Origin of the sequence: Anabaena sp. UHCC 0451 (assembly GCF_034931405.1) — a bacterium.
GTDB lineage: Bacteria > Cyanobacteriota > Cyanobacteriia > Cyanobacteriales > Nostocaceae > RDYJ01.
Window position 1 is genome coordinate 2,129 of record NZ_JAYGHA010000009.1, and the last position, 52,497, is coordinate 54,625.

At 36.3% G+C, this 52,497-nt stretch carries 46 protein-coding genes; 17 read left to right on the forward strand and 29 right to left on the reverse strand.

Annotated features, from left to right (window positions below; translation table 11 throughout):
- Both VB694_RS07985 and dnaA read right to left on the reverse strand, forming a co-directional pair.
- Positions 1–845, reverse strand: an 845-nt coding sequence (locus VB694_RS07985; protein ID WP_323359777.1) for a hypothetical protein, incomplete at its 3' end; no start/stop codon positions are given.
- 96 nt (positions 846–941) lie between these two features.
- Positions 942–2,318, reverse strand: coding sequence for a chromosomal replication initiator protein DnaA (gene dnaA / locus VB694_RS07990; protein WP_323359906.1), 1,377 nt, complete (start codon positions 2,316–2,318; stop codon positions 942–944).
- A 143-nt stretch (positions 2,319–2,461) separates the two neighbouring features.
- Here dnaA and VB694_RS07995 point away from each other — a divergent pair, with 143 nt between their 5' ends.
- Both VB694_RS07995 and def read left to right on the forward strand, forming a co-directional pair.
- A complete protein-coding gene (locus VB694_RS07995; protein WP_416233472.1) occupies positions 2,462–3,721 on the forward strand; it encodes an HhoA/HhoB/HtrA family serine endopeptidase in 1,260 nt (419 codons plus the stop codon).
- A gap of 95 nt (positions 3,722–3,816) precedes the next feature.
- Entirely contained in the window at positions 3,817–4,350 is a 534-nt protein-coding gene (def, locus tag VB694_RS08000) for a peptide deformylase (protein ID WP_323359779.1), read from the forward strand.
- 207 nt (positions 4,351–4,557) lie between these two features.
- On the opposite strand, the gene VB694_RS08005 is transcribed toward def, so the two are convergent.
- On the reverse strand, positions 4,558–5,655 hold the full coding sequence (locus VB694_RS08005) for a glycosyltransferase family 1 protein (protein WP_323359780.1): 1,098 nt from the start codon (positions 5,653–5,655) through the stop codon (positions 4,558–4,560).
- 233 nt (positions 5,656–5,888) lie between these two features.
- A complete protein-coding gene (gene mutL, locus VB694_RS08010) occupies positions 5,889–7,553 on the reverse strand; it encodes a DNA mismatch repair endonuclease MutL (protein ID WP_323359907.1) in 1,665 nt (554 codons plus the stop codon).
- A 206-nt stretch (positions 7,554–7,759) separates the two neighbouring features.
- Here mutL and VB694_RS08015 point away from each other — a divergent pair, with 206 nt between their 5' ends.
- Positions 7,760–8,086, forward strand: coding sequence for a rhodanese-like domain-containing protein (locus VB694_RS08015; RefSeq protein ID WP_323359781.1), 327 nt, complete (start codon positions 7,760–7,762; stop codon positions 8,084–8,086).
- A gap of 82 nt (positions 8,087–8,168) precedes the next feature.
- Here VB694_RS08015 and VB694_RS08020 read toward each other — a convergent pair whose 3' ends face one another.
- The 5 genes from VB694_RS08020 to VB694_RS08040 all read right to left on the reverse strand — a co-directional run bounded on the left by VB694_RS08020 (position 8,169) and on the right by VB694_RS08040 (position 12,393).
- The gene (locus VB694_RS08020; protein ID WP_323359782.1) at positions 8,169–8,930 is read right to left on the reverse strand and encodes a hypothetical protein; all 762 of its coding nucleotides are present in this window, start codon (positions 8,928–8,930) and stop codon (positions 8,169–8,171) included.
- 110 nt (positions 8,931–9,040) lie between these two features.
- Positions 9,041–10,084: an adenosine deaminase gene (locus tag VB694_RS08025; protein WP_323359783.1), complete on the reverse strand. Its 1,044-nt coding sequence runs from the start codon at positions 10,082–10,084 to the stop codon at positions 9,041–9,043.
- A gap of 132 nt (positions 10,085–10,216) precedes the next feature.
- A complete protein-coding gene (locus VB694_RS08030) occupies positions 10,217–11,602 on the reverse strand; it encodes a diguanylate cyclase domain-containing protein (protein WP_323359784.1) in 1,386 nt (461 codons plus the stop codon).
- Positions 11,592–11,783, reverse strand: coding sequence for a hypothetical protein (locus tag VB694_RS08035; RefSeq protein ID WP_323359785.1), 192 nt, complete (start codon positions 11,781–11,783; stop codon positions 11,592–11,594). The genes VB694_RS08030 and VB694_RS08035 overlap by 11 nt, the downstream gene beginning before the upstream one ends.
- Entirely contained in the window at positions 11,773–12,393 is a 621-nt protein-coding gene (locus tag VB694_RS08040) for a hypothetical protein (RefSeq protein ID WP_323359786.1), read from the reverse strand. Before VB694_RS08040 ends, VB694_RS08035 begins: the two co-directional genes overlap by 11 nt.
- A 39-nt stretch (positions 12,394–12,432) precedes the next feature.
- Between VB694_RS08040 and VB694_RS08045 the strand changes: the two genes are divergently transcribed.
- Positions 12,433–13,275: an Rpn family recombination-promoting nuclease/putative transposase gene (locus VB694_RS08045; RefSeq protein WP_323359787.1), complete on the forward strand. Its 843-nt coding sequence runs from the start codon at positions 12,433–12,435 to the stop codon at positions 13,273–13,275.
- 47 nt (positions 13,276–13,322) lie between these two features.
- On the opposite strand, the gene VB694_RS08050 is transcribed toward VB694_RS08045, so the two are convergent.
- Complete coding sequence (locus VB694_RS08050) at positions 13,323–15,986, reverse strand: hybrid sensor histidine kinase/response regulator (RefSeq protein ID WP_323359788.1); 2,664 nt, start codon at positions 15,984–15,986, stop codon at positions 13,323–13,325.
- A gap of 11 nt (positions 15,987–15,997) precedes the next feature.
- Complete coding sequence (locus VB694_RS08055; RefSeq protein WP_323359789.1) at positions 15,998–16,948, reverse strand: ABC transporter substrate-binding protein; 951 nt, start codon at positions 16,946–16,948, stop codon at positions 15,998–16,000.
- Between the two features lie 354 nt (positions 16,949–17,302).
- Between VB694_RS08055 and VB694_RS08060 the strand changes: the two genes are divergently transcribed.
- The 6 genes from VB694_RS08060 to VB694_RS08085 all read left to right on the forward strand — a co-directional run bounded on the left by VB694_RS08060 (position 17,303) and on the right by VB694_RS08085 (position 22,592).
- Complete coding sequence (locus tag VB694_RS08060; RefSeq protein WP_323359790.1) at positions 17,303–18,637, forward strand: adenylosuccinate synthase; 1,335 nt, start codon at positions 17,303–17,305, stop codon at positions 18,635–18,637.
- Between the two features lie 136 nt (positions 18,638–18,773).
- Positions 18,774–19,070, forward strand: a complete 297-nt coding sequence (rplY, locus tag VB694_RS08065; RefSeq protein ID WP_323359791.1) for a 50S ribosomal protein L25 — start codon at positions 18,774–18,776, stop codon at positions 19,068–19,070.
- 203 nt (positions 19,071–19,273) lie between these two features.
- Positions 19,274–20,812: an AAA family ATPase gene (locus VB694_RS08070; protein ID WP_323359792.1), complete on the forward strand. Its 1,539-nt coding sequence runs from the start codon at positions 19,274–19,276 to the stop codon at positions 20,810–20,812.
- A 59-nt stretch (positions 20,813–20,871) separates the two neighbouring features.
- On the forward strand, positions 20,872–21,390 hold the full coding sequence (locus VB694_RS08075; protein ID WP_323359793.1) for a hypothetical protein: 519 nt from the start codon (positions 20,872–20,874) through the stop codon (positions 21,388–21,390).
- Between the two features lie 130 nt (positions 21,391–21,520).
- A complete protein-coding gene (locus VB694_RS08080; protein WP_323359794.1) occupies positions 21,521–22,312 on the forward strand; it encodes a YdcF family protein in 792 nt (263 codons plus the stop codon).
- Positions 22,313–22,373: 61 nt separating this feature from the next.
- A complete protein-coding gene (locus VB694_RS08085) occupies positions 22,374–22,592 on the forward strand; it encodes a hypothetical protein (protein WP_323359795.1) in 219 nt (72 codons plus the stop codon).
- A gap of 32 nt (positions 22,593–22,624) precedes the next feature.
- On the opposite strand, the gene VB694_RS08090 is transcribed toward VB694_RS08085, so the two are convergent.
- Both VB694_RS08090 and VB694_RS08095 read right to left on the reverse strand, forming a co-directional pair.
- Positions 22,625–22,846 (reverse strand): ferredoxin-thioredoxin reductase variable chain, encoded by a 222-nt coding sequence (locus VB694_RS08090; protein WP_323359908.1) that lies wholly within the window; start codon positions 22,844–22,846, stop codon positions 22,625–22,627.
- A 685-nt stretch (positions 22,847–23,531) separates the two neighbouring features.
- The gene (locus VB694_RS08095; RefSeq protein WP_323359796.1) at positions 23,532–25,472 is read right to left on the reverse strand and encodes a PP2C family protein-serine/threonine phosphatase; all 1,941 of its coding nucleotides are present in this window, start codon (positions 25,470–25,472) and stop codon (positions 23,532–23,534) included.
- A 253-nt stretch (positions 25,473–25,725) separates the two neighbouring features.
- Here VB694_RS08095 and VB694_RS08100 point away from each other — a divergent pair, with 253 nt between their 5' ends.
- On the forward strand, positions 25,726–26,160 hold the full coding sequence (locus tag VB694_RS08100; protein WP_323359797.1) for an NfeD family protein: 435 nt from the start codon (positions 25,726–25,728) through the stop codon (positions 26,158–26,160).
- 36 nt (positions 26,161–26,196) lie between these two features.
- Positions 26,197–27,171, forward strand: a complete 975-nt coding sequence (locus tag VB694_RS08105; protein ID WP_323359798.1) for a stomatin-like protein — start codon at positions 26,197–26,199, stop codon at positions 27,169–27,171.
- Between the two features lie 64 nt (positions 27,172–27,235).
- On the opposite strand, the gene VB694_RS08110 is transcribed toward VB694_RS08105, so the two are convergent.
- Positions 27,236–27,625 (reverse strand): Fur family transcriptional regulator, encoded by a 390-nt coding sequence (locus VB694_RS08110; protein WP_323359799.1) that lies wholly within the window; start codon positions 27,623–27,625, stop codon positions 27,236–27,238.
- A gap of 216 nt (positions 27,626–27,841) precedes the next feature.
- On the opposite strand from VB694_RS08110, the gene purS reads away from it, so the two are divergent.
- The 4 genes from purS to VB694_RS08130 all read left to right on the forward strand — a co-directional run bounded on the left by purS (position 27,842) and on the right by VB694_RS08130 (position 35,799).
- Positions 27,842–28,120, forward strand: a complete 279-nt coding sequence (gene purS / locus VB694_RS08115; RefSeq protein ID WP_323359800.1) for a phosphoribosylformylglycinamidine synthase subunit PurS — start codon at positions 27,842–27,844, stop codon at positions 28,118–28,120.
- Between the two features lie 114 nt (positions 28,121–28,234).
- A complete protein-coding gene (purQ, locus tag VB694_RS08120; protein WP_323359801.1) occupies positions 28,235–28,906 on the forward strand; it encodes a phosphoribosylformylglycinamidine synthase subunit PurQ in 672 nt (223 codons plus the stop codon).
- 144 nt (positions 28,907–29,050) lie between these two features.
- Positions 29,051–32,068 carry a hypothetical protein gene (locus tag VB694_RS08125; RefSeq protein WP_323359802.1) on the forward strand — a complete coding sequence of 1,006 codons (3,018 nt, stop codon included), beginning with the start codon at positions 29,051–29,053 and terminating at the stop codon, positions 32,066–32,068.
- Between the two features lie 119 nt (positions 32,069–32,187).
- A complete protein-coding gene (locus VB694_RS08130; protein WP_323359803.1) occupies positions 32,188–35,799 on the forward strand; it encodes a helicase-related protein in 3,612 nt (1,203 codons plus the stop codon).
- A gap of 46 nt (positions 35,800–35,845) precedes the next feature.
- On the opposite strand, the gene VB694_RS08135 is transcribed toward VB694_RS08130, so the two are convergent.
- The 4 genes from VB694_RS08135 to nagA all read right to left on the reverse strand — a co-directional run bounded on the left by VB694_RS08135 (position 35,846) and on the right by nagA (position 40,308).
- The gene (locus VB694_RS08135; protein ID WP_323359804.1) at positions 35,846–36,799 is read right to left on the reverse strand and encodes a hypothetical protein; all 954 of its coding nucleotides are present in this window, start codon (positions 36,797–36,799) and stop codon (positions 35,846–35,848) included.
- Positions 36,800–36,868: 69 nt separating this feature from the next.
- Positions 36,869–37,528 (reverse strand): endonuclease III, encoded by a 660-nt coding sequence (nth, locus tag VB694_RS08140; RefSeq protein WP_323359805.1) that lies wholly within the window; start codon positions 37,526–37,528, stop codon positions 36,869–36,871.
- Between the two features lie 155 nt (positions 37,529–37,683).
- A complete protein-coding gene (gene rseP / locus VB694_RS08145) occupies positions 37,684–38,778 on the reverse strand; it encodes an RIP metalloprotease RseP (protein WP_323359806.1) in 1,095 nt (364 codons plus the stop codon).
- A gap of 363 nt (positions 38,779–39,141) precedes the next feature.
- Positions 39,142–40,308: an N-acetylglucosamine-6-phosphate deacetylase gene (gene nagA, locus VB694_RS08150; RefSeq protein WP_323359807.1), complete on the reverse strand. Its 1,167-nt coding sequence runs from the start codon at positions 40,306–40,308 to the stop codon at positions 39,142–39,144.
- 91 nt (positions 40,309–40,399) lie between these two features.
- Between nagA and purE the strand changes: the two genes are divergently transcribed.
- On the forward strand, positions 40,400–40,918 hold the full coding sequence (gene purE, locus VB694_RS08155) for a 5-(carboxyamino)imidazole ribonucleotide mutase (RefSeq protein WP_323359808.1): 519 nt from the start codon (positions 40,400–40,402) through the stop codon (positions 40,916–40,918).
- 199 nt (positions 40,919–41,117) lie between these two features.
- Here the strand turns inward: purE and VB694_RS08160 are convergent, their stop codons facing one another.
- From VB694_RS08160 to VB694_RS08210, 11 genes are all read right to left on the reverse strand, one after another.
- A complete protein-coding gene (locus VB694_RS08160; RefSeq protein WP_323359809.1) occupies positions 41,118–41,810 on the reverse strand; it encodes a zinc-dependent metalloprotease family protein in 693 nt (230 codons plus the stop codon).
- A 12-nt stretch (positions 41,811–41,822) separates the two neighbouring features.
- Complete coding sequence (locus VB694_RS08165) at positions 41,823–42,428, reverse strand: TerD family protein (protein ID WP_323359810.1); 606 nt, start codon at positions 42,426–42,428, stop codon at positions 41,823–41,825.
- Between the two features lie 24 nt (positions 42,429–42,452).
- Positions 42,453–43,028 (reverse strand): TerD family protein, encoded by a 576-nt coding sequence (locus VB694_RS08170; protein ID WP_323359811.1) that lies wholly within the window; start codon positions 43,026–43,028, stop codon positions 42,453–42,455.
- Positions 43,029–43,812: 784 nt separating this feature from the next.
- The gene (locus VB694_RS08175) at positions 43,813–44,751 is read right to left on the reverse strand and encodes a ribonuclease Z (protein WP_323359812.1); all 939 of its coding nucleotides are present in this window, start codon (positions 44,749–44,751) and stop codon (positions 43,813–43,815) included.
- Positions 44,752–44,885: 134 nt separating this feature from the next.
- Positions 44,886–45,797: a sensor histidine kinase gene (locus VB694_RS08180; RefSeq protein ID WP_323359813.1), complete on the reverse strand. Its 912-nt coding sequence runs from the start codon at positions 45,795–45,797 to the stop codon at positions 44,886–44,888.
- Positions 45,798–46,047: 250 nt separating this feature from the next.
- Positions 46,048–46,725 carry a response regulator transcription factor gene (locus VB694_RS08185; RefSeq protein WP_323359814.1) on the reverse strand — a complete coding sequence of 226 codons (678 nt, stop codon included), beginning with the start codon at positions 46,723–46,725 and terminating at the stop codon, positions 46,048–46,050.
- 188 nt (positions 46,726–46,913) lie between these two features.
- The gene (locus tag VB694_RS08190) at positions 46,914–47,555 is read right to left on the reverse strand and encodes a hypothetical protein (RefSeq protein WP_323359815.1); all 642 of its coding nucleotides are present in this window, start codon (positions 47,553–47,555) and stop codon (positions 46,914–46,916) included.
- A 181-nt stretch (positions 47,556–47,736) separates the two neighbouring features.
- Positions 47,737–49,131, reverse strand: coding sequence for an HlyD family secretion protein (locus tag VB694_RS08195; RefSeq protein WP_323359816.1), 1,395 nt, complete (start codon positions 49,129–49,131; stop codon positions 47,737–47,739).
- A 24-nt stretch (positions 49,132–49,155) separates the two neighbouring features.
- On the reverse strand, positions 49,156–51,306 hold the full coding sequence (locus VB694_RS08200; RefSeq protein WP_323359817.1) for a peptidase domain-containing ABC transporter: 2,151 nt from the start codon (positions 51,304–51,306) through the stop codon (positions 49,156–49,158).
- 147 nt (positions 51,307–51,453) lie between these two features.
- The gene (locus tag VB694_RS08205) at positions 51,454–51,771 is read right to left on the reverse strand and encodes a hypothetical protein (protein ID WP_323359818.1); all 318 of its coding nucleotides are present in this window, start codon (positions 51,769–51,771) and stop codon (positions 51,454–51,456) included.
- Between the two features lie 195 nt (positions 51,772–51,966).
- Positions 51,967–52,209, reverse strand: a complete 243-nt coding sequence (locus VB694_RS08210; RefSeq protein WP_323359819.1) for a hypothetical protein — start codon at positions 52,207–52,209, stop codon at positions 51,967–51,969.
- Positions 52,210–52,497 lie beyond the last annotated feature (288 nt).

A 52,497-nucleotide genomic window follows, 5' to 3' on the forward strand; every position in this document is an offset into this window, starting at 1 on the left:
CCTTCTTGTCGTCCTTCTTGTCGTCCTTCTTGTCGTCCTTCTTGTCGTCCTTCTTGTCGTCCTTCTTGTCGTCCTTCTTGTCGTCCTTCTTGTCGTCCTTCTTGTCGCCCTTCTTGTCGTTGTTCTTCTTTGAGTTCTTCTAATAATTGTTGATACATTTCTGATAATTTCATAATCAACTCCCGATCATCTTGATCAATATCTTTTTCTTTTTGTTGACGTGCGGATAACATGGCAATTAGGTCATGTACTAATTTTATAACATTCTCCAACAGTGGATTATTCCCAGCGAGTGCTTCTAATTCTTCCACTGCTTGTCTTTGGACTTTTCCTCTACCTAATACCCTCAAAAACAGTGTTTCTGGTGTACTCGGTAATTGATGTATGGCCACAATGCCAGTTTTTAAGACTTTACCGAGTAAATAAACCCCTTGACCCCATGTTTCTATATCTACAGTAGCATTACAACCTGTTAATATGTCTGCTGATGCTGTGGGGGTGAATATCCATAAATGGGGTAGTTCGGTTTCATTAATTCGCGTATCGCTGCGTTTGCGTTGTCTTTCTACTTCTGCATGGATATCAAATAGTTTACCCATGCAACTGCGAATTTCACTTTTGCTGACTGCATTACGGAATGGTTCAAATATGACTGATGCTGCATAAGTCCCCATTTTTCCTAACAGTCCTAATTCTCCTATATTTTCTGGAGATGTGGGAGTAAAGAATAGGTCAATTTGTCTCACTTCGGAAGTGATATCTTTACTCATTTCTACTTGACCGTAAGGTGTGAATAGTTCTGTCAGATATTGTTTGGAAAATTGGTCATGGATAAAGCGTGTCATTTTTCTGATTTTTACCAATATTGTTGTTAGAACCTCACCCCAACCCCTTTCCGTGTCAGAGAGGGGCATATTAATTTTTTATGTAATGCTAAACTCCTATTTTTGATAACGACTATTCATGTTAATGCGATCGCTCAATTGGCGTAAAGTTTGAATTAAAGTCCGGTCTGTTTCTTGCAATTGGGTAATTTTCTCGCAACTATACATCACCGTTGTATGGTCTTTACCACCAAACTCTTCACCAATTCTCGGTAAACTTAACCCTGTATGTTGGCGCATTAAATACATTCCAATTTGCCTAGCCCAACTAATTTCTCTCCGGCGAGAATTACTTTTTAAATCTTCAATTGATATCTTAAAAAAGTCGGCAATTACATTTAAAATTACCTCTGCTGTTGCTTCCACCTTTTGGTTAGGATTTCCTAAAACTGGGGTAATATTTTCCACTGTCATGGGTAAACCCCAAATCGAAATATAAGCCAAAGCCCGAATTAATGCCCCTTCCAATTCACGAATATTAGAAGTATAGTTAGCAGCAATATATTCAATCACATCTTTTTGTAAACGAATATTTTCATATTCAGCTTTTTTCTGCAAAATTGCCATGCGCGTTTCTAAATCCGGTGGTTGAATATCCGCAATTAACCCCATAGAAAACCGTGAACAAAGCCGTTCTTGTAGACTAGGAATTTGTTTAGGAGGACGGTCAGAAGCAATCACAACTTGCTTTCCTGACTCATGTAAAGTATTAAAAGTATGAAAAAATTCTTCTTGAGTATATTCTTTACCTTCTAGAAATTGAATATCATCAACTAACAAAACATCAGCAGCCCGGTAATGATCCCGAAAACTTTGCATACTATCATTACGAATTGCTGTAATTAAATCATTAGTAAACTGCTCAGTCGAGACGTAAAATATTTTAGAATCAGGATATATTTCCAAGCGATAATTACCAATGGCTTGCATTAAATGAGTTTTACCTAAACCCACACCACCACATAAAAATAAAGGATTAAATTCCCTACCAGGATATTCTGCTACAGCTAAAGAAGCAGCATGAGCCATCCGATTATTAGCACCAACCACAAATCTAGAAAAAATATACTTAGAATTTAATTCTGTGCTTTTTTGGGGATTTTTAGGTACATCTGTAGTGATGGGATTGACTGCTGGTAATTCCCAACCAACTTCTTGTTTATCTAATGGAGAAACTTCATCACCTTGAGCAACAGTAATGTAAATTTCTACTGGATAACCTAAAATATCCTGTACCACACGAGCAATAGTATTGATGTAATATTTCTGAAGCCAATTTCTAGCAAATAAGTTAGGAGTAGATATGACTAAGCAATTATTTTCTAGTTGTTCTGCATTAGCAGTTTTAATCCAAGTTTCAAAGGTGGGACGAGATAGTTCTAGCTGTAAACGCTCTAATACCTGACACCACAGATTATTTATGGGAATTTCCATCATCTAGCACCTTTGCTGCTAATCGTCACAATATAGAAGATATGAGCAAGCAATAATTTAACTTTAAACTGTAATCATTCTGGTTGAAACCAGGTAGCCAATATCCTACCACCTAGTGACTAACACGGAGACAAAAATACATGATGAAAATAAACAATCGTAACCTAGTGTCCAAAAATACAGATACCAGCTTTTTCCTTTACCAAAAGGCAACCAAAGCCAGAGCATGGATGTTGATTACTGGTTTAGCAGCAGTAATTCTTAGTGGCTGCTCCAGCTTAAATAGCAGAACCTTAGAAGCGGAACAGGGTATTGCTCAAGTCCAAGAAACCACTGCACCAACTTCGATCATGATGCCTCCTGCTATCATCGCATCTTCTGGCGATCCTAACTTTGTAGTCAAAGTAGTTCAAAAAGTAGGTAGTGCTGTGGTTCGTATTGATTCAGCTAGAACTGTCACATCTCAAGTACCAGATGAATTTTCTGATCCATTTTTCCGCAGGTTTTTTGGTGACAGAATTCCCCAGCAGAGACAAAGAGTAGAAAGGGGTAGTGGGTCTGGATTTATTATTAATTCCTCTGGGCAAATTTTAACTAATTCTCATGTTGTAGATGGTGCAGATCAAGTTACAGTTACACTCAAAGACGGACGGACTTTTAACGGTAAAGTGTTAGGAGAAGATCCAGTCACAGATGTAGCAGTTATCCAAATTGATGCTAATAATTTACCGACTTTAGCTTTAGGTAATTCCAATACATTGCAACCAGGAGAAGCGGTAATTGCTATTGGTAATCCTTTGGGTTTAAATAATACTGTGACTTCAGGAATTATTAGTGCTACAGACCGTTCTAGTAGTGATATTGGTGCTAGTGATAAACGGGTAGATTATTTACAAACAGATGCAGCAATTAATCCTGGGAACTCTGGTGGACCATTACTAAATGCTCGCGGTGAAGTCATAGGAATGAACACGGCTATTATCCAAGGCGCTCAAGGTTTAGGCTTTGCAATTCCTATTAATACGGTGCAGAAAATTTCTCAGGAATTAATTAGCAAAGGTAGGGTAGAGCATCCATATTTAGGTGTACAAATGGCGACGCTAACACCAGAACTCAAAGACAGAATTATTCTTAGATTTGGTGATAGAGTAAATTTAGTTGCAGAGCGAGGAGTTTTATTAGTGAGAATTGTTCCTGAATCACCAGCCGCAGTTGGTGGACTCAAACCGGGGGATGTAATTAAAAGCATTAATAACCAACCTGTTAATAAAGTAGAGGAAGTACAAAAAATTGTGGAAAAGAGTCAAATTGGTAGTCCTCTCCAAATCCAAATAGACCGGAATGGTAGAACTATTCAATTAACAGTTGAACCTGCACCTTTACCTATTAGACGCGATAGTTAATTCTTTAGCATTTAGTCGTTACTTGACGGCTGAATGCTTACCACTTTTACAGAAGTTTTAAATTACAGGAGTTTTAAATTATAGGAGTTTTAAGAATGAGTCAAAAATTGCCAATTATTCAATTAGGTAATCCAATTTTGCGCCAAAAAGCTGTTTGGGTTGAAAATATCAAAGATAAAGAAATCCAAAAACTCATTGATGATTTAATAGTTACTGTTTCTCAAGCTAATGGTGTGGGAATTGCTGCACCTCAAGTAGCAGAATCATGGAGGTTATTTATTGTTGCTTCTCGTCCAAATTCCAGATATCCTCATGCACCAGAAATAGAACCAACAGCAATGATTAATCCCCAAATTATTGCTTATTCAACTGAAGTTGTCAAAGATTGGGAAGGTTGTTTAAGTGTTCCGGGAATTAGGGGTTTAGTTCCTAGATATCAAACAATTGAAATTGAATATACTGACCGTAATGGTCAGCTACAAAAACAACAGTTAACTGATTTTGTTGCTAGAATTTTTCAACATGAATATGATCATTTGGAAGGAAAAGTATTTTTAGATAGAGTAGAATCTACTGAAGAATTGATGACTGAAGCTGAATATCAACAACGGCAAAAGGTAAGAATTTAGGTAAGGCGATAATATCCCCGACTTCTTTTATTTATTATGTTCATAAATGAATGATAAATTGATCTGGTGAAGTCGGGGATCTGGATATGAACGATTGCTATAGCTGAATACTTACGGCAAAGTCTTGAAGATTAATAATGATTGTAAATTCATGAGTTGGGGGATATAAACCTTTTATTTCAGTAGTTTATTCCCCCCTTTTTCAAGCTAGGGTGGATCTAAATTAATCTCCAAATTTACCGGAAATTCTCTGAGTAGTTTGGCAATAATGTACTCTCCTACAATAGATTCTGAACATTTATCCTGCCACCAATTTAAGGATTTTTGGTGCATTTCTGCCATGAGTTCCTTGTTTTCTAGCAGGGTTTTTAATATCCCTGGTAACTCTTGCCAATCCTTGATTTTAATCACAGGTATACCATCTAAATACCATCGTGAAGGTAAAGATTCTGTCACCAAAATGCAACCATATTTCATACCTTCAAATAAACGAGTTGTTTCAAAAGATGTGCCTCTAGGAACAACACATATTTTTGTATCCATCATGATTTCACAATAGCTGCGTTCATCTTCACTAGTTCTATTGTGATAACCACCAGTAATAGATAATTCAACTTTAAATTGGGGATGTTTTTTTTGGAACTTATTTAAAGTCGATATCATGATTTTTCTAGACAAAGCTTTTGGAGTTCCTAACCATGATTTTAAAGACCATATAGGATATTCTCTATGAACTACACTCCCTGAAAAATAAGTATCATAGAGACGAGATTCGATATTTTTAATCGGCAAATTCTTGGAGTTATGATAACCCAAAGGAATATCATAAATAGGAGTAATCTTTCCTAGACCCAATATCAAATTTTTGAATTTATGCCAATGATAATTTACCCAACCAGGGACACCAACAACTAAGATTCTGAGAAATTGAATTAGTGTCAGCAAGTTTAACAATGAAGGTTGCAGAAAAGGGTTACATCCGAGAATTGAATTTGTCCCTACACATTTAAATACAGCCCTAACTTTGTGAGTGTATTTAGGTATTCGATACCATTCATCACCCAGGACAAAAACTACAACATTTTGCCCATAAGATGGTAGTTCATCAATTTCATTCCAGGTGACATAAAAGACTAAGCCACTGATAAGCGAACTTTTCTCTATAGCCTGGAAAACTTGACCGAAATAAGTGGTTAAACTGAATTCAATTGGTGGTTTAGTATCGTATATATCCCAAGCAACTGGTTTTTGACCCTTTTTGATGTAGAGATAATACTGATTGCCAAGAGCGTTAATTACAGTCATCTAAGTTTGGAAAAATTTGTCAAAAGTTACATGAGTATTTGAACTTACAAATACCATGTTTGATTTGGCCTCTGAGTAGATGAAAATATCACTCAAAAGCATCAACACTGGTATCGTGTTCAGTTACAGTAGTTTTGATAAATTTTTCTATCCTGTGCTGCATAAACAGGAAAGTTATACCAATTAATTATAGGGAATAGATAAACTTCAAAATCCAAAATTCTCCTGACTCTTTAGATACCATGACTCTTACCAATCACCCAATGACGACGGAAAAAACGAGATAATGCAGACTCTTCTAAAGACAAATAAATTGGTCTACCATGTGGACAGGTAAGAGGGTTGCGCGTGCGTTGCCAATCATCCAATAATTTTTGCATTTCTGGTAAACTCATTGGTGTACCATTGCGAATAGCACTGCGACAAGCAACAGCAACTTGGGCGGTTTGTAAGTCTCCTCCCCAACTCAATTCTAAAAGTGCTTCGGCTGCGTCTTCGCGTTGTTGTAACATGGCGGGAATATTACGCACAGCCCAAAGTTTTTCTCCAAAGGTTTCAATATCTAAATTAATCCGTTGCAATTGGGAAACCTGCGCGGGAGATAATTGATAAAGAATGATTGGCGTTTCAACGGGGACAATTTGCCAATTATCACATATTTGTTCATACAAAACTCTTTCATGGGCAATGTGTTGTTCTACTAACCACATTCCTCCAGAATGTTCAGCAATAATATAAGTATTGCTGACTTGAGCAACTGCTTTTAAATAATTCTGGGTTTTGCTATCTGTATTTTGAGAATTATCTTGAGATTTAAAATTATAGCTGCCTTTTGCTTCTGCTACTTTGAGTAATTTACTAATTCGCGTCGTGTGAACTGATTCTTTGATATTAGCTTCAGATATACGGAGTGCTTGGTTAATAGCTGCGGTAATTTGTTCTTGCCAATAACTGATTTCATTCAGATAAATTTCTGTTTTGGAAGGGTTACGATTCCAGTTAATTTGGTCAGGAGAAATTGTCAGATGTAAAAAACAAACAGGATAGCGATCGCGTGGTAATGTTTTATGAAATGCTGATAAAATTGTTTGTTCTAACTCTGGTGATTTAATTATTCTGCCATTAATTGCTACCTTCACCCAATCAGGACGATGACGATGACATCTATCTGGTAAACCAATTACCAAAGTGATTGTAGATTGGGAATTTGGTATTTCTAAGTTTAATTCTTTTAAATCACCTTGTTTGACTTGCGGGAGAATTTGCGGGATTAATTGACTGACACTTGACGTAGGATAAAGAGTAAACCATTGCCGATCATTTTGCCAAACTTGATAAGTAACATGAGGATGACACAAAGCAATTTGTTGGATTATCCCTTGTACAGATTTCATTTGCTGTGTTGAGTTAGGTAAACCCTGACGACGTGCAGGACAATTAGCAAATAAATTATCAACTGTAACTATTGTACCGGGTGCGATCGCAGTTACTTCTGTTTCTAAAACTTCCCCACTATCACCATAAATAACCCGCCATCCTTCATTTATCCCCTCAGCACGGCTGAAAATTTCTAAATCTGCCAAAGTTGTTAAACTGTGTAATGCTTCACCGCGAAATCCTAAACTTTTAATTTTCCACAAATCAGCAGCCGAGTGAATTTTACTGGTACTATGTGCGGTTGCTGCTTGTTGCAAATCATCTAAATTCATTCCCCAACCATTATCAGCTACACGCACTCGCCAACTTTGCGGCCAAACAGAAATAACAATGCGTGTTGCACCAGCATCTAGGGAATTTTCTACTAATTCTCTGACTACAGAAGCAAAACAGTCAATTACTTCTCCTGCCGTAATTAGATACACGACTTCTGTAGGTAAAGCTTGAATAATAGATGCCATCATGAATAATTGAAAATTACAAATTAAAAATTAAAAATTGCCTGTATGTGCAGAGAATTAGCTTACAATATTATGGCTCATGACTTCTAATTTCTGAATTATTTTAATTAACATAATCCAAAGAATTTTAGATTAATTGTAAAGAAAACCGAATTATAGAAATATTTTTGATAAATTGCTGGTTAGGTTGTCAGCGGAGCCAGCTTATGAGTAGTTTAGTTGCTGATGTTAATGAGTTGAAATCGCGCCTGGAGTGGGGTCAACCCGCTTTTACGATTATTGATGTACGCGATCGCTACACATACAATCATGGTCATATCACTGGGGCAATATCAATACCCTTAGATGATTTGGATGACCGTGCTAAATCTAGCTTACATAAACAAAGACACATCTATCTTTATGGCGAACATGATACCCAGGCAGCCTATGCAGCCCAAAGATTACGATCTGCTGGGTTTAATGATGTATTTGCCATTCAAGGTGGTTTGACTGCTTGGAAAACGGTGGGTGGCGCTACAGAAGGCGTTTAACAGTTAATAGTTAACAGTTATCAGTTAAGATGAGATCCCTAACTTTATTAAAGAAGTTGGGAATCTCAATCTTTTTTATGAGTTATAAATCCAGAAATCTACTAATATTCTCAACTGTTTTTTGCTTACTATGTAATCCTGAAGTGTAATCAGAGGTAAATGGAATCTGCTCACCAGATTGCATCACCATAGCTACTCTATAAGTAGAACCACTTTTACTGCTGGCTTTTTGCACAGTCATAAATTGAATATCACGAATTTTGTATTCTTTTTGTGATTTATCAAATAGTCCCTGATATTCCAGAGTTAATGTTCCTAATGTTTTATCTATATGGCAAATCAGAACTTTACCCAGGAAAATAACTATTAATAAATCAGCAATTACAAATACACTAGCATACAAGTAAGCAAGTAAACGATAATCATATTCAATTAACAATTCTTGTTTTTGAGAATCTTGCAAAAAAGCTTCAATTTCTTTAGCCCAGGTTTTGACAGTCACATCATTAGGAGATGTGTTAGCTATGGGGGGAACTTCTCCATCTGTAGTTAATAGAATTACCTGCGATCGCCAATTATCTTTACTATCTTTAAAAGTTTTAATTTCAGTTCCTTGGATATCACTCAAAGCTATTTCTTTCTCAGTTTTTGATAAAAGTCCAACGATGGAAATTTGACAAGTTCCTAATGTAGATGTTTGACGGCGACAACTAAAAGTATGTGCATGGGCAATAAAAAGAGGCATTATTAACCCACTTGAACCTAAGATAGAACAAAATATCCAGAGAAACCAAGGACGTAAACGCAACGTCATTTGGTTTTGGGTTTCTTGAATAACTTTCATATTCCCTATATGCTGGCTTTTATGTCTTTTTTATATCATATTTTTGCCCATATTCAATAAAAATCCCCCACAACAATGCGGGGGAAAATCAAAATATACAAAATTCAAATTTATTCTTTCATAGCCAAAACCTTATCCAATTCAGGTTTCAATAAACCACTTAATAAAGATGCCGGACGTTGTTCATGTGGCCAAGCGAAAGCATGACGGAAAGCGGCATCCTGACAAGCTTGTAATTGTTGAAAATTAATAATGTCGTAAGTCAAGAGATTTTCATATTCAAACGGTAAACGGACATTATGTAAACCTGCGTTATCCGTACAGATAGCAATATCAACTCCCGCTGCAAAACATCGGTCAAACACTATTTTTAGTTGCCGAATATCCTGTAAAGTTCCTGTTTTTAAATAAGTCGTAGGACAAACTTCTAAACATTGTCCCCGTTTCGCTAAATCTGGTAATAATTCTGGGTAAAGTAAAGGAATTTGGATACCGTGACCAATTCGCATTAAATAAGGTAAAAGTTCTGGATAACAACCATCTTTAGTTTCGTAAAGATGTCCGGTAGTATTCAAACCTTGAGAACGAGCATAGTTATATAAACTTATCCATTCTGGCATTCTTTCAGCATAATAGCGATCGCCCCCTGCCACATCCACTGCACAAACATATTCTCTATTTTGCGCTGCTAAATCAACAATTGCTTTATTTACCTCAAAGGGTAAACGAGAGTGCATACAGAGAATTTGACTATTAACAATGGGATATTCCAGTGAATGACTAGCTTTACCCACTATTTCCACAATTTCCGCCATCTTATCAATTCTTGCGTTTTGATTTAGATGTTCAGGAGTGCGTAAATAGGGTGTATAACGCAGTTCTAAATAAGCCAGGTTTTCAAAGATATACGCACCACGCAACAAGCGATAGATAAAATAAGGTAATGTTTCCACAGTTTGCACACTTTCAACTAAAGTATGCAGTTCTAGATACTCATCTAAAGTATTGCGGGGACGGGTGTAAAAGTCTTCAAATTCCGAATATTCAGCAAAACGAGAAATTAAATCAGTAGCATGGCGCTCAAAATACCGCCACAACACACGGGGGACAACAGAACCCCCCAGGTGTCTATGTAATTCAGCGTATAAGGCCATAATGGTAATTTTTTGATAAAAATTTCATTAATTGTAACAAAATTTATAAATAAAAAAATATAAATTTTCCAAAATATTTTTTGTTTAATTATAAACTCTTTTTTCGCATATAAGCAGATTGCTGATTACTCATTACTGATAGTAGGCGTAGCGATCGCGTCCCTGTTGTTTAGCATCGTATAAAGCTTTATCTGCATCAGCTATCAGTTTATCTGGTTTCACTTCCAGCGTTGGTATAACTGAAGCAATACCCAAACTCACAGTCACAATATCCCTGACATGAGACGCTGTATGAGGAATTTGCAGATCATGAATTACTGCTTGAATTCTAGATGCTACCTTAATTGCTCCTGCTAAATTTGTATTTGGGAGCAGAACCACAAATTCTTCTCCACCATAACGTGCCACCAGATCAATAGGACGATTTAAATCTTTGTGACGAATAAATTGATAAACTGCTTGGGCAATTTTTAATAAGCAATCATCACCAGCTAAATGACCATAGTAATCGTTGTAGCGTTTAAAGGCATCAATATCAAATAAAATTAAGGAAAGTGTTTCTTGTTCTTGCGCTAGACCTTGCCATTCTTTTTGTAGACGATTATTGAAACAACGACGGTTAGCTACTTGAGTTAAACCATCTAAATTTGCTAGTTCTTCTAATTTTTTATTAGCATCTTGCAAAGCTATTTCAATTTGTTTCCTAGCTGTAATATCACGGATAGTAATAGCAAAACCATCACCTAACTTTACAGCTACAAAGTGATACCAAGAAGAATCCCCAGATGGATAGTAAAAATCTCGTTCTAAAGGTTCACCTGTTTCGACAACTTCCACAAACTTATCAAATAATTCTGGCTCAATATGAGTGAGAAATTTTTTCAGCACTAATTTACCAATCATATCTTCGCGGTTACGTTGAAAGACTCTAGAAATTACAGGATTCACCACTAAACAACGGAAATCCTCGATATCCCCAGTTTCTGGTTTGCGGACAGCTTGCATGGCAGCAATACCATCAAGGGAACTGTTTAAAACGCTCGCTAATAAAGCTCTAGATTGATAAAGTACCTCTTCTGTTTGTCTTCGGTTAGTAACTTCTTGTTCGAGAAGGCGCTGCTGACGTTGAATAGTTAACTGATTTTCCAGACGCGCTACTACTTCTTCAATCTGAAAGGGTTTAGTAATGTAATCTACACCCCCTGAATTAAAGGCAGTAACTTTATCAAAAACATCATCTAAAGCACTAATAAAAATAACAGGAATGTTACGTAAATCCTCATCTGCTTTCAAAGCTTGACAGACTTGATAGCCATCCATTTCTGGCATCTTGATATCTAAAAGAATTACATCTGGTCGCTTTACCTTCACTGTTTTTAGTGCCATGCGCCCACTAGTGACGCTGCGAACAATGTAGCCAAGTTTGATAAGTAAATCGCTTAGTAATTGTAGGTTTTCAGGAATGTCATCTACTAAAAGAATGTTACCTTTATTTTCTGTTTCTATATCAAGATTCATTGCTTATCATGGGTTCGGCTAGGTCAACAAGCTGTTCAAATTCAAATTGACGAGCAAGTTTTGTCAGTGATTGTATCAGATGAGTTTCTGTTTCTGGAATTTCTCCTACCAGTTGCAAGATGAGGTTCGCATTGGCCTCTAGTGCAGCTTCGTATAGCTGAGTAATCCATTCACAAGACATACAAGTAAGTTAGTTGCTGTGATGTCAAGGCGCTTTCTGCTACATCATCTAACACAGGTGAATTCGTTTGTGCAAAGATGTATTGTACACCCAAATGTTTAGCTAGAGCATCAAAAATTGTCTGTTCTGCAAAAGGTTTTCGCAAAAAATCATCACAACCAGCAGATAGCACTATGGCTTTACCCTGGCTATCAGCTAGATAATTGTCCCAATTATAAATTACACGAGAGCCATGATCCTGTTTTTGGATGATTAAAATTTCTTTTTGTTCATTGGCGATCGCTATTGAGTTAACATCATTAAAGATTTGTGATTGTTGCCAAAAATATCGTTCTATGCTAGTTAAATCACGCCAGTTGATCATCCCCAATTTGATAACTGCGGCATTATTTTTAACAACTTCTGTTGGTTTATGCAGATAATTGATTAAATTTTTATCAATGCGATCGCCTATTTCTGTCATCAAAGGTTTGGCCATATCTTCTACCGCTTTCTGTCCACTTCGGTAAGAAAGATAACCAACTAAACCCACCGCCCCCACAATTTGCAATACAAAAGGAACAATTAATACTAATCTTAAAGGAATTTGTTTGAGTTTTTGCTGCTTCATATAGTAATATGTAGATCATCATTATACAAGCATTACATCATGGCTTATGATAATACCTGTAAATTTTTAGCAGAAACCTATCCCACTAATATAGTGCGTTGGTTGCTATCAATAGAAAATCCCACAGTTAAAATCTTAAAAACGGAGATTATTCCCGAACCACTTAGGTCTGATGCTCTGATTTTACTACAACTTAACCAAAAAATTCTCCATTTAGAGTTTCAAACCTTACCTTATTCCCAACCTCCTATTCCCTATCGAATGTTAAATTATTGGACATTACTTTATGGACAATATTGGTGTGAAATTGAACAAATTGTAATTTATCTCAAACAAGTTGATTCAGAGTTAGTTTTAGAAGATAAATTTGAGGTACAAAATACAAGACATCATTATCGAGTAATACGTCTTTGGGAAGAAGATACAGAACAATTTTTAAATGATCCTGCTTTACTACCTTTTGCTACTCTAGCTGGTACTAATAAACCAGAAAATCTTTTAGGACAAGTAGCCGAAAAAATTTCTACAATAGATATACCACAAGTAAAGATTAATATTTCGGCTGCTTCAGAAATTCTCGCTGGTTTAAGGTTTCCAGAAAAGTTAATTCGTCAATTATTTCGGGAGGAACTTATGAAAGAATCTGTCATTTATCAGGAAATTCTCCAAACTGGAATAGTTCAAGGTGAACAACGAGGTGAACAACGAGGTGAAGCCAATATTCTCATCAAAGTATTAGCTAGAAAACTGGGAACAATTCCTCCAGTTTTAGAATTAAAGATCAGAGAACTATCAACGGATAAATTAGAGGCTTTAACGGATGATCACTTTGATTTTTCTAATATTAGTGATTTAGAAAATTGGTTAAAAGTTAAAGACTAAAATTCCTTCATTTTTTGTTTGTAGGGATACTTCATGAATTATCCCTACTATTCATAATTTATCAAAGGTTCTACTAAATCAACTAATTTTTCAAATTCAAATTGTCGGGACATTTTTGTTAGAGATTGAATTAAAAAAGGTTCTGTTTTGGGAATTGCTCCAACTAATTCCATTACCGCATTTGTATTTGCTTCTAAAGCTGCTTCATAGAATTTATTAATCCATTCTTGATCCATACAACTTAGATTATCAGATATTAAAGAATTTTCTTCTATAACTTCCACATTGTCCGAACTATTTTCAGCAAATATATATTTTACACCTAGATGTTTAGTTAGTGCATCAAAAATTGTATGTTCGGCAAAAGGTTTCCGCAAAAAATCATCACAACCAGCAGAAAGAACTATAGCCTTTTCTTCTTCTAAAACACTCGCAGTTAAAGCTATTACAGCCGTAGCATTACCTTTTGTAGTAGATTTAATATGTTTCGTAGCATCATAACCATCCATAATTGGCATCCGCATATCCATCCAAATTAAATGCGGTTCCCATTCATCCCAAATAGTAATAGCTTCTTGTCCATTACTGGCTTCTCTCATTTCAAAACCTAACGGTTCTAAAAGTTTAATTAGTAATTGACGATTAATAGGTTTATCATCTACCGCTAATATTTTGTATCTAGGTTGTCCTGGTGCAAGTCCTATAACTTGTTGATGTTCTTGAACTAAATTACTATTATTTTCTTGACCTAATTTAGCTTCAATAGAAAATCTAAAAGTTGTACCTTTTCCTAATTCACTTTCTACAGAAATATCACCCCCCATTAACTGGACAAACTTCCTACTAATTGCTAAACCTAAACCTGTTCCTTCTTGGGAATCTTTTCCCACTTGTGTTTGCGAAAAAGCTATAAATAATTTTGATATTTCCGCAGGTGCAATACCCACTCCTGTATCACGAACTTGAAACTCAATAGTCACAATATCTGTAGTTTCTTCACTGTTATTATTTACCTTTAAACTAATTTCTCCTTGTTGAGTAAATTTTATCCCATTACTAATTAAATTAATTAAAACTTGCCGTAGTTTTACAGCATCAGTGCAAATATAGCGGGGAACATTTTTACTACATTCAAATATTAGATTTAAACCTTGATTATTTGCCTTTAGATGTAACATATCTTCCAAATCATCTAACAAGCGATATAGATCAAAATCGCTGAGGTTGAGAGTGGTTTTCCCTGCTTCTATTTTCGATAAATCAAGAATATTATTAATTAATGTCAATAAATATTCCCCGCTACGATAAATAATACCTGCATTTTCATATTGATCAGCAGGTAAATTTTTAGCCCGTAGCATCAATTGAGAAAAGCCGATAACTGCATTTAAAGGTGAGCGTAATTCATGACTCATGTTAGCAATAAAAGCACTTTTAGCTTGATTTGCTACTTCGGCTTTTTCCTTAGCAATAACTAACTCTGCTGTGCGTTCTTTAACACGATTTTCTAAGGCTTCAAAAGATAATTTTAATTGATTTGCCATGCTATTAAATGCTTGAGCAAGTTGGGACGTTTCATCATTTGCTCGCATATCTACCTGGTGATCAAAGTTACCTATTTTAAATTGAGAAACACCATCAGTTAAATCCAGTAGAGGCTTGGTTAGCAACTGTCCAATCATCACAGCAATAACAGTTACAATTGTGGCAATGAAGGAAAATAGCAGAATTGCATCTAAAAGCTGTTTATTAACGGGGGCTAAGGCAATGGCAAGGGGTTGAGAAAACAATATTGACCAAGGCTGATATTGCAAGTGAGCGATCGTAATTAAGCTCAATTCAGATTCGTTTATATTTAAGTCAGCAATTAAGGAAGATTGTTGAATATCTAGGGCTTGTTTTAGTTTAGAAGCATCAGGTATGGTAGCTTTCCCATTACCTGGAAATAAACGTTTTTCTTTTTGTAGCTGATTGGTGAGGTGATCCGGTAGGGGAACCAAGGAAGTTAGGAGAAGACTGGGACTTGTGCTATGAGCCAAATAGATATAATGTTCATCTAGGAGAATTGCAATAGAACTTTTACCTGTACGTTCAGCTTGCTGCGTGACAAGTTGCTTAACTGCCGTTGCATTGTATCTAACTCGTAATACACCTAATATTTTCCCTCTAGCATCACGAACTGGACTACTAAAAAAGAGAGTCATCAAATCAGGAATAGTCGGCGATTGTCTGATACTAGAAACAAAAGGCAAGCCCGTTTGTAACGTCTGCCTGAAATAATCTTGATCAGACTCAGATTTTCCAATATCAGGAGTGTTAGTATCTAAAACATTCTTTCCGTTTAAATCTAATAAGGCATAGGAAAGAACATTGAGCATATCTTTCCGGCTTAGACGAATTAGGGTTTCCGTTGCTAACTTTTCTTCAAAACTATTAAGTCGTTTAGTCCCAGAGAGGCTAAGATAGGTCGATAAACCGGGCAAAAGAGCTTCGACACGTACTGCATTAAGATTGGCATCTATAAAAGCATCTATTCGATTCGCCGTTGTCTTTGCTGCCGCAGACAAGGATTGCCTTGCATTCTCTGTAAGTGCCTTTTCAGTAGTCTGTTTGTTAACATAGGCTAACAATAATAAGGGAATCAAGGAAACCAGCAAAAATGAGACAATTAATTTTGTACGAATGCTGTTAAATAATGTTGAAAATCTCATAATTTAACTTATTAAGAGATAGCGTTAATCAGAGAAGAATTGAACAAGGATTTTATGTCGGGAAATCGAGTTATATTACCTGTTTTAATAAAAAAGTCTAAATAGATTTGGGCTGTGTTGTAGATAGAGTGAGGATTAGAAGATTGAAAGAAATTTTTATTTTCTCGTAAATCAGTTAGATTTACCCCTTTAAGAGAAATGGTTTCAATGGGAATATTCAAAGTCTTACTGACAATTTCATTTCCTTCCTGAAGATGAGATTTCCAATAATTTAATGCTTGTAACCATCCTTGTATAAAAGCTTGAATATCTTGGGGACGATTGCGAATTGCTTCACCACGAAATGCCACTACATCTAAGATTAGGCCAGGTGTTTGCTCACTGGTAAACAGAATATGTCCTCCCAATTTAATGGCTTCGGATAGATAAGGTTCCCAAGTATGCCCTGCTTGAATAGCATTTGTCTTTAATCGTTGGGGAATCTCTAATGCATCAAATTTAACCAAATTAACATCGTCACTCGTTAAGTTGGCTTGTTTTAACATCTCTGTGACAAAGACCTCGCTGAAACTACCCAGGTTAGCACCAATCTTTTTACTCTTTAAATCAGCAACCGTTTTAACGTCAGGTTGAGCTACGACTACATCTGCACCATTGGTTTCATCAACAACCATAACAGTTTGCATATCTGGATTGGTAGCACTTAGAAGCATAAAATCTCCCAAGGTTAAGCCAATACCGTCATACCTACCAGCACTAAAATCCGCTTGTTGCAATTGGGCAAAATCGACGTAACTGAGATCGACATTTATTCCTTGAGCTTTGAAAAATTGTTTTTCTTGGGCAATGACGGCTGGACGATAACCAACAAAAGTAATACAGGCTACTTTTAAGGGAGGAAACTTGACTTCAGTGGGAACCAAGGAATGACAAGAAAACAACAGTAAAAAGATGGTCGCCAAAAGACTACTATAGCGGACTAATTTGGAGATTTTTCTTTGATTCGGAATTATGCTGTATATTTTACACATAAATGTTTAGCTAGTGTATCAAAAATTGTATTTCAGAAACTGACATTTTTTTCAATACCAGCCAAGAGACGATATAGTAACTCATGGCAATAATTAAGACATCAAACCACCAACGAGGATTTTGATAGTCAATACCGAGAGGTTGAAAAATCTTCATAGGTATAGGTAATAAGTAATAGTCAAATATTACCAGTCCCCAGTCCCCAGTACCCAATTTATTGACAAAAACTAAAAAATCTGTTAATAATTGATATTTGTGGAAACTTTACCCTTTAATATAATCTCTTGGCTAACGTCATTGTCATAGGCGCTCAATGGGGCGATGAAGGAAAAGGTAAAATAACTGACTTACTCAGCCGCTCCGCAGATGTGGTGGTACGTTACCAGGGGGGAGTAAATGCTGGACACACAATAGTAGTCCAAGGTCAGACATTTAAGCTGCACTTAATTCCCTCTGGTATATTGTATCCAGATACCGAGTGTATTATCGGCTGTGGAACAGTTATTGATCCACAGGTCTTGATACAAGAACTCGAACAACTAGAAAAATTAAACATTTCTACTGCTAATCTGCTGATATCGGAAACGGCTCACGTCACCATGCCCTATCATCGGTTAATTGATAAGGCATCAGAAGAACGTCGAGGAAGTCATAAAATTGGTACAACTGGCAGAGGTATTGGTCCAACCTACGCTGATAAATCCGAACGGATAGGCATCAGGATGTTAGACTTGATGGACTCAGAGGGATTACGTGAGCAGTTGGAATGGACAATAAATTATAAAAACACGATTTTAGAAAAGCTGTATGATATTACTCCCCTTGACCCCCAAGAGGTGATTGAGGAGTATTTAGGTTATGCAGACAGATTACGTCCTTTTGTGGTGGACACATCATTAAAAATATATGATGCGGTGCAGAAACGACGTAACATTTTGTTTGAAGGCGCACAGGGTACTCTACTGGATTTAGATCATGGGACTTATCCCTATGTCACCTCTTCTAATCCTGTAGCTGGAGGGGCTTGCGTGGGTACAGGGCTAGGACCGACAATGATAGATCGGGTGATTGGGGTATCCAAAGCATACACTACCAGAGTAGGCGAGGGTCCCTTCCCCACAGAACTGGATGGGGAAATAGGTGATTTATTAGGCGATCGCGGCGCAGAATTCGGAACAACTACAGGTAGAAAACGCCGTTGTGGTTGGTTTGATGCGGTAATTGGTCGTTATGCAGTCCGTATTAATGGTATGGATTGTATGGCTCTTACCAAATTAGATGTCCTCGATGAGTTAGAGGAAATTAAAGTTTGTGTGGCTTATGAAATTGATGGCCAACGCTGCGAACACTTCCCCAGAAACGCCCGTCATTTTGCCCGTTGTCGTCCCATCTATAAAACCTTACCAGGATGGCAGGTATCAACAACGGAATGCCGCAACTTAGAAGACTTGCCAAAGCAAGCACTAGACTACCTAAAATTCCTAGCAGAATTGATGGAAGTACCGATCGCGATCGTCTCCTTGGGAGCAAGTCGTGATCAAACTATCATTGTTGAAGACCCAATCCACGGACCAAAACGCGCTCTTTTGCAACCAGACGGTAAACAAGTTGGTGTTTAGTCAAGGAACAGGGTTTGGGGTGTAGGAAGATGGGGATAATAAATCAATAATGATCTATTCCCTGTTCCCTGTTCCCTGTTCCCTGTTCCCTATTCCCTATTCCCTGACTACTAACAATTAACACATCAAAAGTAATATGGCTCTGACACTAGAATCTCAAAAACGCCCAGAAGGTATCAAACCCAAGGCTTTACGCCGTTCTGGTTTAATACCTGCTAATTTGTATGGTCACAACGGTACTGAATCAATATCTCTAGCAATTGAAGCAAAAACCGTTGAACGCTTGCTCAAACAAGCTGCTCCCAATAAGACTGAAATTGAACTCAATATCCCTGAACTTCAGTGGACTGGTAAAACCGTCATCCGCGAAGTTCAGATTCACCCAGCGAAGGGGACACCTTACCATCTAAGTTTTTTTGTGATTAAAGGCTAAAACAAGGTCTAAAGTTTGTCTTTACTAGCACTTACATTTTGTCATAATTGCTGAGGAAGCCAGGGTTCAACCCTGGTTTTTTTTGTTAAGCTATCAGGGTTAATATTTTCTCAAATTATCTCCGTCGATACTTGTCTGGGTTTACCTGTGTTTATCTGCGGCTAAAAATCCAACATTCAATATCTCATATCCCAATAATCTCTATGACAGAAGCAAATCTTCCAGCTTTAATTGAACAAATGTTACAGCCAGGATTTTACCCCCATGCGGTGATAGAACCAATACAACTAATTCAAACTCATGTTTCTTATGTACTGCTAACTGGGGATTATGTCTATAAGCTCAAAAAACCTGTGAATTTTGGCTTTTTAGACTACTCGACTTTAGAAAAGCGATTGCATTTTTGTCATGAAGAGTTGCGTTTAAATCAACGGGGTGCAGGTGAATTGTATTTACAAGTTTTACCTATAACTTTGAGAAGTGAACAATACCAGCTAGGGGGAACAGAAGAGGTTGTAGAATATGCGTTGCAAATGCACCAATTTCCCCAAGATGCCCTATTTAGTGAACTGTTTACTCAGGGGAAGTTAAATGAAATGCACTTGCAAGAATTGGGACGCGTGGTGGCTGAATATCATAGCAAAGCCCAGACGAATGATTACATTCGCAGTTTTGGGGAAGTCTCACAAGTGCGGTTGGCTATTAATGAAAATTATGAGCAAACTTTAAAGTATATTGGTGGACCACAAACACAGCAACAGTTTACGGAAACAAAAGCATATACAGAGAAATTTTTTACCCAACGTCCAGAATTATTTGCTAACCGAGTTACCAATAACTACATCCGTGAATGTCACGGGGATTTACACCTACGCAATATTGCTATTTGGCATGATAAAATCATGCTGTTTGACTGCATTGAATTTAATGAGCCGTTTCGCTGCGTTGATGTCATGTATGATGTGGCATTTACGGTGATGGATATTGAAGCGAAAGGGCGTAAAGACTTAGGAAATGCTTTTTTAAATGCTTATGTTGAGCAAACTGGAGATTGGGAAGGTTTGCAGGTATTACCTTTATATTTAAGCCGTCAAGCTTATGTACGGGCAAAGGTGACTTCATTTTTATTGGATGATCCTAATGTACCCGCAGAGGTGAAAGCAGCAGCAGCAAAAACAGCATCTGCATATTATCACCAAGCTTGGCAGTATACTAAGCCCAAACAAGGACAAGTAATTTTGATGTCAGGTTTATCAGGTTCTGGTAAAAGTACCACAGCTAGGTATTTAGCCCGTCAACTAGGAGCAGTTCATTTGCGCTCAGATGCGGTGCGGAAACATTTGGCTGGCATTCCTCTGTTAGAACGTGGTGGAGAAGAAATATATACACCTGAAATGACTCAAAGAACTTATGATCGGTTGTTGACATTGGGAATTACACTGGCTAATCAAGGTTGGCGTGTGATTTTAGATGCTAAATATGACCGTCAGCATTTACGCCAAAATGTGATTGCTCAAGCTACTCAACATCAATTACCTTTACAGATTATCCACTGTACTGCACCACTAGAAGTATTACAAGAGCGTCTTGTTAACCGTACTGGTGATATTGCTGATGCTACCGCTGATTTATTGGTATCTCAACTTAATCAGGCTGAACCTTTCACAGGCAAAGAACAACCATACATTAAAATATTGGATACTACTCAACCCCAAGAGCCACAATTACAAGATTTGATTTGAGGCAGGGAGGAGGCAGCAGTTTTTGATTTTTGATTCTTGATTTTTCTATTTCTAACATTATGGCATCTAACAAAAATATCCTCAGCGAAATATTATCTTCTTCGCCAAACTTTTTTTCTCAACTGGTGTTTGGGTTTCTGTTAGCTATTATCTCCAATTTTGCAGGGGCTTCATTAATACTAAGTTTGTTCTTAGGTATTATGGGTGGAGTTCTCTTAGGTTGGTTCACAACTGTTAACGAAAATAGCCCACAAATACCAGATGTAGCTTCTAATGATGGCATTGATGCAGCACTAAAATACTGGTTGTTTTTCATGTTTGGTTTTGTCTTTCTCGGTTATTCAGCACCAATGAGTATTTTATTTGGAGGTATAGCAGCTTTAAGTGGAGGTTGGATTATTGCCTGGTGGAGAAGTAAGGAAGAAACTAAAACTCAGCTATCAGATGAAATTTTAAAACCATTAGAAGCAGATATTGTAGAACCTCATGAAAGGAGTAGCAGAAGGCAAAAAAGAATTTCTTCCCGTCGCTATCGTCGTGCTTCAGGAAGTTTCAACTTTCGTTTTTGGCAAAGATAATATTGGGGACTGGGGACTGGGGACTGGGGACTGGGGACTGGGGACTGGGGACTGGGGACTGGGGACTGGGGACTGGGGACTGGGAAGAGTTTTTTCTAATTACCAATTTACCAATTACCAATTATGAATTATGTTTCTATATCTTTCTAAATTACTGCCTTTGTTTTTTTATCCTTTGGGATTAGCAAGTGTTAGTTTAATAGTGGCTTTGGTAACTTTGTGGAAACGTCCAAAGATTGCGGCAATTTGTATTTCTCTATCTTTAACTTTATTGCTGGTGTGTAGTAATGCTTGGGTGGCTAAAAATTTGGTGCGATCGCTAGAATGGCAAAATATCCCTGCTACTGAAATACCCCAAGCTGAGGCTATTGTGGTTTTAGGTGGTGCAACTAAATCAGCTATTTGGCCTCGTCCCACTGTTGATTTAAGTGAATCTGGCGATCGCGTGATTTATGCGGCTCAACTCTATCGGCAAAAAAAAGCGCCTATAATTATTTTGAGTGGTGGCCGCATTGATTGGCGTGGTAGTGGTTCTCCCGAATCAGCAGATATGGCAACTATTCTCACATCTATTGGTATTCCTTCAGAGGTAATGATTCAAGAACCAGATTCTTTAAACACTTATCAAAATGCTGTCAATGTGAAAAAAATCCTCGAAAATAGGGGAATTAAAAAAGTATTATTGGTGACATCTGCTATGCACACGCCGCGATCGCTTAAAATTTTCCAACGTCAAGGTATTGATGTAATTCCTGCACCCACTGACTTTCTAGTTAGTCGGGGTGAACTGCAAGAACTAGTCAGCACTCCCAAAGCCGCTATACTAAATTTATTACCTGATACTGATAACTTGAACCAGTTTACCAGTGCTTTAAAAGAATATATTGGATATTTTGTTTATGGCTTACGAGGTTGGCTTTAAAAATCAAAAATCAAAAGTCAAAAATTTTAAATTAACCCCTTTTAATTATTACTAATTACCAATGAAAGAACTACCCTACATTGTCCCATCACCTCAGACCGAAACTCAAGAAATTTTTGCAGTTCATCAAACATCTATAGAGTTTTATCACGAGGTTCAAACCCGTTCGGAAATTAAACGTTATTGTGAGTGGTACTACACAACCGCAGCAGAAAATAAAAGAGAGTTGGAAAAAATGCGCGGCGAACTTAATATTATGGGGTGGTTTCGTCGCCGCTAATGGATAATTAATTGAGATTAATTGAGATTGATTTAAATAACTTCTAATTCATTCTCGCGCAAATGAGCTTTAAATTTTTTACTAAACTGGACTAAAATCGGCAGATTAGCACTCACCGGTCTACCTTGCCATTGGGTGACAACAGCAGAAATTTCGCCTTCTGTACCTTTGAGGTCAAAAGGCTGATTGCGATGTTCAGGATGATGATAAACTACTACCGACTCTTTTACACGGACGCGATCGCTAATTTTCATAATATCATTTACATCTAGCTTTTGCTTTTCCACAACTATCTGCTATATAAAACCTAGACAAAGCTAGACTTTACTTTCTACTTCAACAGGAGCATGGGAGCGGTTATCCCTGAGTAGACTTACACGCTGTAGCCCAACGCGATATTTCTAAAGTTAATATCTTGAAAAAGACTACCACTATCATTGCTTGGTTTTCGCGTAGGCAATAGTCTTAATTCCATAGTTACTAAAAATATAGTCAAATATTTCTAGCTTGGTAAGGTACTACACCTTACAGGGCTAACTACAAGCCGCACTATTCGGTTTCTATCCTGAGATAGATTTCCGAACTACTTTTACTTTTTTCAGTTCTGATTTGATTAGCTACTCTTGAAAATGTTTTATTTCGTCTAATTTATAGGATTTCCTGGCACACAGGAGCTATGGTTAGGTTAATTCTAACTCTCCGCACTCTCAGATCAGGACTTTCACCACTTTCCAAGGATCTACGCTTCTTGAACTCCAGACTAATATATCACACACCTTCACATCTTACATCACAGTTCCAGACCAAAATTGATGATATTTTTGTACCACGGATGTTAATATTTGACTGTATCTGACTATATTTTTGTTATTTAAACCTAATACTGAATTTGCCTCGCCTGGTTGATTTTACCATATCTCGACATTCAAGAAAGATAGCTTATTCACGCTTGGGGCAGAATTGGTTTAGTTGTTGGGGAAGTTGCCGACAAACCTGGACAAAAGATTGAGGCTGAAATTGCCACCAAGCAAATAAACCTATACTTGTACCTCCCAGTAACAGGGCGAAACATCCTCCCAGGATGACAATTAGTTTACCGCGATTTAGTTCTTTAAGTAGAGTAGGGGCTGATTCTTCTGTCAATTCCAAATCCAATAAAGCCAGGGAACTGTCTGCTAAATAATCCACTGTTTCTGCTTCTGGTGCTGTTATTGCCGATTCCTCTGGTTCGATAGGTTGTGTAATCATTGCAGCAGGTTTAACAGGTACTAAAGAGGCTTGGGAAGTACGGCAAACAGTGAGAACAACAGATGTGTTATCTTGACCGTTTTTTTCATTTGTCAGTTTCACCCAGTTACGTGCAGCATCTTCCACAGTGAGTTTACCTGTTAAGAGTGGAACTGCATAATCCCGCCAGGATTGTTCTACCCAATCATCATCGCTTAAACCATCAGAACAAAGTAATAAAATGCCGTCTTCTTCCAAAATAAAGCGTTTAACGGAAAAGTTGAGGAATTCCGCTTCTTTTGTCCCTAATGCTTGGATTAGGGCATGGGCATTAGGTATTGTCATGGCTTGACGGTACAAAGCATGACCAAAGCAGACTTCCCTGTTGGCCATATCATCATCTATTGTCAGTAGTTGGCAATAGCTGGGAGTGATCCAATAAGCACGACTATCACCAACACTCGCTATATAAAGTTCATGGGCGTTTTCTGACTCCCATCCTGTGTTTGTAACTATGCGTTGCGGTAATTGTATAGCCATAACTAAAGTTGTGGCCATGCGTTCCCTACCTTGGCGGTGTTGTTCGTCATTCCGTGACCAAATCATATTATTCACCACCCGCAAACTAGCTTCTAATTGTTGCTGTAACAAGTCTGGAGGGACAATTTCTGTTTGTTCGGCTACATCTTGTAACCAAGCACGGATTTGTAGTTTCAAAGACTGAACTGCTAATTGACTGGCAACTTCGCCACCTTCATGGCCGCCAATACCATCACAAACTATTGATAGATGTTCTTTTAAATAGTTATCTAAATCACTATGGTTACTGGGGTAACAGCTGTCCTCATTGTGTTTCATCACAGGACCTATATCTGTAAAACCGGCAACTTTCAGCATTAGGGGTAATTCGGCTGCTGATGCTAGTAATAATTGATTAAGTTGATTGGTAATGGTAACTAAATCTACTTGACCTTGGCACATCTGCTGGATGATGTTGCCTAACCCTGCGGCTATTTCAGCTTTTGCTACTAGTACCCATGACTGCCAAGATTGCCCCAAGTCTTGTAAAGTTGGTTTTTCTGTGCTTGGCTGTAATTCTAACAACCGTATACACCAACCTTGAACCAGTAAGTTATCTGTTGATAGCAAGCTGGCAGCCACTCCCAATTCTGATAATGGTTTCCAGAGTTGGAGAATTTGCCATAGCCAGTATAATTGCCTAACTGCTTTTGCTTCTTCCCAAACTTCAGTAATGATGGGGTAGAGATTTCCTGCGGCATTTATAGGGGCATTTTCTAATAGGAGAATATCATTTGTGTCTGCGGTTGAGGAACTTGTAAATCCATAAGGCTGAGGGATATGTAACCGTTCTGGATATAATTTTAGGTAAGGAATTACTTCTGGTGGTAATTCTGCTGGGATTTCTGGTGGTAGTCCTGGTTGCGTATCCAGCCACATTTGTTGTGTAATTACTTCATACCTATTTGCAACTTTTGTTTGCGGTTGTATTGTTGCTGCTACTGAGCCAGTTGCCCAAAGATAGCGGTAAATTAGGGGTGTTTGACAATTGTAGCAAAGGCGATCGCCTTTATTGTTAATGGGTTGATCACAGTCTGGATTTGGGCAATGAATGATCTGCTGAGTAGAAATCATAAATGTATAAATTATAAAATTGACTTGCGATTAAATTTAGGTATCAAGGGCTGGCATTTTAGAATAAACTGTGTTTGTAGACTCCCGGTTATAGGTTGTTACTTAATTTAATCAAAAATTGCCGGCTAAAAATCCCAAGTTTTGTTTTTTGTTTTCCGTAAATTGTCAGGATTTGAGTGGAGCAGTTAATCAATAGTTCTCTATTCCCTGTTCCTGATTCAGATCAATTTAATTTATTGTCTGGGATGGCACTATGCCAATTTTTACCTTAATCTGGCTGTTAGCAGGTATAGTTCTGTGTTTAATGGAACTTTTGTTACCAACAGCTTTTGTAGAGTTCATGATGGGAATTAGTGCCTTGGTGGTGGCGTTAATTTCTTACTTGGGGTTGGGAAATTTATGGCTGCAAGTGCTGATATGGCTATTGCTTTCTAGTCTGCTAGTTGTGTTTTCCCGCAGGTTTTTGCAACCACCAACACGGAAGTCGAAAATTACTGATGCGGTGATAGGGGAAACTATCACAGAAATTTTACCAGGACAGGTGGGAAGGGTGCTATATGAGGGTAATTCTTGGCGTGCTAGATGTGATGATGACAAAATCAGCATAGAAACAGGGCAAAGAGTTTATGTGGTTAGCAGAGAAGGGACAACATTAATTGTCATGCCGGAAAATGTTTTGCATTCGTAGTTGTGAATTTAGTTACTACAGAGGAGAGTTATCAAAATGGGTGAGCTTTTTGTGTTATTTAGTTTAATATTTGGTAGTGGTAGTTTTGCCCTGCTGAAATCAGTGAGAGTGATTAATCAGGGTGATGAAGCTTTGGTGGAAAGTTTTGGTAAGTATAAGGATAAACTTGGACCTGGCTTAAATCTGATTAATCCTTTTTTCGATAACATTGTTTACAAACAAACTATCAGAGAAAAGGTTTTAGATATTCCCCCACAGCAATGTATTACTCGTGATAATGTTTCTATCAGTGTTGATGCGGTGGTTTATTGGCGGATTGTGGATTTGGAGAAGGCTTACTATAAGGTGGAAAATCTGCAAGCGGCGATGGTAAATTTGGTTCTAACACAAATTCGCTCAGAAATGGGACAATTAGAGTTAGATCAAACTTTTACTGCCCGCACTCAAATTAATGAACTTTTATTACAAGAATTAGATGTTTCTACAGATCCTTGGGGTGTGAAAGTTACACGAGTAGAATTGAGAGATATTATCCCTTCTAAGGCAGTGCAAGAATCTATGGAGTTACAAATGTCCGCAGAAAGACGGAAACGGGCATCAATTTTAACTTCTGAGGGTGATAGAGAATCTGCTGTTAATAGTGCTAAAGGTAAGGCTGATGCTCAACTTCTGGATGCGGAAGCTCGGCAAAAATCAGTGATTTTACAGGCAGAGGCCGAACAAAAAGCGATTGTTTTGAGAGCGCAAGCAGAAAGACAACAACAGGTTTTGAAGGCACAGGCGATCGCTGAATCAGCAGAAATCATAGCACAAAGAATGAAGGCTAACCCTGAAGCGCAAAAAGCGGTGGAAGTGCTGTTGGCTTTGGGTTATCTGGAGATGGGTTCTCTCATTGGTAAAAGCGATAGTAGCAAAGTAATGTTTATGGACCCCCGCACTATCCCCGCTACTTTGGAAGGCATACGCTCTATTGTCTCCGATGTCCCTACTGAGGTGATTGGGGACAAGTGATTGGGGACTGGGGTGCAGGGGAGCAGAGGAACAGAGGAACAGAGGAGAAAATTTTTCCTAATGACTACTGACTAATTTCCTGACATTGGTTACACAAGCCAAAGAATTCTAGGGTATGAAAGAAGACTTTAAATTTGTGGCTAGATTTTAACTCGTTCTCTAATTCATGGACTGGACATTGATGGATAGGTATGGAAAGACCGCATTGAAGACAAGTGAGGTGATGTCTATCTTCCTGGGTTAAGCTATAGAGGGCTTCACCGTTAGCCAAAGTCCTTACTTGTACTTTACCTTCCAGTTTGAGGGCTTCTAGTGAACGATAAACCGTGGCTAAACCCATGCTTTGACTACGGTTACGTAGTTCTATGTATAAATCTTGGGCGGAAATGCTTTGTTTAATGTTTTTCAAAAGGTTCAAAATCCGGTCTTGACTGCGAGTACGTATAGCTTTCATAACATTTTTTGATTTTTTTGATTTTAGATTGGAGATTGAGAATAATAAAAATTTGGTATCTTATGTGACTATTTTAAGTTAACATAAGTAATGACAGCTTTTTAATTGCCTAACTGATAGATTAGATTAACTAAGTTTCAACTCTGTGATTTTATTTTCAACCAGTGGGAACAGAAAAGTTATAGGATAGCGATCGCAGCATTCAGCAAAAAGCCTGTGCAAAGAAAATATTTAGCTAAAATTTTCGTGACGCTTCGGCCTTCAGTCTTAGATCCTGCTGGTGTGGCTGTACAATCTGGCCTCAAACAAATGGGATACGACAGCGTGGAACAGGTGAGAATTGGTAAGTACATTGAGTTAACCACTATCGCACCTGATGATACGAAAGCACGTCAAGACTTGAATCAAATGTGTGAGCAAATGTTAGCAAATCCAGTGATAGAAAACTATCGCTTTGATTTGATTGAAGTGGAATCACAAACTGGTGTTTTCTAGGTAATGGGGACTGGGGACTGGGAACTGGGGACTGGGGACTGGTAATATTTGATTATTCCTAATTCCTAATTCCCTATTCCTAATGACTAATGACCAATGACCAATGACTAAATTATGAAATTCGGTGTTTTAGTTTTTCCAGGGTCTAATTGCGATCGCGATGCTGCTTATGTTACTAGAGACTTGCTAGGACAACCAACGCGCATGGTTTGGCATCAAGATACTGATATTAGTGATATAGATGTAATTATTGTCCCTGGTGGCTTTAGTTACGGGGATTATTTGCGTTGTGGGGCGATCGCTCGCTTCTCTCCTGTGATGCAGCAAGTGATTGAACATTCACAAAAGGGTAAATTTGTCATCGGTATTTGTAACGGGTTTCAGGTATTAACTGAGGCTGGTTTATTACCTGGAGCGTTAGCTAGAAATCAAGATTTGCACTTTATTTGCGATCGCTCTCCCTTAAAAGTTGAGCGTAATAATTTACCTTGGACTCATGGTTATAGCGAGGGGGAAGTTATTACTTTACCCATAGCTCACGGAGAGGGGAGATTTTACAGTGACGAATCTACTTTAGCAGAAATCGAAGCTAACGGACAAGTTTTATTTCGTTATCAAGAAAATCCCAACGGTTCACTCAACAACATTGCGGGGATTTGTAATCGTCAAGGCAATGTTTTAGGCATGATGCCACATCCAGAAAGAGCAGCAGATAAAGCTTTAGGTAATACTGATGGTTTGCGTTTGTTTCAGGGTTTGTTGGGGAAGGTTGCAGCTTTAGTGTAATAGATTCCCGGCTTCTGAACGGAGTCGGGGATCTATACTTTATTTTATTTTATTTTTTATTTATTGATTAAGACTTGACTTGTCAAGTTGCAAAGGTTTATTATTCAATAATTGTAATTTTCAAGACAACAGTTAGGGGTGCAAATGAACAAAATAGCAATAAATCCAGACTTAGCCAATGTGGATTATACTGATTTATTGGATAAAATTCTCAGAGTATTACAAAATCAGCAGATATTTACAATTTCACCTGATGGAAAAAAGGTGATGATTAATATTAATGAAGTAGTTAATGAAGTTATTAAATTAATTCCTCATAACCCATTGGGAAACCAAAAAGCAGCACGTTCAGCAACTTTGAATTTTACTCCTGGTACTGAAGATTCATTTAGGGAGAAAATTAAGGAAATTTTAAAATTAATTCAGGATAAATTAACAGCAGAAATTCACACTAAAACAGGAAATTATCAAATAGATAGATTTACTTTTATCAAAAACTTAATTTTAGGTTTGCAGGAATTTCAAGGACAGTATAACAGAGATGATAAAACCAAAGAAATACTTTTAGATTTTACCTATCCCTTTAAAAAAGCCGAAAGTCTACAAAAACAGAGATTAACAATTAAAAGAGATGAAAACAACAAAAACAACCCTTTATTAAAAGCGCACAAAGTTAAGATTCACATAAATAAACTCCGTGATTTTACAGCTAATTTACTAGCAGGAATTAATAATTATATAGATGTAACATTTTTAGATGCTAATACACAAGATCGAGAAGATTTAGAATATATAATTGAGAACCTGGAGAAAAACACCAACTCCGATATTTACAGTTTACAAAACCTCGTCAACCAAGAAACACTAGGAAAACTAAAAAAACTAGCTAAAATTAGATATTTAGAATATTTATTAGAACAAATTGACGACAAAAATGAAGGGAGAATATATTTACAAGATTTAATCAGAAGACTAAAATTATTAGAAGAGTATATTAACGATAGTAACAAAGCAGATGGGGAATATGAAGTTAACTATGGGGGAATATCAGTTAATTATCAAACCCTGTTTTCTCGTAGTGAAGCTTATGATATATTACCAATAATTCCCGTCATTGAAGGTTATTTAGGAGAAGCAAAAAATCCCAACCAAGAAGAAATAGAATTTACCTTTGGAATTAAGTTAAAATTTAATGGTAAAGTGCAAACTGATGGAGGAAAAACAGTTTATGATTATCACCTTAACCTATTAAACCCAGATAGTGATACTCATAAAAAAGAACTTGCAGACGAGTCAACAAAATTCACCTTTGTCAATAAAATTTTGAAGACTGCATTTCTATATTATTTCATATTTGCATCACGTCCAGATTTAGAAAGTGATTTAGAATATAATCCCATTGACACATTAGAAAAAAATGTCTTACCCATATTAAGAGGTAATGACGACGAAGCAAAAAGAAAACTATTTAGGAGTTGGATCAAAGGTTTTGAAACATTAAAAATTAAAGATAAAATCAAAACTTTGAAAGACACCCTCACTAAATTAATTCAACATAAAACACCATTTCCAGCAAGAAATTATCCTGTACATATTTCTGTCAAAAACAGTATTTTAGAAACAGACATTGATACTATAAATGAGAGACAAACCATATTTAAAGAAGCATTGCGGAGAAACTACAAAGACTGTTTAAAATACATTAACTTAGGAGACGCAACCACACAAGACAACTTACTGATCACCCTTCCTGGAAATATCAATATCAGTGAAATTCATTTCTTGGAGACAGAAGATAAAGAAACATTTGAAATGGAATATGATCTTACCCCAGGTGTGGGAGTTGTATCCGTGATATTTTTAGCGATGAAAGAAGGGGGTAATTTTTATCAGAAACACTTAAAACATCGTAATTTATTGGTGTTTCCCCATCGTTCAGAAAGTGATAAACTAGAAGCAAATCAAGAATTTATTTACAAAATCACCTATAGTTTACTTGCGTATCTTTCTCTTCATGTCATCTTAGAAAGACAAATATCAAAAGACGTAAAACCATTTATTCCTCTGTTGAGGATACACCTAAAAGAGAAAACTGATAACGCACCTATAGAGAAATTTATCGTTTCTTTAACTAGGGTATTATCCCATCTATTTAATGATGGATACCGCAGTAATGAACAAGGGATAGTCATTACTAACCCAGGAAATTTAAAATTTAAAATTCCTAATGTTCTCAGTTCTTTATATTCCGTATTTCCCAAAAAATTCATATTATCACCAACGGAGAATTTTCAATTTCAAGAACTTGATAAACTTGCGATCATCGTTGTTTCTAGTCGAGAAAGTGACAGTCGGTGGAATATCAAAGAGAAAAAATCTAATTTAATGGGTGAAATTATCACCATACAAACAAAAGGGAAAGAAGCGAGATTCCAACTTTTCAAAACTTTCTCAGAAAACTATGACGATCATCAAAAAATGTTTGAATATCCTACGGTTGTGGTTGATAATGTAGATAATCTTTACAAAAGAGGATACAGACACTTTATTTATATCGCAAAAGTTCCTTACAGTAGTACATTACATATTACTCAAGTAGAAAAAAATGAAGAATTATTTTTCATGTCTGAGAATGTGATTAAATCTTTAAAAAAAGAACGACATGATATTAAAATTTATCCGATGTTTTTTGAAAAATACTATGCAGTGAAGTTTGAAACTCCTAAATCTGCGTCTTTGTATATTCAGGATACTTTAGAACTGGGTAATTTAGTGGAGGATAGACATAAACAATCTGTAATTTTCTTTAATTTATTTAATGGTTTAAGTGTTGCAGATGATGTTAAATATCATGGGGTGATGTCTTATGCAACTTTGTTAAATATTTATGAGGGAATTTTAGATGATAAGGATATTAAGGAAGGGTTAATTTATGATGACAGTCAGTTGAAAAATGAGATTTTACATTGTTTAACTTTGTTCCATTTTTCCCGTTATGAAAAATCAGGTACAGTACAGTTAAAGTTAGATCCCTATCAAAATTTAATTGGGGATGAGTCTGTTAGTCAGTCTGCAATTTTTAAACATATTAGAGAGAAAGTTGATTTTAATTCTCTCGCTTTTTTAACTCAGGTTAAATCAATATTATTAGGTAAGGAATAAAAAACAAAACTTCTCTTTCTTTGCGTCTTTGAGGAAGATTTTTATTATAAAAACGAACCGCAGAGACGCAGAGTTCGCAGAGAGAAGAGGTTTTTGATAGTTTTTATAAGGTGTGAAATATGACTGCAAAAATAGCTGATGATTTAGGAAGATTGTTTGAAGTTGGTTTTAATATCGGGATTCTATCTTATATCCATAAAAATAATATTAAAAATCATTTTGGTGATTTATATAGTCAGGAGTTGCAAAATCTCAAGTTTGCAGAAATTAAGAAGACTATTGTTAAGAAAGTTATTGGTAAATTAGAACGAGAAATAGCGGAAACTTGGTGTCAGTTTTTTGTACAGAAGGGTTTTCTTTGTGGGTTAAATTTCTTTCGGGAGTATCTTAAATCTCTAGGATGTGTTAAAAATGAAAATTTTAGATATCTAGAAATTATCTATTTTCAATGTCGGTTTAATGGTGATAATAGTATTGGTACTCATGAAGTTGATGAAGTACAATGGTTTAAAAATGTTCTCTCTCAGTGGAAAAGTTTAGCAGTCACTTTTGGGGATATTCAAAATTATAAACAAGGTGGTGATTTTCTCAACGCAGATAGTTTGATGTTGTTGAAATATAAACATAATTATCGGGTTTTATGTCTTGATTTATCGGTGTTTTCTATCCACACTGATGAGGATTTACAAAATATTGATTATGTGGAAATTATTAGAGGTTTGTTATTACGAGATATCAATTATTTACGTTCTAAAAGTGTGTTTTCTAAGTTGCGTATTGATACTGAATCTCTGGGTTTAGATTTTTCTCCTAGTTTGAAGGAATATTTCACCGCTTTTAAATCTAAAGATAAGGAAAGTGCTAAATTAATTCAAGCTGGTAGTTATATTTATAGTTTCTGTCAGTTTTTACAAGCAAATTCTCTTCTTCCTGATGTTTCTAGGTTGGTTTGTAATGCGGTGGGATATAGCGATCGCTATTTTAATACTATCTCTATTCCCGCAAATAATCTAGAACTTTTTCACACTTGTTATCAAATTTATCAAGAACATGATAAAAAGGAAGAAATAACCGACGCACGTTATCGCGTTTTACAAAAAATCCAAATCAACGCATATCGCAGTTTTCAACAAGGTAGAAAACTGGTTAATTCACTTTTAGAAATTACTCCTAATACTATTAATATTTTACCACGTCATACAGAAACTATCACAGATTTTTTTAACTCGGTTTCTCCCGTACCTTCTGAGTTGGTTTCTCAATTTAATTTAACCGGAAATCCCAATTTTAGACAAGCGCACAACCAACTAATTAAAAGATATTTACTTTCTGAAAATACCTACATCTTTTTAACAGGAAATCCCGGAATCGGAAAAACTACCGCTATCGTTGATTTTCTCACTCAATATCAAAATGATGGTTTCCTTTTATTATACGTCAGTCCTCGCAAACAAGTCAATCTTGATATTATTGAAAAATTCAAAGATCGCAAAACTGGGAAATTAGTTAATGATCAAATTTTCGCTATCAATACTCACAGTAATTTGATTCAAGATAACTCTGGTAAACTCTCCGTTGCATATACATCAAACCAACATCAGCATGATTTTACTTTAGGAGATGTGCATTTTCTCAACAGTGAAAATATTGAAAGAAAATCTCGACGTAAAGACAGACTTGCACAGATAACAGATGATACTTTTCAAGATATGGGAACAAAAAATAAGGGGGTTTTACAGAGTATTTGTGAAGGGTTATATTATCTCATCCGGGATCAAAAGTATAATCAAATTATTGCTACCGCTTCTACCCAGTCTCTGAAAAAAACTGACTATGGTGATACTTTAAAACATCTAGAAAAAATCTTCCAAGACGCATACAGTACCAAAGAAAATAAAGTATTTCCTGAAAAGATGCGAAATATATCCCGCAGAATTAAACATCTATTTATTATGATAGATGAAATTACCGGAGATGAAGGAGGGGTAGAATTTTTAGAGGGGATTAAAAAAATGGTTAAAACCTATCAGTTAACCAACTCGGAAAATGGTTTTAATACTAAAATTATCGTCGCGGATGCTTCTATTGTTGATAAAAATGTTATTTGTCAACATTTAGAAGATACTTCTCCCGAACCGAATAAGGTTTATTTTAGAACCGCAGATACAAATATTCAACCTCTATCTGTAGAAAGTTTCACTTTTAAAGGTTCACCTGCTATCATTATTAATACTAACACCTACCCTGCACAAAGTTTAACTATTAATTATCAAATAATTGTCGAGTATTGTCGTTTTACTAATAGAGTTAAATTAAAAGATAAATCTGATTTAGAAAAAATATCTCAGGAAGAGATTTTAAAAGACATTAAAAAACTGCTGCAAAAATCTGATGTTGAACAATTTATAGTTTACATCCAAAATAAACCCAAATTATCAGAACTCATTGATAAAATTCAGTCAGAGTTAGGAAGAGATAACTTTGTGAAAAATATCCACTTCCTAGAAATACACGCGAATATTTCCGAACTGGAAAAACAAGAAATTAAACTACATCAAGAAAATGTCAAAGTTGTATTTATGACTGCTTCCGGTAGTCGCGGTTTATCCTTCCCCAAAGCAAAACATATATTAGTCGAAATTCCTAAGTTTGAAATTGAAAAAAACCTGATGGAAATAATTCAAGTTATTTACAGAGGTCGGGGAAATGATATTATAGATAGCCAGGATAAATACCTCACATTTTATTTAGCTGAACGTTCAGTTTATTATCAAGATGATCCAGAAATATCTATTAAAGAAAACTCTTTAAATTTATTAAATCTTCTCCTCATCCTCAAAGCATCTATCATGACTAGGATTCAAGGTTATGGTAATATCGGAAGGAAGAATTATTTACTTATCCCCATCGGTGGAAAATCAGTTTTTGCTGCGGGAGATACCTTTTCTAGTAAAATTGAAAATATCATTACCCAACTGAAAAAAGAATATAACCGCAATAAAAGTCACACTTCCTTAAAAGACGCATACACCAAACTAGAATTATTAATGGGTGATGGTGATTTTATCGTTGCTAAAAATACGGAAGAGAGTTATTTAAAGATTCGGGAAAATTTCAACAATACATTTTTAGAAGTTGCGAAAACTTTTGATAAGTTATTAGATTTTACCCCTTTGGAATTGGGTTATATTAACGGTGGTTTATTAATTGTACCCAGTCCAAAAATTGAAGAATCTTATCAAATGCGGTTTTTAGATATTCAAAACTATGTAAATATAGAATTATGGAATAATTTAAAAAGCATTAGTAAAAATCAAACCTACCCGGAAAGTCTCACATTTGCGGTGAAAGATGCAATAGAATTAGTAGAAAAATTAATTAATGCACCGGAGAAAACCCAGAATTATCTGCAAAAAAGTCAAAATACAGATCAGTATTATGCTTTACCGTTATTTGCGTTTATTAGTGGGGAAGTGATGAAAGAATACTTTGAAAGTAAATCAGAAGAACCTGAAGATCAACGTTTTAAAGATATCCTATCTATATATATTCGTTCATTATATCCCGTCGGTAACGTTTTACCCATAGGACATAACTACAAAGAATTTCCCTTTGTGGTGTTTAGAAGCTATAGTTTAGGAGAAATTAGAAATAAACTGTTCACAGAAAAATATCTGTTAAACTCCCAAGAATTAAATGTTCTCAATTTGATTCTTTCTCAAAATTCCTAGATCCCCGATTTCTTAAATACATCAGGGATCTTGATTTAATTATTTATTACTCTTCTTTAAATCTCCCTAATAATTCCTCACGAGATAATTGCAAAAGTAAGGGTGTAAATTCTTCCCTAGATAGGGTAATGATTTTATCAAGAGTTTGATCTAAATCAGGATCAACTTTACCAAACCGTACTTGCAAAATACTTTCGGCCATTGCACGACGTTCTCTTTTTTCTCCTTCTTCTCTTCCTCGCATTTCCGATTCTATTCTTTCTTTTTGTCTCACTTCTTCTTTAATTTGTTCTAATAATTCCTGATACATTTCTGATAATTTCATAATCAACTCCTGATCATCTTGATCAATATCCTTTTCTTTTTGCTGTCTGGCTGATAACATGGCTATTAAGTCATGTACTAATTGTATAACATTCTCTAGCTGTGGGTTATTGTTAGCTAATGCTTCTAATTCTTCCACTGCTTTTCTCTGTACCCTACCCCTACCTAATACCCTTAAAAATAAGGTTTCTGGTGTACTGGGTAACTGGTGAATAACGATAATACCTGTCCTTGATACTTCGTCTAATAAATAAACTCCTTTACCCCATGTTTGATACTCTAAACTCAGATCAACACCTTTGAATATTTCCTCTGATGCAGTAGGTGTTAATATCCATAAAAATGGTAATTGGTTTTCATTAATTCGGGTATTATTGCGTTTTGCTTGTCTTTCTAAGTTTGCATGGATATCAAATAATTTACCCATACAACTCCTGATTTCACTTTTACCAACAGGATTACGAAATGGTTCAAAAACTACGGAAGTTGCATGAGTTCCCATTTTTCCCAATAGTCCTAATTTTTCTATGTTTTCAGGATTTGAAGATGGGGTAAATAATACGTCTATCTGTCTTTTTTCTGAGATAATATCTTGACTGACTTCTACTTTTCCATAGGGTGTAAATATTTCTGTTAGATATTGTTTTGCAAACTGATCATGAATAAACCGAGTCATTGAATTTTGGATTTTAGATTTTGGATTTTAGATTGATTAAAAATTGATTATAAACAATTTGATGATAATTTAATCATCTCCATTCCCTAAATTCTTCGCACACAAATCAACCAACTCGCACCCATCACAACCAGGAGAACGCGCTTTACAAACTGCACGACCATGATATATTAATCTAATTGACCAATTTTCCCAATCTGGTTGGGGTAACAACTTCATTAAATCTTTTTCAATATTAATAGGTTCGGTATTTTTTGTTAACCCCAAACGCTGACTTAACCGCTTCACGTGAGTATCTACAGTCACCCCAGCATTAATACCATAAGCGTGCGCTAAAACCACATTTGCAGTTTTTCTCGCAACTCCTGGAAGCTTTAATAATTCTTCCATTTTGTTAGGAACAACTGAGTTAAAATCATCAACAATCATCCGACAAGCAGCTTTGATATTTTTGGATTTATTGCGATAAAAACCCGTTGAACGGACTAATTCTTCTAATTCTAATATATCCGCATTTCCTAAACTTTCCGCATCAGGAAAGCGACTAAATAAAGCTGGTGTTACCTTGTTAACTCGTTCATCTGTGCATTGTGCGGAAAGAATAGTTGCTACTAATAATTGTACTGGAGTTTCATAATTTAAAGAACAAGTCGCATCAGGATACAAACGATGGAGACGAGAGAGAATTTCTAAAGCACGTTGCTTTTTTGATGATTTTTTATTAGTCACATCAGCAATTTTTTTTAATATAATATGTTCTCGTTCCCATACTCTGTATGGGAATGAATTGTATAAGGCTCTGGCTTTTTTGTCAAATAGAGGTAGAACCTCTTGATCACATTCCCAGTCTGAGACTGGGAACGAGATGAAAAGCTAAAATTGGGTTACAATCCCTGGAATAATTGTTGTACAAAATCTAATTGAGTGGTTTCTTTGACGATTAAGAAAATACCTAATCCTAAGAGTAACACTAAACCAGTTTGCATTACACCTTCTTGAATTTTTGCAGGTAAGGGTTTACCAAATAAACCTTCAATTAGCAGAAAAGCCAATTGTCCACCATCTAAAGCAGGTAACGGCAAAATATTTATCACTGCTAAATTAATACTAATAATTGCTGCAAAAGATAACAAATTAGCACTATTATCTGCTGCTAATTTAGCACCAATTTTCACAATATTAATTGGTCCAGAAACCTGACTAGCTGTTGCTTGAAAGTTAGTAAATAGCTGTCCAAATCCTTTAACTGTCCCTACAACTAACTGTTGAAATCTGTTAGCAGCAACAGTAAAAATCTCTGTAGGATTTTGGGGACGACGATAAACAGCTTTACCATTTGGTCCTAGTTCAATCCCAACCAACCCTTTACCATCAGCACTTTCTTTAGGGGTTAATTTTAAGGGTATTTGTTCATTTTGACGCTGAATTTTGAGGTCAAGTTGTTGATTTGGATGTGTTTGAATTTCTTTGGTCAGCAATAAGGTAGAATCGTTACCAGCAACCAGTTCTTGACCATTGACGCTAAGAACAATATCACCTTCCCGAATACCAGCTTGATAAGCTACTGATTGTTCATTTACAGGTTTGACAATTACACCTGGTTGATATTTAAATTCTTGGGGAATACCCACAATACCTATTTGCAAAGCCAGGACTAAATAAGCAAATATTAAGTTTGCTATCACACCGGCACTAATGACGATCGCTCGATCTAAAATAGGACGATTCCGCAACAAATTGGGGTCGTTGGGGGGAATGTCGCTATCAGGATCATCATCGGGAAAACCGACAAAACCACCCAAAGGAAAAGCGCGGAGAGTATATTCCGTTTGTGATCCTTGGTACTTCAACAGAATAGGACCAAAACCCAAAGAAAAGCGGTTAGCGTAAATACCTTGGGAACGTGCGGCTATAAAGTGTCCTAACTCGTGTACTAAGATCAAAATAGCCAAAACTGCGATCGCTGCTAAAACTGACATAGAGCAAATTAGTCAAAATATTTCGGATATATATCTTTATTGTAGTTTGGGAATTGACCAAGAAACTCAATCTGCACCATCTGAAGAAAAATTAACTAAGTCCAAACCCTCTTCTCTCCTGCCTCATCTTCACAATAAATATTCACTCCCACTTACTTATTTGGTTGCAAAACTTGTTATAATATCTGCCCTGGATGACCAAAATCAGCAAATAGTCCCCCTACCTGGGAAGTTAGCAATTTTCTTTATTTTATACTCAACACGGCTTAATCATTTGATTCTGTGGGTAGGGGTTTAGCAGTGCTAAACCCCTACAAATCTGGGTTTTTCGTAATTTTGTAAAAGTCCATGTCTCAACCGTGTTTAGTATATCCTTTTCCAAGCAAGTTCTTGGGTATTTTCATCCCAATACCAGCGTAATAAATTAGCAGGATGATGGGGGGCAATTGTGTGTAAATTTATCGCTTTTCTGGGTGCATCTGTAGCTAGAAAAATGGCTTTTTCTACATCACAAATTCCCCATTTTACTAAGTTCTGAACTCCCGTTAATAAAGGAAAAGTTGTACCAGATAAAGTTCCATCTGCTAATCTAGCTGTACCATTTGTAACTGTAATTTTCCGATCATCCCAAGGATATTCACCATCTGGTAATCCTAACGGTGCTAGAGCATCACTGACCAGAAATAAACCTTTACTGGCACGCAAAAGAATTTCTAACATGATGGGGACAACGTGCTGTCCATCAGCAATAAAACTACACATCACATCGGGATTATTCATAGCTGCACCTAATAATCCTGGTTCGCGGTGATGTAATGGAGGTGTGGCGTTAAAAGCATGAGTTACCATGGTTGCACCGCCCGCAAATGCTTGTTGTGCTTGTGCTGCTGTGGCTTGGGAATGTCCTAAACTAACGGTGATACCCAAAGAATGTAAATAAGGGATAACTTCACCTGTAGAATCTAATTCTGGTGCTAGGGTAATGACTTTGACAATTGAGGCGTAGTTACCTAATACCCGTTTGACTTCGTTCATTGTCAAGGGTAGTAAATATTCAGCCGGATGTGCGCCTCGTTTACCATAGTTCAAAAATGGACCTTCCAAATGAACTCCCAGGATTTTTGCGCCGGACTTTTGAGTATAGTTAGAAATGAGGGCGAGCGATCGCTGAATATTTTCGACAGAAGTCGTCACCAGAGTTGGTAAATAACCATCAACTCCTGCATCCCATAAAAACTGGGATATTTCGTCTAACCGCTGGATATCTTTTTCCGTCAACTCAGGAAAAGCTAAACCCAGTCCTCCGTTAATTTGTAAATCAACCCCACCTAAAGAAACCCAATCACCAGAGACATCCAAAATTTGTAAATCTGGTGGTGAAACTCTTTGGCAAACTACACCCATGGGCAAAATTTGCTCAATCATACCATCTTGATTGACCCAAATCATCTGCAAATCTTGATAACCGGGTACTCGTGCATTGATAATATCGACATTAGACAGGATGGGATTTGGTGTTGCTTTGGTCATTACCCTAGCCAGAAACAGCTGCATCTCAACCGATTGTAGATGTAAACATCGAAAATTAATCTAAAATCTAAAATCTAACATCCAAAATTCTATGAGTCTTCAAGTTGGTATTATCATGGGCAGTGATTCCGATTTGCCTACAATGAAAGAGGCGATCGCAGTTTGTGAAGAATTTGGCATTGAATATGAAGTAGCCATTGTTTCTGCCCATCGCACCCCAGAACGGATGGTGGAATATGCCCAAACCGCACATCAACGCGGTATCAAGGTAATTATCGCTGGTGCTGGTGGTGCTGCCCATCTGCCTGGTATGGTAGCATCTTTAACTCCATTACCTGTAATTGGTGTTCCCGTAGCTACTCGCAATTTACAAGGTGTAGATTCTTTATACTCTATTGTGCAGATGCCAGCAGGTATTCCCGTTGCTACAGTCTCTATTGGTAATGCTAAAAATGCCGGACTTTTAGCAGTTCAAATTCTGGCTACAAATGAACCAGAATTACTAGAAAAAGTTCAGGCATACCGACAAAGTTTATGCGATATGGTCATGGCTAAACAAAACAAATTGCAAGAACTAGGCTATAAGCAATATTTACAACAGATGTTTTAAAGCTTTGGGCGAATATAATTCACTACTACACAAGCCAAGTCCCTTCGGGTTCGCCAGTTCCCTACGGCGGGAAACCGGCCTACAGGACTGGTCTCACCACCTGCGTGGACTAACGAAAAATCAAGGTTTTGAAACCCACGGAGGTGGGTTTTGTCTGTGTAGCCGCGACTTCTAGTCGCCAGGACTTTTCAAACATCTTCTAAGATTTATGCTGATTAATAGCATAATTCATAAAAATAATTTGCTCTGCATGAAATGATGGTGGCATCAAACTGTGAATTCTATGATCTAGCCCATCGTGCATGACATCAGTGGGTAAATTAGAATGGTCTAAACCTAAAGTATGTCCAATTTCATGGGTGATAGTATTAGCAATTAAATTAGATAATTGCTCTAAATTCAAATCAGCACAATAGGAAGCATGAAGTATTTGATCTATCCTCACAGCAGCCATATTTGTCACTTGACCAGGACTAAAACTAGCAATTCCTAAATAGTCAACTGGTTGGTGATGAAATAGTACCTGAACATGAGTAAAGTTTTGATTCCACTCTCTTTGATCAGGAGGTTCTGATGTCAAAAATATATTCACACTTCTAAAAGCACTAAATACTTTAGATAAAGCATCTTCCATTAATTTGATCAAGGTGCTTTTTTCTTCAACACCAAACATAATTGCTGAAATATCAACCCAAATACAATGGCGAGTTTTTTGAGTGTTTTCAGCAAGTAACCGACTACAAAATGGACAAACTTGCCAATTTATATGAATCAGAGAACGGCAACCTTGACAGCGGGGTTTTACTGGCCTTTCCAGGTTGATCCGTTCCCAAATTGGAACTCGTAACTTACGATGTGTTTTTTTGAGATTTAAGCGATCGTAAAGCGACATTATTCCTTAAATTTAAGAGTATGATTGCACCAATTCTCCCAAGCCATTGACACTGACACCATTGCCAACAGCTGCCATTTTCCACTCATTATTGTGCCGATAAAGTTCAGCTAAAACCATTCCTGTCATACCATTATACTCTTTTCCAGAAAGATTATATCGCGCCAGTTCTTTGTTGTTAGCAACATTAACCAAACGCACAAAGGCATTTTCAATTTGGCTAAAGTCTTGTTTACGAGTAATACAATCGTAAATATTGATGACGAACACCAACTTAGTAATTTCGTTAGGTATCCGGGGTAAATCAATAATAATTACCTCATCATCACCATCACCTGCACCAGTTAAATTGTCTCCTGTGTGAGTAATTCCTCCTGAAGAATGCTGGAGATTACCAAAATAAACAATATTCCCTTTATCTGTTAATTTTCCATTGCTATCCAGACAAAACACAGAAGCATCTAAATCATACTCATGACCACCACCACCAAAATTACTAAAAAATCCCCCACCCGAACGTTTTGACACATCCCAACCCAGTCCACACATCATTTTGCTCAGACCGGGAGCTTCTTTGGAAAGTGATATTCTTTGTCCTTTTTGTAGATTAATTGCCATGATCATTGACTCCTAGATTTTCTGCTAACTAAAACGATCTAATAATGCTTTTAATCCACCTTGATAGCCAGAACCTACAGCATTTAAACGCCATTCTCCATCCTTCCGATACAGTTCAGCCATGATCAATGCAGTTTCAATCGAATAGTCTTCAACTAAGTCGTAGCGAATTACTTCCTGTTTATTTTCAGCATTAACAACCCGGACAAAGGCATTTTGAACTTGTCCAAAATTTTGACCCCTTTCTGCGGCTTCATGAATAGTCACAGTGATCACTATTTTTTGGACATCAGCAGGAACTTTGGGCAAATTAATCTTGATGACTTCATCATCTCCGTCACCCATACCTGTCAGATTGTCCCCTGTGTGTTGAACTGATTTGGCTGGATCTGGGCTGGTGAGATTATTATAAAAAATAAAGTGATTATCAGAAATGAGTTTTTCATTACTCCCCAAGATGAACACTGAAGCATCTAAATCAAAATCAAAGCCAGTATCCATGACTTTGACATCCCAACCTAAACCAACAAATACTTCCGTGAGTCCTGGTGCAACTTTATCCAGTGATACTCTTTGTCCTTTGGTTAATGATATTGCCATTATTTGGTAGACTCCTAAAATTTTTATCTCCTGATTTTCCAGCCAATTATTAATATCTAAAGTTCTTTTTTAGAATATTTAATATTGGCAGAAAAAATTAGTCTAAATATGTGACTTACTAGCACAATAAAAAAGCTGTAACTATTTGGGTTAAATTTCTTAGACAAATATAAATACAGCAATGTTGATGCTAGTTTTTTACAGAAATGCTTTAAGTAAGGACAATATCCAACTTAAAACAACATGACAAAATAGATTTAATCTGTTGTTAATCTAGAGCCTTAATTTGCTGCTTAGGTAATATTACAACTAGATATGATCTAACTGGGGTTTGTCTAATCATTATTAAATATCTTATTTTTCCTTCTGTAATCCGTATTTCTGCGTAATTAATATTTTGTAACCATATTGTATGATTTGATTAATAATCAATTACACTTAAGAAAATATACTGGGCTAATTAATATTAATTAATATATTTTTCAGGACTTACGCAACTGGCACATTGGTAGGGTGCGTCAGATATCAAAAATCTGTTTATTTACAGGATTTATGCAGTCTGACGCACCCTACAACAGATTTCGGGTGTGACACTTGGGTAAGTCCTATGTTTTTATATATTAATAGATGCAAAGTATTGTAAACTACAAAATAGGTAAGATTACATAAAACAAGTTACTTTAGTTTACTTTCTCACTCAAATACTCTTGCAGTATTTATGACTTCGTATTCTAAGTATAATAACTTAGAAGATAGTTTTTTGATATGTTAATTTCATTAATCATTAATTATTTCGTCTTCTGGGTATGTCATAAACCATAAAATCTTGAGCCATAATAGTTTTAGGAAAAATAGCGCGGGCTTCTCGAAGTAAATCTTTTAACTCAATGGTATTTCCTGGAGTATAGCGGGGACTAAAATGAGTCATAATTAATTGATTTACCCCTGCTGAATAAGCCGTTTGTGCTGCCATTGTGCTAGTAGAATGCAATCTTTGAAAAGCCATATCTGCATCCTGATGGGCAAAAGTAGCCTCATGAATTAAGACATCTGCATCCTGCGCCAACTGCACAGCACCGTCACAATAAACTGTATCTGTACAATAAACAAATTTGCGGCCAATTTCCGTCGGTCCACATAATTCACTACCATCAATTACTCTTCCATCTTCCAGAGTTACTGTTTCACCGCGTTTAAGTCTTCCATAAACTGGACCAGAGGGAATTTGTAAAGCTTTGGCTCGTTCTACATCAAAGCGACCGGTGCGGTCTTTTTCTTCTACACGATAGCCAAACGCTGTGATACGGTGATGTAGTAAACCACAGCTAACGATAAACTCATCATCTTCGTAAATTACCCCCGGCTGGACAGTATGTACCTTGATGGGGTAGGAAAAGTGAGTGTGAGAATAACGTGAGGCGGCTTGTAGGTATTCATTTAAACCAGATGGTCCATAAATATCAACTCGTTGCACATTACCAGCTAAACCACAACTGGCGAGAAGTCCCATCAAACCAAAGATATGATCCCCGTGCAGATGGGTGACAAAAATTCGGGAGAGTTGGCTACTTTTCAGGTCACTCCGCAAAATTTGATGCTGTGTACCTTCACCACAGTCAAACAACCATAGTTCTGCCCGTTGTGGTAATCTCAGTGCGACACTGGAAACATTACGTGATCTTGTAGGTACACCGGAACTTGTTCCTAAAAATGTTATCTGCACAGCGTTTTTTAGCCTTCTTATCGCTCAGTATCAAGATTTATTTCTTATAATTACACATTTGTTGAGCAAAATCATTTCGGCAATCAGCCACTTGGGAAGTAGCAAAATGCCAACATTTCATTTAATTTAATTATTTATCTATGATAACTCACAATGTATCCAGGCCAAGATAACTCACAAATAGTTCCTTGCGGATAAATGGGAATCCGTTGAAATTTACCTTGAATTTGTCGAGCTAAATGTTTAAACTGTTGTGTTCCCCTACCTTCTTTTGATGAGTTCACGCCTAAACCATCATCTACAATACTCAGTGTATACCAACCTACAGATAAAGAACAAGTAACTTTGAGACAGGTTACTTCTTTAGCATATTTGCCCACATTACACAAAGCTTCTTCCAAAAATCGGCAGATTCCGCGCTTGTTTTCCATGCTTAAACTACTTTCATCTACAGGTTCAAAATTACGAATTTTTAACTTGATGGTTTTAAAGCAGGGGAAATCTCGCTCTAAGGTGTAACTATAAACTTGATAGAGAATTTCATGCAGAGGATCTTGTAAATTGATAATCATAGTATTTCCTAAGTAAAGGTTTGCTTCTTGAGTCAGGTTTTCCTGTTGCCAAAATTCATAAATCCCCCGTAATTCTTGGTTTAATTTTTCTAGTTCTTGTTCTATTTCTGGAATGAATTTATTGATTGATAAGTCTTCTCCTCTCACAAGTCTCAAAACTCTATCTAGACTTTGTAGTGGTCCATTATGAATTGTCTCAAATACAATATCAATGATAGCTTGTCTGGCTTTAATTTCTGATTTCATACTTTGGCTATATTGATATAATGCTGTGATGGCTATAGCATTTAAAGCCAAAACTAAAATTACTGAGAATTTGGGAGTTAAGCAACCCCAAATTAATAAGATACAGCTAGAACTAACGAGGTTAGATATAGTAATACCAATAACGAATATATTTTTTATTGAAGATTTTTTGCACATCCAGATAAATTTACATCCGGCTTTAATTGCTTGGCACAATTTAGACTGCATAAGCTTTAGCTCCAGTCTGGATAATTAGTTATATTGAGTCTGTTGCAAAACCCATCCTCTAAGAATAACAAATGATGTTTGAAAATTAATTAGTGTAGAGTAAACAATCAATACCCTATGTGCATTTCAACAATCAAATATTAGTCTTGTATCTGTTTGAGTGAATATTTGATATTTGGTAATTAGAAAAGATAATTTGACTAACTAAATCAAATTTATTGATGGACATTAATTATGCTAAATGCAGAGATTAATCAATTAAACCTTCTTCTCTGGCTCGTTTTTCGGTTTGAATACGCATATTTTTACCTTCTTCGGGGTAAACGTTTAAGGCATCTTGTAATTTACTCCAATAATGACGTACCATCCGTTCAGAAACACACATTTTTTCAGCCATTGCTTTATCTTGTAATCCTTCTTCAAAAGCTAGAATTAGCACTTTTAGCCACTCTGGTTTTACTTCTAGTCCTGAGTGAATTCCTTTAATATCTTTTGTATGAGTTAATCCCTGCAATGCCCAATCAACTCTTGTGAGCATTTCCTGGGTAGAAAGGCTTTTATCCGCAATTGTAAAACCTCCTTTATGGTTATCAATATCTAAACGAATACGGACTAAAGTTCTCACATGGACGCTTTGGACAATAATATTTAAGTTGGGATATTTTTTCATCAAAATCTTCAGTAATTGAATACCGTTATCAGGTCGTGCTGTGATTCCCTTTTTTTCAGGAATAGAGAGATCCATAACTATCAAATCAGGTTGCGAATTAGTAACTTGATCAAGAGCATCATTAGCATTGATAGCAGTTATACATTCAGCACTAGGATAGTTTTTTTGGATGGCATCAACTGTTCCACTTAGAACTGATTCATGGTCGTCAATTACCAAAATTTTCAGCAATTTATTTGCTGACAAAATTTCTTCCATAGTTATAATTTAATGATGATACAACCAGGCAAGTTTTAGTTTTTATTTAATGCAATCTCATCTGTTTATACTAACTAAATTGTATTAGCTATGATTTATTTGCTATGAGGTATCTGACCCTTCATCCTGACTTTTTTTAATAAAAAATTGACACTAGTTTGATGCGAACATTTACTGAATTAAAATATTTACCAGCAAAAATACCAAGCGATGCGGAGATTCTTGCTATTGTAAAAGCATTTGCCAGAAATTAAAAATTCAAGACTATCACTGAGATATTTTAATTCTGGTAATTCAGATAAAAACATAAGATTTGATGTATCAGTATAGGTAATTTTCACGGTTAATGTTCTTGTATTTTCCTGTGGTTTTAAACTGATATGAATTGCAATAGGTGTGGAAAATCCTCGTAAAGTTATTGTCAGTAGTTCTTCTAAAGCCATTAAAATTACGAGACTAGATTCCATAGACTCATGTTGCCATGATCTTGGCAGATCAATATGAAAATATACATGAGAATTGGATTCTACCCAGGGGTCTAATAGAGACTGAATTGAAAGTGGTAAGCTATCTTGAATATACACTGGACACAAGCGATCGCTCAATTGTACTAAAGAGTGATGAAAATTATCAATTTTTTTGATGTATTCGGAAATCTGATAAATTGATAAATTTGGATCATCTATTTTTAATACATCTAAGCTACGACGAATTGTGCAAGATTCTTGTAACAAGCTATCCCGGATATTTTCGGCTTCTAGAAAAAGTTTTTTTGATTGTCTATGAGACCACCACTGTAATGCTTGTTGAATTCTCTGTTCATAGGTCATAAACTTGACAACTTTTATGACTTGAGTGTGATTAATAGGTAGTTAGCTTAAAAGAATGCAGAATTTAGAATTTAGAATTACGTTTTGCAACGGGGATTTTAACCCGACGCAAAACCTGCTGCTTGTAGAAGCAGGGGACTTTAACCCCCAACGGTAAGTTAAACAAGATGCAATATTATTTTTATAAATCAGTAATTAACCTTGCTTTTCGCAAAATAAACTTCAGTGCAGTCTCTTCTCTGGAAATAATGTCAGCTTTGACTTCCATACCTGGTTGAATATGACATTGAAGATTCCTACTACCAAATTGAAGCTTTTCTGGTTGAATAGTTGCTTCAAAATAACTACTGGATGTAGCTATACCCTGAGTATTATTCTGGGTTCTCATAACATCGGGGGAAATAGTTTTAACAACACCTTTAAGTGTGCCATAATCAGGATATGGGCAAGCATCAACACGTAATTGGACTTTTTGACCAACGGCAACTTTTTTGATTTCAGCCGTAGGAATGATAGCTTTAATAAACAGAGAAGCATGATTAGGAACAATCTCAGCAATAGATTCACTAGCACGTACTACTTGACCAGTATTGCGTAAATTAAGTGTAAGAATAATCCCGTTACTAGTGGCAGTAATAATGCTTTTTTTGATCTGATTTTCTAGTTTTTCAAGTTCTTTTTGTGTTTGATTAATTTGGCTGTTCAATTGTACTTGACGCTCAATTAATGCCTGTTTTTCTTTGTTGAGAATAGCGATATTAGCCTTGCCTTGAGCAGTTTCTTGGGCAATACGTTCTTGTGCCATTATCACCGTTGCTGTAGTTGGATTTACCGCAGCTTTAGCTGATTTGATTTTAATTTTAGCTATTTCCAATGATTTTTGTTCAGCTTCTATTCTTAATTGTATCTGCTGAACAACTAATTTTTTCTGCTCAAATTCTCTTCTGGCAATTGCACCAATTTGTGATAATTGTTCATAGCGATCGCTATCTATTTTTGCAAAATCTAAATCAGCTTGAGCCTTTTGTAAATCTGTCTTGGCTTTTTGCCAACTTGCTTCTGCTGATAGAAATTCACTTTGGGTATTAATTTGCCTTTCTTGATATTCTCGTTGTGTGCGTACTAAATCTGCTTTTGCAGTAGCAACAATTGTCTCTATAACTTTTTTTTCAGCCAAAATCTGACTATCTAAAATACGGATTTGAGCATCAATTTGAAATAGTTGTAAGTTACTTTGTTCAATATTAACTTGCAGTTGGCTTTTTTTTATCATCAATTGCTCAGTATCAAGGGTGGCAATTATATCACCTGTTTTTACAACCTGATTTGTTTTCACTAAGATACTTTTAATAGTTCCTTCTATCTCCGGTTGTACCACACGAATTTCTCCCATAGGACGCACAGTAGCAGCTGCTTTGACTGTGACATTATATTTGATCCATGAAGAGAGAGTAATTGCACTAGCAACTGTGCTAATCAGAAATATTCCTGTTAAAGATGTCCAACGACTAATAGGAGGAAGAAAATTATCATCTTCTACTAAAGAAACAAGTTTTTGATTATGAGTGTAAAGCATAACTACCTGAATAACTAACAACAATTAAGGAATTAGAAAATCTAAATGTTCTCCTGTTTTGGCTTTTAAATCCTCTAAAGAACCTTGCAGTTTTAACTTTCCCTGATCTAGCAAAACAACCCAATTAGCACGATTAATTACTTTAGGTCTGTGAGTAATTAAAATTGTGGTTTTATTTTGACGATGTTGAAATAATTGATCCAAAACTTGCGCTTCACTGACAGGATCAAGTCCACCTGTTGATTCATCTAAAATCAAAATTGGTGGATCTGTAACAATAGCCCTAGCTATGGCTAATCTTTGACGTTGACCACCAGAAATATTAGCGCCAAATTCACCTAAAATAGTTTGATATTTTTCAGGTAATTTACTGATGAATTCATCAGCACCAGAAATTTGACAAGCTTTGACAATTTCCTCAAATGCAACATCAGGCGCTCCCAAATGGAAATTTTCCACAATAGAACGACTCCAAAAATGAGCATCTTGGGGAACTAAAATTACCTGTTGACGGAGACATTCTAAAGAAAGGTCTTGGAGGTTATAAATTCCCACACGAATATTTCCAGATTGGAGTTGATATAACCCAGCAATTAATTTAGCAATGGTACTTTTACCACATCCAGATTTACCAATTACAGCAACAATTTGACCACCAGGAATTGTTAAAGAAAAATCATCTAAAAGGTCAATTCTGCCAGCATAGTGAAAGTTAATATTGCTACAAACTATGTCAGAATTATCAAGAATTGTCGCAAAAGGCTTTTTTCCATCTCCTTCATTTTCTGGAGTCGCATCAATAACTTCCGTCAGACGTTGGACGGCAGTTTTCGCACGAGTAAATTCTTCAACAAAGCTAATTACAGTACCAATTAAACCCAAGAAATTACCATTCATGGAATTAAATGCAAGTAGCTTACCAATGCTGAGATTTTCACCTGGATTAATCACTAAATAACCACCAAACCATAGTAAAATAACGCCACCTATACCAGCCACAAAGCCAGAAAATGTATTGTTAATGATGCCAATTTGGATAGTACGGAAGGTGAGAGTAGCTAGACGACCAAAACGACTTTCTAACTCATCCCAAAACTGTGGTGCAGATGCGGTTGTTTTCAGAGTTAATGCACCTTTAAAGGTTTCTACTAAAACTCCTTGTGTTTCAGCTTCTTGCACTAACAATTCACGAGTTTTTTGCTGTAGTGTCGGCTGAAATATAATTGTAGTTAAGGTCATGACCACCGAAATTGATAATGCTACTGCTGTTAATTTCCAGCTATAAAAAATCATGAACCCTAGAGAAATTAACGCAATAAAAAATCGACTAGGTAGACTGACAACTAATTGAGCTACTAATTGATTAATCTGTTCAATATCTTGCAAACGACTAACAACTTCACCACTGCGTCGAGCTTCGTAATAACTCAGAGGTAAGCGGAGAATTTGCCGACCAAAATCTAAAACTAGTCCTAATTGTAAACGTTGAGCAAAGTGAGCAATTAAGTTAGACTGCACAAACGAAAGACTATTAGAAACAAAATTCATCACTACTACAGAAATCGCTACAGTAGTAAGTAATTTTGTGTCACCTCTCACCAGCACATCATCAGTGAGAATTTGCAATAAAAAAGGAGAAGCTAAAGATAGCAAACCCAAGACTAAATTGAGAGGTAAAGCTTGGACTAAAATGGCGCGATAAATCCAAACTCTTCGGAAGAAACGCCAAAAACCTGCTGTTTTATCGCTCTCTTGTTCAAAAAAGCGAATTGGGTCTGGTTCTAATAAGAGAATTAACCAATCTTTCCAACCTTCAATTAAATCTTGTTTAGAAAGATGACGCACCCCGACTGCGGGATCTGCAATTAGAAAATTTTTGCCTTTTTTACCATATAAAACAACCCAATGATTCCCTTTCCAGTGAATAATTGCTGGTAAGGGTGCTTCATTCATTCTATCAAGCACTTCTGGCGAAGTCTTAACTGGATTAGCTTTAAAACCCAGTGTTTCTGCACCTCTTCTTAACCCTAATAATGTGGTTCCAGATTGTCCAGTTCCAACAGCTTCACGAATGCGGTTGAGGGTAAATGTATGACCATAATATTTGGCGATCGCCGCTAAACAAGCTGCACCACAGTCTTCTGCACTGTGCTGTTTAACAAATTGAAGTTTCATAAGCAAAGCACCCTATATAGTTGTATATATAAGTTAGAGATGCTGATAGTTTATTTGTTTATTTTTGTAAGAGTTATTACCGTTAAATGGAAATCACTATGATGAATCCCTGAGTGATAGTCTGGCTTGAAAATCTAATTTCTTTATTTAATACAATAGCCAAAATAGTAAGCTGAAGAAGTCGTTTAAACTGCTATTCTTTCTCCGTCCACGTCCACTACCTAAAAAAGATGAATCCATGCCAATTGTCAGTTCTGTTGATGTATAGTTACTTTCTTGGTTGATGGAGGTATTTTCACTACCATCTGAAAAAGATATTTGACTTTTAGCTGAAGATGAAACTTTTAACAGATGTAAGAAAAAAGGATATTGTGAATATGAACGTCCACCATATATAATTTCTTGTTCTTGTTCTGATAATGACTGAAATAGAGGGGAATCTTGGGTGTTGATTTCGTTAGGCATTATTTCCATTTTTGAAGACTCAGAAATTGTTAATCAAACTCGATGATGGGGAAGAAGGACAAGATTTGCCTTGTCCTTCAAACACTGTATTAAGTCTGTAAATTCACTAGTTTTATTACTAAAGATATTCAGGGTTAATCTCATTTATCTTTATTGCAATAAAACCAGGTCATTAAGCTGAATTAGACTTTACACTTATGCAAACAATCTGGAACGAACTAATGATTTAATGCGTTCTGAACTATTATTGCTAAATCCAGACCCATACCGATTTGCATATCCATAGCTTTCACGCTCTCTCTTTGATTCGTACTTAGCTAAATCATCAAAGTGGTAACTATCATCATAACCATCATAACCATCATAACCATCATCATAACCACCAGCGATGATTTCTTGTTGTTCAACGGATACGGTTGCAAATAATTGAGTAGACATGATATAAATCTCCTTGATCTTGATTTGAGTTATGGCTTAGAGTTGATTTGTTTTTGTGTTCCTCAACCCCTCGCTTGTTAATAGAATATCGAGAAGTAACCCGGGAAGTCATGCTCAATTTCTGCAAACTTAATTTCCCATTTTAGAAGTCACTATTTCCGAAAAATACACACGCTAATTACAATTAATTGTGCAATAATCATCAATATAAAAATTCAATATTTAGGACTCTCTGTGATGGTGGTTCTAGATTGAATCCCACAAATACAAAGAGCTAATACCAAAACG

Excerpts from the sequence above, each read along its gene's own strand:
- VB694_RS08020 (WP_323359782.1), bottom strand. The coding sequence starts at position 8,930 with ATGAAAGTTATTCAAGAAACCCAAAACCAAATGACGTTGCGTTTACGT.
- nagA (WP_323359807.1), bottom strand. The coding sequence starts at position 40,308 with ATGACCAAAGCAACACCAAATCCCATCCTGTCTAATGTCGATATTATC.
- VB694_RS08160 (WP_323359809.1), bottom strand. The coding sequence starts at position 41,810 with ATGTCGCTTTACGATCGCTTAAATCTCAAAAAAACACATCGTAAGTTA.
- VB694_RS08045 (WP_323359787.1), top strand. The coding sequence starts at position 12,433 with ATGGCTTATGATAATACCTGTAAATTTTTAGCAGAAACCTATCCCACT.
- VB694_RS08100 (WP_323359797.1), top strand. The coding sequence starts at position 25,726 with ATGCCAATTTTTACCTTAATCTGGCTGTTAGCAGGTATAGTTCTGTGT.
- def (WP_323359779.1), top strand. The coding sequence starts at position 3,817 with ATGAGTCAAAAATTGCCAATTATTCAATTAGGTAATCCAATTTTGCGC.
- VB694_RS08200 (WP_323359817.1), bottom strand. The coding sequence starts at position 51,306 with ATGAAACTTCAATTTGTTAAACAGCACAGTGCAGAAGACTGTGGTGCA.
- VB694_RS08030 (WP_323359784.1), bottom strand. The coding sequence starts at position 11,602 with ATGAATCTTGATATAGAAACAGAAAATAAAGGTAACATTCTTTTAGTA.
- VB694_RS08015 (WP_323359781.1), top strand. The coding sequence starts at position 7,760 with ATGAGTAGTTTAGTTGCTGATGTTAATGAGTTGAAATCGCGCCTGGAG.
- purE (WP_323359808.1), top strand. The coding sequence starts at position 40,400 with ATGAGTCTTCAAGTTGGTATTATCATGGGCAGTGATTCCGATTTGCCT.
- VB694_RS08090 (WP_323359908.1), bottom strand. The coding sequence starts at position 22,846 with ATGAAAATTAGCGATCGCGTCCGTGTAAAAGAGTCGGTAGTAGTTTAT.
- VB694_RS08130 (WP_323359803.1), top strand. The coding sequence starts at position 32,188 with ATGACTGCAAAAATAGCTGATGATTTAGGAAGATTGTTTGAAGTTGGT.
- VB694_RS08165 (WP_323359810.1), bottom strand. The coding sequence starts at position 42,428 with ATGGCAATTAATCTACAAAAAGGACAAAGAATATCACTTTCCAAAGAA.
- VB694_RS08005 (WP_323359780.1), bottom strand. The coding sequence starts at position 5,655 with ATGACTGTAATTAACGCTCTTGGCAATCAGTATTATCTCTACATCAAA.
- VB694_RS08080 (WP_323359794.1), top strand. The coding sequence starts at position 21,521 with ATGTTTCTATATCTTTCTAAATTACTGCCTTTGTTTTTTTATCCTTTG.
- VB694_RS08170 (WP_323359811.1), bottom strand. The coding sequence starts at position 43,028 with ATGGCAATATCATTAACCAAAGGACAAAGAGTATCACTGGATAAAGTT.
- VB694_RS08075 (WP_323359793.1), top strand. The coding sequence starts at position 20,872 with ATGGCATCTAACAAAAATATCCTCAGCGAAATATTATCTTCTTCGCCA.
- VB694_RS08085 (WP_323359795.1), top strand. The coding sequence starts at position 22,374 with ATGAAAGAACTACCCTACATTGTCCCATCACCTCAGACCGAAACTCAA.
- VB694_RS08190 (WP_323359815.1), bottom strand. The coding sequence starts at position 47,555 with ATGACCTATGAACAGAGAATTCAACAAGCATTACAGTGGTGGTCTCAT.
- rseP (WP_323359806.1), bottom strand. The coding sequence starts at position 38,778 with ATGTCAGTTTTAGCAGCGATCGCAGTTTTGGCTATTTTGATCTTAGTA.
- VB694_RS08195 (WP_323359816.1), bottom strand. The coding sequence starts at position 49,131 with ATGCTTTACACTCATAATCAAAAACTTGTTTCTTTAGTAGAAGATGAT.
- VB694_RS08070 (WP_323359792.1), top strand. The coding sequence starts at position 19,274 with ATGACAGAAGCAAATCTTCCAGCTTTAATTGAACAAATGTTACAGCCA.
- VB694_RS08095 (WP_323359796.1), bottom strand. The coding sequence starts at position 25,472 with ATGATTTCTACTCAGCAGATCATTCATTGCCCAAATCCAGACTGTGAT.
- VB694_RS08040 (WP_323359786.1), bottom strand. The coding sequence starts at position 12,393 with ATGAAGCAGCAAAAACTCAAACAAATTCCTTTAAGATTAGTATTAATT.
- purQ (WP_323359801.1), top strand. The coding sequence starts at position 28,235 with ATGAAATTCGGTGTTTTAGTTTTTCCAGGGTCTAATTGCGATCGCGAT.
- VB694_RS08210 (WP_323359819.1), bottom strand. The coding sequence starts at position 52,209 with ATGTCTACTCAATTATTTGCAACCGTATCCGTTGAACAACAAGAAATC.
- VB694_RS07995 (WP_416233472.1), top strand. The coding sequence starts at position 2,462 with ATGAAAATAAACAATCGTAACCTAGTGTCCAAAAATACAGATACCAGC.
- mutL (WP_323359907.1), bottom strand. The coding sequence starts at position 7,553 with ATGGCATCTATTATTCAAGCTTTACCTACAGAAGTCGTGTATCTAATT.
- VB694_RS08205 (WP_323359818.1), bottom strand. The coding sequence starts at position 51,771 with ATGCCTAACGAAATCAACACCCAAGATTCCCCTCTATTTCAGTCATTA.
- VB694_RS08050 (WP_323359788.1), bottom strand. The coding sequence starts at position 15,986 with ATGAGATTTTCAACATTATTTAACAGCATTCGTACAAAATTAATTGTC.
- VB694_RS08110 (WP_323359799.1), bottom strand. The coding sequence starts at position 27,625 with ATGAAAGCTATACGTACTCGCAGTCAAGACCGGATTTTGAACCTTTTG.
- VB694_RS08185 (WP_323359814.1), bottom strand. The coding sequence starts at position 46,725 with ATGGAAGAAATTTTGTCAGCAAATAAATTGCTGAAAATTTTGGTAATT.
- dnaA (WP_323359906.1), bottom strand. The coding sequence starts at position 2,318 with ATGGAAATTCCCATAAATAATCTGTGGTGTCAGGTATTAGAGCGTTTA.
- VB694_RS08035 (WP_323359785.1), bottom strand. The coding sequence starts at position 11,783 with ATGTCTTGTGAATGGATTACTCAGCTATACGAAGCTGCACTAGAGGCC.
- VB694_RS08135 (WP_323359804.1), bottom strand. The coding sequence starts at position 36,799 with ATGACTCGGTTTATTCATGATCAGTTTGCAAAACAATATCTAACAGAA.
- VB694_RS08180 (WP_323359813.1), bottom strand. The coding sequence starts at position 45,797 with ATGCAGTCTAAATTGTGCCAAGCAATTAAAGCCGGATGTAAATTTATC.
- VB694_RS08105 (WP_323359798.1), top strand. The coding sequence starts at position 26,197 with ATGGGTGAGCTTTTTGTGTTATTTAGTTTAATATTTGGTAGTGGTAGT.
- VB694_RS08125 (WP_323359802.1), top strand. The coding sequence starts at position 29,051 with ATGAACAAAATAGCAATAAATCCAGACTTAGCCAATGTGGATTATACT.
- VB694_RS08025 (WP_323359783.1), bottom strand. The coding sequence starts at position 10,084 with ATGGCCTTATACGCTGAATTACATAGACACCTGGGGGGTTCTGTTGTC.
- rplY (WP_323359791.1), top strand. The coding sequence starts at position 18,774 with ATGGCTCTGACACTAGAATCTCAAAAACGCCCAGAAGGTATCAAACCC.